49 protein-coding genes and 1 tRNA gene are annotated in these 50,596 nt (G+C 72.0%); 33 read left to right on the forward strand and 17 right to left on the reverse strand.

The window, feature by feature from the left end:
* On the reverse strand, nt 1-354 hold a 354-nt coding region (locus ACTJKO_RS08180), incomplete at its 3' end, for an amidohydrolase family protein (protein ID WP_440687523.1).
* Between the two features lie 53 nt (nt 355-407).
* Entirely contained in the window at nt 408-671 is a 264-nt protein-coding gene (locus ACTJKO_RS08185) for a glutaredoxin family protein (RefSeq protein WP_440687525.1), read from the reverse strand.
* A 74-nt stretch (nt 672-745) separates the two neighbouring features.
* Between ACTJKO_RS08185 and ACTJKO_RS08190 the strand changes: the two genes are divergently transcribed.
* The 7 genes from ACTJKO_RS08190 to ACTJKO_RS08220 all read left to right on the forward strand — a co-directional run bounded on the left by ACTJKO_RS08190 (nt 746) and on the right by ACTJKO_RS08220 (nt 8,097).
* The gene (locus ACTJKO_RS08190; RefSeq protein WP_440687527.1) at nt 746-1,717 is read left to right on the forward strand and encodes a PrsW family intramembrane metalloprotease; all 972 of its coding nucleotides are present in this window, start codon (nt 746-748) and stop codon (nt 1,715-1,717) included.
* Nucleotides 1,718-1,925: 208 nt separating this feature from the next.
* A complete protein-coding gene (locus tag ACTJKO_RS08195; protein ID WP_440687529.1) occupies nt 1,926-3,674 on the forward strand; it encodes an adenosylhomocysteinase in 1,749 nt (582 codons plus the stop codon).
* Nucleotides 3,671-5,029 (forward strand): amidohydrolase family protein, encoded by a 1,359-nt coding sequence (locus ACTJKO_RS08200; RefSeq protein WP_440687531.1) that lies wholly within the window; start codon nt 3,671-3,673, stop codon nt 5,027-5,029. Before ACTJKO_RS08195 ends, ACTJKO_RS08200 begins: the two co-directional genes overlap by 4 nt.
* Nucleotides 5,026-5,523, forward strand: a complete 498-nt coding sequence (locus ACTJKO_RS08205) for a cupin domain-containing protein (RefSeq protein ID WP_440687533.1) — start codon at nt 5,026-5,028, stop codon at nt 5,521-5,523. The genes ACTJKO_RS08200 and ACTJKO_RS08205 overlap by 4 nt, the downstream gene beginning before the upstream one ends.
* A gap of 93 nt (nt 5,524-5,616) precedes the next feature.
* Nucleotides 5,617-6,435, forward strand: a complete 819-nt coding sequence (locus ACTJKO_RS08210) for an ABC transporter substrate-binding protein (protein ID WP_440687535.1) — start codon at nt 5,617-5,619, stop codon at nt 6,433-6,435.
* Between the two features lie 4 nt (nt 6,436-6,439).
* Nucleotides 6,440-7,318, forward strand: a complete 879-nt coding sequence (locus ACTJKO_RS08215; protein WP_440687536.1) for an amino acid ABC transporter permease — start codon at nt 6,440-6,442, stop codon at nt 7,316-7,318.
* Complete coding sequence (locus tag ACTJKO_RS08220; RefSeq protein ID WP_440687538.1) at nt 7,315-8,097, forward strand: amino acid ABC transporter ATP-binding protein; 783 nt, start codon at nt 7,315-7,317, stop codon at nt 8,095-8,097. Before ACTJKO_RS08215 ends, ACTJKO_RS08220 begins: the two co-directional genes overlap by 4 nt.
* Nucleotides 8,098-8,142: 45 nt before the next feature.
* On the opposite strand, the gene ACTJKO_RS08225 is transcribed toward ACTJKO_RS08220, so the two are convergent.
* The gene (locus ACTJKO_RS08225; RefSeq protein WP_440687540.1) at nt 8,143-9,594 is read right to left on the reverse strand and encodes a DHA2 family efflux MFS transporter permease subunit; all 1,452 of its coding nucleotides are present in this window, start codon (nt 9,592-9,594) and stop codon (nt 8,143-8,145) included.
* Nucleotides 9,595-9,670: 76 nt separating this feature from the next.
* On the opposite strand from ACTJKO_RS08225, the gene ACTJKO_RS08230 reads away from it, so the two are divergent.
* Nucleotides 9,671-10,327: a TetR/AcrR family transcriptional regulator gene (locus ACTJKO_RS08230; RefSeq protein WP_440687542.1), complete on the forward strand. Its 657-nt coding sequence runs from the start codon at nt 9,671-9,673 to the stop codon at nt 10,325-10,327.
* Here the strand turns inward: ACTJKO_RS08230 and ACTJKO_RS08235 are convergent.
* Nucleotides 10,324-11,289, reverse strand: a complete 966-nt coding sequence (locus tag ACTJKO_RS08235; RefSeq protein ID WP_440687544.1) for an NAD(P)H-quinone oxidoreductase — start codon at nt 11,287-11,289, stop codon at nt 10,324-10,326. The two genes, ACTJKO_RS08230 and ACTJKO_RS08235, sit on opposite strands and share 4 nt — an antisense overlap.
* A 97-nt stretch (nt 11,290-11,386) precedes the next feature.
* Here ACTJKO_RS08235 and ACTJKO_RS08240 point away from each other — a divergent pair, with 97 nt between their 5' ends.
* Nucleotides 11,387-11,845 (forward strand): hypothetical protein, encoded by a 459-nt coding sequence (locus tag ACTJKO_RS08240; protein WP_440687546.1) that lies wholly within the window; start codon nt 11,387-11,389, stop codon nt 11,843-11,845.
* Nucleotides 11,846-11,869: 24 nt separating this feature from the next.
* Here ACTJKO_RS08240 and ACTJKO_RS08245 read toward each other — a convergent pair whose 3' ends face one another.
* The 4 genes from ACTJKO_RS08245 to ACTJKO_RS08260 form a co-directional block, all read right to left on the reverse strand.
* Complete coding sequence (locus ACTJKO_RS08245) at nt 11,870-12,748, reverse strand: aldo/keto reductase (RefSeq protein WP_440687548.1); 879 nt, start codon at nt 12,746-12,748, stop codon at nt 11,870-11,872.
* 22 nt (nt 12,749-12,770) lie between these two features.
* The gene (locus ACTJKO_RS08250; protein ID WP_440687550.1) at nt 12,771-14,018 is read right to left on the reverse strand and encodes an FAD-dependent oxidoreductase; all 1,248 of its coding nucleotides are present in this window, start codon (nt 14,016-14,018) and stop codon (nt 12,771-12,773) included.
* A gap of 99 nt (nt 14,019-14,117) precedes the next feature.
* Nucleotides 14,118-14,585, reverse strand: coding sequence for a DUF6264 family protein (locus tag ACTJKO_RS08255; protein ID WP_440687552.1), 468 nt, complete (start codon nt 14,583-14,585; stop codon nt 14,118-14,120).
* A 10-nt stretch (nt 14,586-14,595) separates the two neighbouring features.
* Nucleotides 14,596-15,468 carry an HpcH/HpaI aldolase/citrate lyase family protein gene (locus ACTJKO_RS08260; RefSeq protein WP_440687554.1) on the reverse strand — a complete coding sequence of 291 codons (873 nt, stop codon included), beginning with the start codon at nt 15,466-15,468 and terminating at the stop codon, nt 14,596-14,598.
* 130 nt (nt 15,469-15,598) lie between these two features.
* On the opposite strand from ACTJKO_RS08260, the gene ACTJKO_RS08265 reads away from it, so the two are divergent.
* The 3 genes from ACTJKO_RS08265 to ACTJKO_RS08275 all read left to right on the forward strand — a co-directional run bounded on the left by ACTJKO_RS08265 (nt 15,599) and on the right by ACTJKO_RS08275 (nt 20,376).
* Nucleotides 15,599-19,417, forward strand: a complete 3,819-nt coding sequence (locus ACTJKO_RS08265) for an AAA family ATPase (protein WP_440687556.1) — start codon at nt 15,599-15,601, stop codon at nt 19,415-19,417.
* 103 nt (nt 19,418-19,520) lie between these two features.
* Nucleotides 19,521-19,766, forward strand: a complete 246-nt coding sequence (locus tag ACTJKO_RS08270) for a hypothetical protein (protein ID WP_440687558.1) — start codon at nt 19,521-19,523, stop codon at nt 19,764-19,766.
* Nucleotides 19,767-19,785: 19 nt separating this feature from the next.
* Nucleotides 19,786-20,376, forward strand: coding sequence for a CDP-alcohol phosphatidyltransferase family protein (locus ACTJKO_RS08275; protein ID WP_440687560.1), 591 nt, complete (start codon nt 19,786-19,788; stop codon nt 20,374-20,376).
* A 68-nt stretch (nt 20,377-20,444) separates the two neighbouring features.
* Here the strand turns inward: ACTJKO_RS08275 and mscL are convergent, their stop codons facing one another.
* From mscL to ACTJKO_RS08290, 3 genes are all read right to left on the reverse strand, one after another.
* Nucleotides 20,445-20,945 (reverse strand): large conductance mechanosensitive channel protein MscL, encoded by a 501-nt coding sequence (gene mscL / locus ACTJKO_RS08280; protein ID WP_440687562.1) that lies wholly within the window; start codon nt 20,943-20,945, stop codon nt 20,445-20,447.
* A 73-nt stretch (nt 20,946-21,018) separates the two neighbouring features.
* Entirely contained in the window at nt 21,019-21,300 is a 282-nt protein-coding gene (locus ACTJKO_RS08285) for an FmdB family zinc ribbon protein (protein WP_440687564.1), read from the reverse strand.
* 1 nt (nt 21,301) lies between these two features.
* The gene (locus tag ACTJKO_RS08290; protein WP_440687566.1) at nt 21,302-21,886 is read right to left on the reverse strand and encodes a 5-formyltetrahydrofolate cyclo-ligase; all 585 of its coding nucleotides are present in this window, start codon (nt 21,884-21,886) and stop codon (nt 21,302-21,304) included.
* 116 nt (nt 21,887-22,002) lie between these two features.
* On the opposite strand from ACTJKO_RS08290, the gene galU reads away from it, so the two are divergent.
* From galU to ACTJKO_RS08310, 4 genes are all read left to right on the forward strand, one after another.
* A complete protein-coding gene (gene galU / locus ACTJKO_RS08295; RefSeq protein ID WP_440687568.1) occupies nt 22,003-22,893 on the forward strand; it encodes a UTP--glucose-1-phosphate uridylyltransferase GalU in 891 nt (296 codons plus the stop codon).
* An 89-nt stretch (nt 22,894-22,982) separates the two neighbouring features.
* Nucleotides 22,983-23,642: a GNAT family N-acetyltransferase gene (locus ACTJKO_RS08300; protein ID WP_440687570.1), complete on the forward strand. Its 660-nt coding sequence runs from the start codon at nt 22,983-22,985 to the stop codon at nt 23,640-23,642.
* Between the two features lie 134 nt (nt 23,643-23,776).
* Entirely contained in the window at nt 23,777-24,904 is a 1,128-nt protein-coding gene (locus ACTJKO_RS08305; RefSeq protein WP_440687572.1) for a hypothetical protein, read from the forward strand.
* A 51-nt stretch (nt 24,905-24,955) separates the two neighbouring features.
* Nucleotides 24,956-25,031, forward strand: a tRNA-Ala gene (locus ACTJKO_RS08310).
* A gap of 74 nt (nt 25,032-25,105) precedes the next feature.
* On the opposite strand, the gene ACTJKO_RS08315 is transcribed toward ACTJKO_RS08310, so the two are convergent.
* Complete coding sequence (locus tag ACTJKO_RS08315) at nt 25,106-25,489, reverse strand: hypothetical protein (RefSeq protein WP_440687574.1); 384 nt, start codon at nt 25,487-25,489, stop codon at nt 25,106-25,108.
* A gap of 71 nt (nt 25,490-25,560) precedes the next feature.
* Here ACTJKO_RS08315 and ACTJKO_RS08320 point away from each other — a divergent pair, with 71 nt between their 5' ends.
* The gene (locus ACTJKO_RS08320) at nt 25,561-26,616 is read left to right on the forward strand and encodes an amidase domain-containing protein (RefSeq protein ID WP_440687576.1); all 1,056 of its coding nucleotides are present in this window, start codon (nt 25,561-25,563) and stop codon (nt 26,614-26,616) included.
* A 21-nt stretch (nt 26,617-26,637) separates the two neighbouring features.
* On the opposite strand, the gene ACTJKO_RS08325 is transcribed toward ACTJKO_RS08320, so the two are convergent.
* From ACTJKO_RS08325 to ACTJKO_RS08340, 4 genes are all read right to left on the reverse strand, one after another.
* Nucleotides 26,638-27,837, reverse strand: a complete 1,200-nt coding sequence (locus ACTJKO_RS08325) for a hypothetical protein (protein ID WP_440687578.1) — start codon at nt 27,835-27,837, stop codon at nt 26,638-26,640.
* 53 nt (nt 27,838-27,890) lie between these two features.
* A complete protein-coding gene (locus ACTJKO_RS08330; protein ID WP_440687580.1) occupies nt 27,891-29,753 on the reverse strand; it encodes a glycoside hydrolase family 2 TIM barrel-domain containing protein in 1,863 nt (620 codons plus the stop codon).
* A gap of 75 nt (nt 29,754-29,828) precedes the next feature.
* The gene (locus ACTJKO_RS08335) at nt 29,829-30,284 is read right to left on the reverse strand and encodes a MaoC/PaaZ C-terminal domain-containing protein (RefSeq protein WP_440687582.1); all 456 of its coding nucleotides are present in this window, start codon (nt 30,282-30,284) and stop codon (nt 29,829-29,831) included.
* 20 nt (nt 30,285-30,304) lie between these two features.
* Nucleotides 30,305-31,783, reverse strand: a complete 1,479-nt coding sequence (locus ACTJKO_RS08340; RefSeq protein ID WP_440687584.1) for a CHAD domain-containing protein — start codon at nt 31,781-31,783, stop codon at nt 30,305-30,307.
* A 157-nt stretch (nt 31,784-31,940) separates the two neighbouring features.
* On the opposite strand from ACTJKO_RS08340, the gene ACTJKO_RS08345 reads away from it, so the two are divergent.
* Nucleotides 31,941-33,212: a phosphotransferase gene (locus tag ACTJKO_RS08345; RefSeq protein ID WP_440687586.1), complete on the forward strand. Its 1,272-nt coding sequence runs from the start codon at nt 31,941-31,943 to the stop codon at nt 33,210-33,212.
* A 100-nt stretch (nt 33,213-33,312) separates the two neighbouring features.
* Here the strand turns inward: ACTJKO_RS08345 and ACTJKO_RS08350 are convergent, their stop codons facing one another.
* Entirely contained in the window at nt 33,313-33,666 is a 354-nt protein-coding gene (locus ACTJKO_RS08350; protein WP_440687588.1) for a DUF1844 domain-containing protein, read from the reverse strand.
* Nucleotides 33,667-33,936: 270 nt separating this feature from the next.
* Here ACTJKO_RS08350 and infC point away from each other — a divergent pair, with 270 nt between their 5' ends.
* The 15 genes from infC to tyrS all read left to right on the forward strand — a co-directional run bounded on the left by infC (nt 33,937) and on the right by tyrS (nt 50,175).
* On the forward strand, nt 33,937-34,599 hold the full coding sequence (infC, locus tag ACTJKO_RS08355) for a translation initiation factor IF-3 (RefSeq protein WP_440687590.1): 663 nt from the start codon (nt 33,937-33,939) through the stop codon (nt 34,597-34,599).
* A gap of 58 nt (nt 34,600-34,657) precedes the next feature.
* The gene (rpmI, locus tag ACTJKO_RS08360) at nt 34,658-34,852 is read left to right on the forward strand and encodes a 50S ribosomal protein L35 (protein ID WP_440687592.1); all 195 of its coding nucleotides are present in this window, start codon (nt 34,658-34,660) and stop codon (nt 34,850-34,852) included.
* 27 nt (nt 34,853-34,879) lie between these two features.
* Nucleotides 34,880-35,263 carry a 50S ribosomal protein L20 gene (gene rplT, locus ACTJKO_RS08365; protein ID WP_022908516.1) on the forward strand — a complete coding sequence of 128 codons (384 nt, stop codon included), beginning with the start codon at nt 34,880-34,882 and terminating at the stop codon, nt 35,261-35,263.
* Nucleotides 35,264-35,338: 75 nt separating this feature from the next.
* Nucleotides 35,339-36,202 carry a TrmH family RNA methyltransferase gene (locus ACTJKO_RS08370; protein ID WP_440687594.1) on the forward strand — a complete coding sequence of 288 codons (864 nt, stop codon included), beginning with the start codon at nt 35,339-35,341 and terminating at the stop codon, nt 36,200-36,202.
* Nucleotides 36,203-36,273: 71 nt separating this feature from the next.
* Entirely contained in the window at nt 36,274-37,314 is a 1,041-nt protein-coding gene (pheS, locus tag ACTJKO_RS08375; protein WP_440687596.1) for a phenylalanine--tRNA ligase subunit alpha, read from the forward strand.
* Nucleotides 37,314-39,806 (forward strand): phenylalanine--tRNA ligase subunit beta, encoded by a 2,493-nt coding sequence (gene pheT / locus ACTJKO_RS08380; RefSeq protein ID WP_440687598.1) that lies wholly within the window; start codon nt 37,314-37,316, stop codon nt 39,804-39,806. Before pheS ends, pheT begins: the two co-directional genes overlap by 1 nt.
* Before the next feature lie 77 nt (nt 39,807-39,883).
* Nucleotides 39,884-40,981 (forward strand): N-acetyl-gamma-glutamyl-phosphate reductase, encoded by a 1,098-nt coding sequence (locus ACTJKO_RS08385; protein WP_440687600.1) that lies wholly within the window; start codon nt 39,884-39,886, stop codon nt 40,979-40,981.
* Nucleotides 40,978-42,177, forward strand: coding sequence for a bifunctional glutamate N-acetyltransferase/amino-acid acetyltransferase ArgJ (gene argJ, locus ACTJKO_RS08390; protein WP_440687602.1), 1,200 nt, complete (start codon nt 40,978-40,980; stop codon nt 42,175-42,177). Before ACTJKO_RS08385 ends, argJ begins: the two co-directional genes overlap by 4 nt.
* Nucleotides 42,177-43,199: an acetylglutamate kinase gene (gene argB / locus ACTJKO_RS08395; RefSeq protein ID WP_440687604.1), complete on the forward strand. Its 1,023-nt coding sequence runs from the start codon at nt 42,177-42,179 to the stop codon at nt 43,197-43,199. Before argJ ends, argB begins: the two co-directional genes overlap by 1 nt.
* Nucleotides 43,196-44,419 carry an acetylornithine transaminase gene (locus ACTJKO_RS08400; protein WP_440687606.1) on the forward strand — a complete coding sequence of 408 codons (1,224 nt, stop codon included), beginning with the start codon at nt 43,196-43,198 and terminating at the stop codon, nt 44,417-44,419. The genes argB and ACTJKO_RS08400 overlap by 4 nt, the downstream gene beginning before the upstream one ends.
* A complete protein-coding gene (argF, locus tag ACTJKO_RS08405) occupies nt 44,416-45,381 on the forward strand; it encodes an ornithine carbamoyltransferase (RefSeq protein WP_440687608.1) in 966 nt (321 codons plus the stop codon). Before ACTJKO_RS08400 ends, argF begins: the two co-directional genes overlap by 4 nt.
* A 15-nt stretch (nt 45,382-45,396) precedes the next feature.
* Nucleotides 45,397-46,593, forward strand: a complete 1,197-nt coding sequence (locus tag ACTJKO_RS08410) for an argininosuccinate synthase (protein WP_440687610.1) — start codon at nt 45,397-45,399, stop codon at nt 46,591-46,593.
* 80 nt (nt 46,594-46,673) lie between these two features.
* A complete protein-coding gene (argH, locus tag ACTJKO_RS08415) occupies nt 46,674-48,122 on the forward strand; it encodes an argininosuccinate lyase (RefSeq protein WP_440687612.1) in 1,449 nt (482 codons plus the stop codon).
* Entirely contained in the window at nt 48,119-48,811 is a 693-nt protein-coding gene (locus ACTJKO_RS08420) for a DNA-3-methyladenine glycosylase (RefSeq protein ID WP_440687614.1), read from the forward strand. Before argH ends, ACTJKO_RS08420 begins: the two co-directional genes overlap by 4 nt.
* Before the next feature lie 50 nt (nt 48,812-48,861).
* Nucleotides 48,862-50,175, forward strand: coding sequence for a tyrosine--tRNA ligase (gene tyrS / locus ACTJKO_RS08425; protein WP_440687616.1), 1,314 nt, complete (start codon nt 48,862-48,864; stop codon nt 50,173-50,175).
* The last annotated feature ends 421 nt before the right edge of the window (nt 50,176-50,596 follow it).

Here is a 50,596-nt window from a genome sequence, read left to right on the forward strand (position 1 = left end):
GCCGCTCGCGCTGCCGCTCGCGCTGCCGCTCGCGCTGCTGCCGCTCGCGCTGCTGCCGCTCGCGCCGTCGGGGTGGAGGCGAAGTGCCGCCACGCGGTCGGCCACGTCCGGTGCGGTCAGGTCGACCCAGCCGACGACGCCGACGACCGGAGCAGGCTGGCGGAGCAGCCAGGCCGTCTCGTCGGCGTCGTGCACGGCCTGCACCACGATCGTCCGTGTGACGTCCGTGGTGCTCGTGACGCCGCGGAGGTCGTCGACGTCGAACCGCCGACGGATCGGCGCGACGGACTCGTCCATCCAGGGGTAGGGCCGGTCCGCGGGGTCCCAGAGGTGGTGGTGAGCATCGACGATCACGAGCTCATCATGCCGGATTCATCCGATGTCCGCCCGGCGGACGGACCGGACGCTCAGACGACGCCCGCAGCCTCGAGCTCCGCCCGCAGTTCGGCGTCGGAGGGCTCGACGAAGTGCTTGCCGTTCGGCAGCACGACGACGGGGATGTTCTTGCGTCCGCTGATCTCCTCGGCCCGTCCGGCGGCGGAGAGGTCCGCCTCGACGTCGACGTACTCGTAGTCCACGCCGAGCGTGTCGAGCAGCGCCTTGGAGCGTCGGCAGTCGCGGCACCAGTCCGCGCCGAACATGGTGACCTTGTCGGGGGTTGCATCGCTCATGCTGGGAGAGTACGTCCGGACCGGCCGCGGCATTCCCGTGACCGCCAGCCGCCGCCGGGGAGCACGATGGCCCCATGAGCCTGCCCGTCGACGCCAGCGCCGTCCACCCGCACCACCGCCACGGTTGGTGGTGGAAGACCCTGCTCGTCGGGTTCCTCCTCTGGGTCGTGACGATCGTCGTCACCGTGTCGACCGAGAACACGAACCTCGTGCCGACGATCATCCTGCTCGGGAGCTTCCTCGTCCCGTTCACGGTCGTGCTCTTCGTCATCGAGCGCGTGACCGGGTCGGTGAGCACGATGCAGCTCGTCGTGGCGTTCTTCGTCGGCGGCATCCTCGGCGTGCTCGGCGCCTCCCTGCTCGAAGCCGACCTCCGTGCCGGCCCGGCCGTGTACGTCGTGGTCGGCTTCGTCGAGGAGTTCGTCAAGGGCGTGCTGTTCGTGGTCGTCGGGTGGCGGGTCCGACCGAAGACGGCGCGGCAGGGCGCCCTCCTCGGGGCGACGATCGGTGCCGGGTTCGCGGCCTTCGAGTCCGCCGGGTACGCCTTCAACGCCGCGATCACCCAGCAGGGGATCGACCTGGCCTCGCTGCTGCAGACCGAGGTCGCCCGTGCCGTGCTCTCCCCGGTCGGTCACGTGCTGTGGACCGCGATCCTCGGGGCGGTCCTGTTCGGTGCGGCGCGGGGGAGCGACCGGTTCCGCTGGTCCTGGGCGGCGATCGGCGCCTACGTCGGGGTGTCGGTCCTGCACGGGCTGTGGGACTCGAGCTCGACGATCTCGACGCTGCTGGCCTTCATCGTGACGGGCACGCCGTTCTCGGCGGCGCGCAACGGGTACGTCCCGGACGGGATCGCGGGGGTGGCGACGACGCTCTACGTCGTGGGCCTCGGGATCGTGTCGGTGATCGGCGTGGGCGTGCTGGTGGGGGTCCTGCGGCACCACCGGCGCATCGACCGGGTCGGGCCGGCGGCTGCGGTGCCGGGGTGGCGGACCGCGGGGGCCGACGACGGGTGGGACGGCACCCCGCCCCCGCACACCCTGCGCTGACCACCGCCGCGCGCCGCGGCCGTGCACCGCTGCCCGCCCGCAGTGCCGCCGCCCGTCGCGCCGTCGCGCCGTCGCGCCGCCGCCAGTCGCGCCGCCGCCAGTCGCGCCGCAGCGCCGCCGCCAGTCGCGCCGCCGCGCCCCCGCGCGTCGCCGCCGCCCGGCCACCCGGCCACCCGGCGCGGCCCCGGCGTCACCCTACGATTGAGCCATGCCGCCAGGACCCGACCCCGAGACGCGCGCCTGGGCCTCGGCAGCCGTCCGTCGCTTCGCGAGCGCCACGAACCTGCTCGTCGCCGCCCGGCGCTTCCGCATCATCGGCGGGGACGCCCGCGACGCCGCCGCGCTGCACGGGCTGCTGACCGGACTCGGAGCACGTCCGGCCGCGGACCACGAGCCCGTCGACCAGCTCTGGTGCCTCGGCACACCCGACGAGTCGACGGCGGTCATCGAGCGCGCGGCCGACCGCCCGCGTGGTGCCACGCTCGTCGTGATCGACGCCGGCCGGCACCTGCCCGCCGTCGACGAGGACGCCTGGGGTCCGGTCGACGTGGTCCGTCCCGGCGTGCTGAACGCACCGATGCTCTCGGACGACGTCGTCTTCGTCTCGACGGGGCGCGACCCCGAGGACGACACCGCCGCCGATGCCCGACTCCGCTGGGCACGCCGGTCCATGCCCGTCTCCCGCGCGGTCGCGGCCGAACTCCGGGACGGCGGACTCCTCCGCGGGACCCGCATCGGCGTCGCGATGTTCCTCGAGCCCAAGACCGCGGTGCTGAGCCTGCTCCTCCGCGATGCCGGTGCCGAGGTCGTCGTGTACGCCCACGCCGACGAGACCGACGACGCCGTGGCCGATGCCCTCCGGAACGCGGGGCTGACCGTCCACGCGAGCAGCACCGCCACGCTCGCCGAGCAGAAGGCGCTCGCGCTCGCGATGCTCGACACGCGCCCGCACATCCTGCTCGACGACGGGTCGCACCTCATCCGCCTCGCGCACCAGGAGCGCCCCGACCTGCTGCCGACGATGCTCGGAGCGGCCGAGGAGACCACGAGCGGCCTGCGCCCGCTGCGCGTCATGGCGTCGCGGGGCGGACTCGGCATCCCGGTCGTCGCGGTGAACGACGCCCGCACGAAGACGTTCTTCGACAACCGGTACGGCACGGGGCAGTCGACGGTGTTCGCGGTCCTGGACCTCCTCGACCGGCTCCCCGCCGGCGCGCACCGGGCGGTCCCGGGAGGCGCGGCGGTCGTCGCGGGGTTCGGGCACGTCGGCGAGGGGGTCGCCCTGGTGCTCGCCGCACTCGGGTTCCGGGTGACGGTCGCCGAGACGGACCCGGTGCGTGCACTGCAGGCACTGTTCGCCGGACACGCGGTCGCGCCGCTCGCCGACGCCGTGACGGACGCCGACCTCGTCGTGAGCGCGACGGGTGTCACCGACACGATCGACGTCCGGACGCTCCGCGCCTGTCCGGACGGCACCGTCGTGGCCGTCGCGGGCGGCGTCGACCAGGAGGTCGCGCTCGACGCAGCCCTCGCTGCCGGCGCCGCGGCGCAGGCCGTCGGCCCGAAGGCCGAGCGGATCACCTTCCCCGGGGCCGACGGCGGTCCCGTCCTGCTCGACCGGGGTGGCTGCATCAACATCACCGCGGCCGAGGGCAACCCGATCGAGATCATGGACCTCTCGTTCGCCGCCCAGCTCGGCGCCGTCCGCATGCTCCTCGAGCACGGCGACGAACTCGACCGGGCCGTCGTGCCGATCGACCCCGCGGTGGACGAGGCGACCGCCCGCGTGGCGCTCGCCGCGTTCGGGAGCCGACCCGCGCCGCTCCCCTCCGGCACGGCCGGTCCCGCGCTGGCGCGTCAGCGCGGAACCGGTGGCGTGGCCGCGGGCCGCCCCGCCGAGCACCCCGCGGACCGCGAGCCGGACGTCCGGACCCACCGCTTCGGAGCGCCGGCATGACCGCAGCGCACCCTGTGACCGTGCACTCGGCACGCATCGTCGTCCCGATGACCGCGCCCCCGATCGCCGACGGTGCGGTGGCGGTGCAGGACGGCCGGATCCTGCACGTGGGCGACCGCTCGTGGGTCGTCGACCAGCTGAGCGGTTCCGGCACGGCATTCACCGAGCGACGGTGGCGCGGCGCGCTGCTGCCGGGGCTCGTCAACGCCCACTCCCACCTCCAGTACACCGGCATGGCCAGTGTCGGGCAGCGGCAGTACGAGGGTTTCGAGGACTGGGCTCGCGCCTTCAACACCGACTACGCGAAACCGCACGACTGGCAGGCCGAGGCCGCGGCGGGAGCGGCGGCATCCGTCCTCGCCGGGGTGACGAGCGTCGCCGACATCGTCACGGACATCGAGGCCGCCACCGCGCTGGAGGACGCCGGGCTCGGGGGCATCACCTACTGGGAGGTGATGGACTGGGAGAACGAGGCGTGGCAGACCCACGGGCGGGACCAGGTCCTCGCCGAACTCGAGCGGATCCCGACCGTCCCCGGTGCCGGGCTCTCGCCGCACGCGCCGTACTCGCTCGAGGTCGCACCCCTGCTCGAGCTCCCCGACATCGTGCGGCAGCGCGGCCTCCGCCTGCACCTGCATCTCGGCGAAGCGGCGTTCGAGGGTGAGCGCGCCGCACTCGGACCGGTCCCCGGACTCGAGGGCGTCGACGGTGTCGGTCACGGCAGCGACTGGCACCTCGCGAACGTCCCCTCGTTCCGTGCGATGCGGGCGCTCGGCTTCGGCGCGAGCGCGACCGCCTTCGTCGACCGGCTCGGCGTGCTCGGCCCCGACTGCCACATCGCCCACGGCGTCTACATGACGGCTGCCGACCGCGCCCTGCTGCGCGCACGGGGCACCGCCGTCGCCCTCTGCCCGCGCTCGAACGCCGTCATCGGTCTGGACCCGCCACCGGTCGCCGACTACCTGCGCGAGGGCAGTCCCGTCGCGATCGGCACGGACTCGCTGTCGTCGTCGCCGTCCCTCGACCTCATGGCCGACGTCACCGCGTTGCACCGGATCGCCCGCGCGCAGGGGTACGGGCACCGCGACCTGCACGAACGGCTCCTCGCCGCGGCCACCCTCGGCGGCGCGAACGCGATGGGCCTCGCGGTGGGACCGGACCGGATCGGGCACCTCGCGGTCGGCGCGCGCGCGGACCTCGCGGTGTTCGACGTCGACGCCCGCACCGTGCCCGACGCCCTGGCCGAACTCGTCGAGGACGGCGCCGGACGAGCCGTGGCGACCGTCGTCCGCGGCGTCGTCCGCGCCGCCGACGGCACCCTCGCCCCGCACCCCACCACCCAGGAGGACGCATGACCGAGCAAGCACCCCGACCCGGCGCCGTCGCCCGACGCACCGTCGACGGCGAGGTCATCGAGTGGCTCGACGTGCCGAAGCGCGCCGTCGCCCTCGGTATGGAGCCGCACCCCGAGGGCGGCTGGTACGTCCGCACCTGGACCTCCCCGGCGACGGTCTCGACGCCTGCGGGGGACCGTCCCGCCGCGACCCTGATCCACTTCCTGCTGCCCCCGGGCGAGGCATCGGCCTGGCACCGGGTGACGAGCGACGAGATCTGGATGTGGCACGGGCCGGACACGGTCGAGCTGCAGCTCGGCGGCGACGGCGACCGGCCGGAACCCGGGGCGACGATCACCCTCGGCCCGGACGCCGGACGCGACCGCGTGAACGACGCGCAGGCGTTCGTGCGGGGCGGCGTCTGGCAGCGCACCCTGCCCGGTGACGGCGAGGTCCTGCTGAGCTGCCTCGTGTCCCCGGGCTTCTCGTTCGACGATTTCACGCTCGCCGACTGACCCGTCGGTAACGGCGCTTCACGCGCGCCCGCTGGTATCCCACTGGCAAGTACACTGCTTGCTGCCCCCGCCCCTCGCACGAAGGCCCGACCCGTGACCCGTTCCCTCCGCCTCACCATCGCCGTCGCGACCGCCGCGGTCGCAGCCCTCGCGCTCTCCGCCTGCAGCGCCGGCAGCAGCAGTGCCGACGGCACCGTCACCGACGGCAAGCTCACCATCGCGACCGGACAGCCGGCGTACTCGCCCTGGGTGGAGGACAACAAGCCGCAGTCCGGCAAGGGCTTCGAGGCCGCGGTGGCGTACGCCGTCGCGAAGGAGATGGGCTACGCGAAGTCCGACGTGGTCTGGAAGCGGAGCACCTTCGACAGCGCCATCGCTCCCGGCCCGAAGGACTGGGACCTCAACATCCAGCAGTTCTCGATCGACGCCAAGCGCAAGAAGGCCGTCGACATGTCGAGTGCGTACTACACGACCACCCAGGCCGTCGTGACCACGAAGCAGTCGAAGGCCGCCGACGCCACGACCGTGTCCGCGCTCAAGGCGGACGCGATCGGTGTCGCGACCGGCTCGACGAGCATCCAGAGCGTCAAGGACGTCCTCGGGATCACCCCGCAGGTGTTCAACTCGAACGACGACGCCGTGCTCGCGCTGAAGTCGGGGCAGATCGACGCGATCGTCACCGACCTGCCGACGGCGTTCTACATGGCCTCCGCGCAGCTGGACGACGGCACCGTCTCGGCGCAGTTCCCCGCCGACGGCAAGGGCGACCAGTTCGGCTTCGTGCTGCCGAAGGGGTCGAAGCTCACGAGCAAGGTCGACTCGGCCCTCGCGACGCTCCGGAAGGACGGCACGCTGGCGGACCTGCAGACGAAGTGGCTCTCCTCGGAGACCGGCACCCCGGTCCTGAAGTAGCCGCATGACCGTCCCCGCAGGCGCCGGCACCCCGGTCGCCGCACCCGCGCCGAGCCAGGTCGAACTCGAGCGCCGGCTCTACCGCCGGCAGCGCGGCCGTCGTTCGATCGTCGTGTCCGTGGTGTCGACGGTCGTCGTCGTCGCGATCGTGTACTTCGGCGTCGTGAACACCCCCGGCTGGGCGGCGGTCCAGCAGTCGTTCTTCGACCCGCAGACCGCGATCGACACCTTCCCGGAGATCCTGCTCGGCCTCTGGTTGAACGTGCGGATCCTGTTCTTCAGCGCGATCGGTGTCGCGGTGTTCGGCACCCTGCTCGCCGTGGTGCGGGGACTGCGCAACCCGGTGTTCTTCCCGCTCCGGATGCTCGCCACCGGCTACACGGATCTGTTCCGGGGGCTTCCGCTCATCATCGTGCTCTACCTCGTCGGGTACGGGATCCCCGGACTCGGAGTGTTCCCCCGCCTCCCCGCGGAGGTCTGGGGCACCATCGCGATCGTCCTCACCTACTCGTCGTACATCGCCGAAGTGCTCCGTGCCGGGATGGAAGCGGTGCACCCATCGCAGCGTCTGGCCGCGCGGTCCCTCGGGCTGTCCCACGCGAAGACGCTCCGCCTCGTCGTCCTGCCGCAGGCGATCCGGAAGGTCACCCCGGCGCTCATGAACGACTTCGTGTCGATGCAGAAGGACGTCGGGCTGGTCTCGATCCTCGGTGCCGTCGACGCGGTCCGGTCGGCGCAGATCGCGCAGGCGGAGACGTACAACTTCACGCCGTACTTCGTCGCCGGCCTGCTGTTCGTCGTGATCAGCCTGCCGCTCATCCGGGTCACCGACGCGATCGCGCGTCGTCAGCAGCAGCGCGAGCAGATCGGAGGCACGGTGTGAGCGACCCCCGTCCCGACCAGGAGGCGCGGCCCACGCCCGACACCGCCGCCCCGGTCCTCGAACTGCGCGGGTTGCGCAAGGCGTTCGGCGAGCACGAGGTCCTGCGCGGCATCGACCTGACCGTGCACCGCCACGAGGTCATCTGCGTCATCGGTGCATCGGGTTCCGGTAAGTCGACGCTGCTCAAGACGGTGAACCTGCTCGAGGGGATCGACGACGGCGAGATCCTGCTCCAGGGCACGGACATCGCCGACCCCCGCATCGACGTCGACGCCACCCGTGCTCGGATCGGGGTGGTCTTCCAGCAGTTCAACCTGTTCCCGCACATGAGCGTGCTCGACAACGTGACCCTGGCCTCGCGGCGGGTGCACGGCATCGGCAAGGCGGCGGCCGAGGCGACCGCGCGTCGGCTGCTGGAGCGGATCGGCCTGGCCGACTTCGCGGGCGCCTACCCCGACCGCCTCTCCGGCGGGCAGCAGCAGCGGGTGGCGATCGTCCGCGCGATCGCCTCCGACCCCGAACTGCTCCTGCTCGACGAGGTCACGAGCGCCCTCGATCCGCAGCTCGTCGGCGAGGTGCTCGACCTCGTCACCGAGCTCAAGCGGCAGGGCTCCACGATCCTCATGACCACGCACGAGATGCACTTCGCCAGGAACGTCGCCGACCGGATCGTGTTCCTGCACCGCGGCGAGGTCGTCGAGCAGGGTGCCCCGGCGGACGTGCTGGACGCCCCGGAGCACCCCGCGCTCGTCGAGTTCCTCGCGCGGGTGCACGCCTGACGTCGGTCCGCCGAACGGCCGCGCAGGCGGGGCCCGCACGACCCCTCAGGCGGCGGGGGCCGACGCTGCGGGGGTGAGCCGCGCCTCCAGTCCGTCCCGGCCCTCGTCGGCGACCGGCTCGGCGAGGTGCGTCGACCGCCCCGCCGGGAGGAACGCGGCGACCACCGCGCTGACCGCCACCACCGCCGCACCCACCATGACCGCCGGTTGGGCCGCGCCGACGTAGCCGGTCGGGGTGAGTTCGCCGCCGTTGCCGGTGAACACGGCCGTGAGGACGGCGATGCCGAGTGCGACCCCGATCTCGCGGAGCGTCGAGTTCGCGCCGGACGCCTTCGCGTGGTCGTGCTGCGGCATCCGGGCGAGCACCGCCGTCGAGATCGGGCCGAACACGGCGCCCATCCCGACGCCGGCGAGCAGGAAGCCGGGCAGCAGCGTCGTGAACGTGACGTCGGCCGCCATCGTCCCCGCGATCCAGAACAGCCCCGCGGAGAGGAACACCATGCCGCCGGTGATGAGTGCCCGCGTGCCCACCCGGGGTGCGACGATCCCGGCGAGGGGCGCGACCACCATCGGTGCGAGGGTCCACGGCATCGTCCAGACGCCGGCCTCGAGCGGCGTCCGCCCCTGCACGACCTGCAGGAACTGGATGAGGATGAACACCGCGCCGAACGCACCGAACGAGAACGTCATCGCGACGAGGTTCGCGAGCGCGAAGCTGCGGTCGCGGAAGAACCGCAGGGGCAGCAGGGGTGCGCTCGTGCGGGCCTGCCAGAGCACGAACGCCACGAGGAGCACGCCGCCGCCGATGAGCCCGGTGAGCACCTCGCCGCTCGTCCAGCCGGCGTCGTTGCCCCGGACGACCCCGAACACGACGCCGAGCACGCCGAGCCCGGCGAGCAGGACACCCAGGACGTCCGCGCGGACCTTCGCGCCGCGGGTGTTCGGCAGGGCGACGAGCGCGAGCGGGATGGCGACGACGCCGACGGGGACGTTGAGCCAGAAGATCGCCTCCCAGCTCCAGTTCTCGACCACGGCGCCGCCGATGAGCGGGCCGAGTGCGACACCGAGACCGGAGATGCCGCCCCAGACGCCGATGCCGACCGTGCGGAGCCGGTCCGGCACGCTGCCGACGAGGAGGGTCAGCGACAGCGGCATGATCGCGGCGGCGCCGGCGCCCTCGACGGCACGCCAGACGATGAGCGCCGTCGGGTCGGTGCTCAGGGCGGCGAAGGCGGAGGAGGCGGTGAACACGGCGATGCCGGCGACGAAGAGGTGCCGGCGGCCCAGACGGTCCCCGAGCCCGACGGCGAGCAGCATGAGCGCGGCGAACGCGAGGGTGTACGCGTTCGTGATCCACTGCAGCTCCTCGACCGAGGCACCGAGGTCGGCGTGCACGGCCGGTAGCGCGCTCGTGACGACGAGGTTGTCGAGCGTGGCCATGAACATCGGGAGGGACGCGGCTGCGATGGCGAGCCAGACGGGGATGCGTCGTTCCATGGTGGGATCCGTTCTTTGGTAATCGGATGATTACTTACCTGGTGGACTGTAGTAATCCGCTGATAACCTGTCAACCATGAGTTCGGGAAACGCAGCACCGGCACCGGCCCGGATGCCCGCCGCGCAGCGTCGCGCGATGATCCTCGAAGCCGCCCGCGGACTGTTCGGCAGCCAGGGCTACAACGGCACCACCACGGACCAGATCGCGGCGGCCGCGGGCATCAGCCAGCCGTACGTCGTCCGGATGTTCGGCTCGAAGGAGGCCCTGTTCCTCGAGGTCTTCCACGACACCCTGCAGACCCTCATCGACGCCTGGCGGGAGACCCTCGCCACGCTCGGCCCCGACCAGACCCCCGCGCACGCGATCGGCGAGCAGTTCGTCGACCTCGCCGCCGAGCGCGGCCTGCACACGCTCCTGCTGCAGGGCTTCGTGTCCGGCGCGGAGCCGGCGATCGGCGCCGCGGCGCGCGACGGCTTCCTCGAGATCTACCGGTTCCTGCGCGACGAAGCGGGCATCGCCGACGACGAGGTGCAGGGGTTCCTCGGCAGCGGGATGATCTTCGCGATCATGCTCGCGATCGACATGCCCGCACGGTTCGACCAGGACCCGGACGCCGCCGCCCTGCTCCGGGCGACGTTCGGCGCCAAGTGCGGACAGGTGCTCGACCTCGTCCGGGGCCAGCGCGACGCCGCGGTCCGCGGTCAGCGCGATGCGGCGTCCGTCGGCTCCTAGGGGGTCAGCAGCACCTTGCCGACGACCTCGCCGTCGCGGACGCGTCGGTGTGCTTCGGCGACGTCGGCGAGCGGCAGTACCGAGTCGACGACCGGGCGCACCCGACCGTCCGCGACGAACGGCCAGACGTTGTACCGGACGGCCTGGACGATCGCGGCCTTCTCGTCGTGGGGACGGGCCCGGAGGGTCGTTGCGCTGATCGTCGCTCGCTTCCGCATCATGGCGCCCAGGTCGAGCTCGCCGGTGCGACCGCTCCCGGAGGCGATCACGGCGATGTGGCCGTTCGGGGCGAGGACCTCGAGGTTCCGGCCGAGGTAGGCCGGTCCCACGACGTCCAGCACGACGTCGACCCCGCGGCCGCCGGTGAAGTCCAGTGCCCGCGCGACGAAGTCCTCCGAGCGGTGGTCGACGACGAGGTCCGCGCCCAGCTCCTCCGACGCGCGGACCTTCCGCGGGCCGCCGGAGGTCGCGATGACCGTCGCGCCGAGGGCCTTCGCCCAGAGCACCGCGTGCGAACCCATCCCACCCGTCCCGCCGTGCACCAGGAGCGTCTGCCCGGGACGCAGTCCGGCGATCATCCCGACGTTCGAGTACACCGTGCACGCGGCCTCGGGCAGCCCCGCGGCCTCGACGAGGTCGACCCCCTCGGGCACCGGCAGGACCTGCGTGGCGGGCACGGCGACGAGCGACGCGTAGCCGCCGCCGGCGAGCAGTGCGCACACCCGGTCCCCGACGGCGAACCCCTCCGCGCCGACCCCGAGCGCGCGCATCGTGCCCGAGATCTCGAGCCCGAGGACGTCGGGCGCACCGGGCGGCGGCGGGTAGTTCCCCGCGACCTGCTGCAGGTCGGCGTTGTTGACCCCGGCGGCGGCCACCTCGACGAGGACCTCCCCGGCGCCGGGCACCGGATCCGGCAGGTCGGTCACTCGGAGCTCGCTGAGGTCGGGACTGATGGCACGCATGGCCTCGACGGTACGCGCTGCCGGCACCCCGGTAGTGTCGGAACCGCACGCGACTCTCGTCCGGGGGGAGCGGAACGACCCGGGGGGAACCACCACCATGCCCAGCAAGACCATCGCACTCGTCACCGCGGCGCTCGCCGTCACCCTGCTCGCCGGCTGTTCCGCCGGTGGTCCGGGCTCCGGCGACGGTGCCACCACCGCGGCGAAGGACAGCTCCTCGCAGTCGAAGTCCGAGGCGTGCAAGGCGTTCGAGTCCAAGGTGAAGTCGGCGGCCGAGGGCCTGCAGTCCCAGGTGTCGAAGCTGCAGTCCGACCCGTCCGCCGCGGTCGCCAAGCTCAAGGAGTTCGACGGCTCGCTCTCCGACGGCGTCGACGCCGTCTCGAACCCGACGGTCAAGCCCAAGGCCGAGGCGTTCCACGCTGCGTACACCGACATGCTCACGCAGATCGAGGCCATCGCGAAGGACCCGAAGTCGGCCGACCTCTCGAAGTTCCAGGAGACGACGTCGAAGGTGCAGGACGCCGGCAACGACTTCGACAAGACCTGCTCGTCCTGACGCCCGCACCGCGCAGGCGGACGCCTAGGCGGCGGCCGCCTGCGACGCGTCGAGCCGGGCCACGTCCTCCGGTCGGAGCTTCACGGTGGCAGCCGTGACGGAGTCCAGGATCGACTGCGGCCGTGAGGCACCCGGGATCGGCACGACGACGTCGCTCTTCTGCAGCTCCCACGCCAGTGCGATCACCTGCGGGCTGACCCCGCGGTCCCGTGCGATCGTGGCGAAGTCCTCGTAGGCGGTGCCGAGGTCGGCGGCGTTCGCGATGCCACCGAGCGGGCTCCACGGCAGGAACGCGATGCCGAGCTCGTCGCAGAGCTCCAGTTCGGGCTCGCTCGACCGGAACGCCGGGGAGAACTGGTTCTGCACCGAGGCGAGCCGTCCGTCGAGGACGGTGTTCGCGGTACGGATCTGGTCCGGGTCGGCGTTCGAGATGCCCGCCATCCGGATGACGCCCTCGTCGAGGAGCTCCGCGAGTGCGCCGACCGAGTCTGCGTACGGCACCGCCGGGTCCGGGCGGTGGAACTGGTACAGCCCGATCGCGTCGACACCGAGGCGCTTCGCCGAGGCCTTCGCCGCTTCCTTGAGGTACTCGGGGTGGCCGTTCTGCGCCCACGGGCCGGGCTCCGGCCGGAGGTGTCCGCCCTTGGTCGCGATGAGGACCGCCGAGGTGTCCCCGTGGTACTCCCGCACCGCCTTCGCGATGAGCTCCTCGTTGTGCCCGACCTCGTCGTGTGCTGCCAGGTGGTACGCGTCCGCGGTGTCGATGAGCGTGACGCCGGCCTCGAGCGCCGCGTGGATCGTCGCGATGGACCGCCGTTCGTCCGGTCGGCCCTCGATGGACATGGGCATGCCGCCCAGACCGATCGCGCTGACCGACACGTCTCCGATGACTCGTTGCTTCATGTCCCCAGCATGCGCCGGACCCTCAGCGCCTCGCCCAGGCGGGGGCGTGCTCGGGGAGCGGCCCGAACGCGATGCCCCTGGCGTAGAGGCCCCGGACCGGCGGCACGTACCGGGCGAGGAGGACCGGTAGCTTCGGCGGCGCCGACCGCAGCTCGCCCGCGAACGCCCGCTCGAACACCACCCGGTGCAGCACCGCCTGCGCCGTCTGGACGAGCACGGCCGGGGGCGTCCGTCGGCGTTGCACCGCCGCGAGCGCCCCGGACAGGTCGGCACCCCGCAGCCCACGCCGGACCGCCGGCGCGAGGATCGCCGCCGTCGCGACCGCGTCCTGCACGGCCAGGTTGATGCCGACACCGCCGGCCGGGGACATCGCGTGCGCCGCGTCCCCGATGCAGAGCAGGCCCGGACGCCACCAGCGGGTCAGCCGGTCCATCCGGACGTCGAGCACGTGCACGTCGTCCATCGACCCGATGGCGTCCACCCGGCCGGCGAAGTCCGGTCGGATCCGCGCGATGCGGGCGCGGAAGGCCTCGACGCCCTCGGCGCGGAGCGCGTCGTCCGATCCCTTCGGCGCGAAGTACGCGACCTGGTGGTAGTCCGGGCGCGGGAAGCTCAGGACGACGTCGGTGCCGGAGAACGCCGGGACGAGCGCCGTCGTGGCGTCGCCGGGTTCGCGGGGGAGCCGGAACCACCAGGTGTCGAACGGCACCGGGAAGGACCGCGGTCGGAGCCCGGCGGCGGCGCGGAGCACCGAGTCGCGGCCGTCGGCGGCGACCACCACGTCGGCGCGGAGCTCCTCCGGTTCGCCGTCGCCCCGGTACGGCCGGAGGTGCACCCCGGTGACGACGCCGTTCTCCTCGATCGTCCCGGTCGCCGCGAGGCCCATCGAGATGGTGGACGTCGGTTCCTCCCGTGCAGCGGTCACGAGCATGTCGAGCAGGTCCCACTGCGGCACCATCGCGACGTGGTCGTAGGGCGGGCGGAGGCGTGAGAAGTCGCCGAGGAGGACGCGGCCACCGTCGGCGCCGGGGAGCGAGAAGTCGTCGAGTCGCGACTGCGGCAGGGCGCGGAACCGGTCGCCGAGGCCGAGTTCGTCGAGCAGCCGGATGGTCGAGGCGTGGACGGTGTCGCCGCGGAAGTCCCGGTTGAAGTCGTCGTGCTTCTCCACGACCCGGACCGCGATGCCGGCGCGGGCGAGCAGCAGGCCGAGGACGACCCCGGCGGGGCCGCCGCCGACCACCGCGACCGTCGTGCGCGAGACCGTCACCATGGTCCGGACCCTACGCGGGTCGGACGGGAGGCGCGGTGCGGCGCCGGCACGCGCCTCCTGTCCGACGCGGGTGCGGTCGACGGCGCGGGCGCCCGGTCGTCAGGCGGTCGCGGAGACCGACGACCCGGAGGGGCTGTCCGCCGCTCCGGCGAAGACCACGCCGCCCCACGTGATGACGACGATCGCCAGCACGAAGCCGATGGCGGCGATCCACCACGACGAGCGCCGTCGGATCCAGGCCCCGATCGCCAGGACGACGGTCGCGACACCGATCACGAAGGAACCGCCCACCGCGATCGCGGTCCCGCCGATGTAGCCCCCCGGCGAGCAGCCGGCCGCGGCGTCGCAGGTGGCGGTGGCGGAGATGACGGCGATGATGCCGACGACCGCGGTGACGATCGTCATGACCGCACCGAACGCGAGGAGGAGCACCGTCGAGATCCGGTCGGCGAGCTTCCCCGGCGGGAACAGCGTGGTGCCGCCCCGCTCCCACGCGGCGCGTTGTGCGTCCGAGGGGCCGGAGGGGGAGGACTGCGGCGGGCCGCCGGGGACGTTCGACCAGGTCATGGGTGCAGTCCTACCGCGCCTCGACCCCGAACGCCTGGGCGAGCCGCTGGATCTTCTGCGCGCGCCCGAGTCGCGGCAGGTCGGAGCCGTCGCGGATGACCCGGCCGCGGGCCTCGAAGTCGTCGAGGAAGTCCTGCGCCCACGCCACGTCCGTCGGGGTGGGCGAGATCACCTCGTTGATGACCGGCAGCTGCTCGGTGTCGAGGCAGAGCTTGCCGGTGAGGCCGAGTGACACGGCGACCTGCGACTGCTCGCGGAGGATCGGGTGCGACGACCCGACGGTCGGGCCGTCGATGGGGCCGGGCAGGTCGCCGACGCGCGACGCCACGACGAGCTTCGAGCGCGGGTACGCCATCGCCAGGGTGTCGGCGGAGGTGCCGGTGTCGCGACGGTAGTCACCCGAGCCGAACGCCAGTCGGAACGCGCCCTGGGCCTTCGCTATCGAGGTGGACTCCTCGATGCCCACGGCGGACTCGACGAGTGCGATGACCGGCGTGTGTCCGCCGAGTCGGTGCCACGTGTCGGTCACCTGCGCCGGCGACTCGGTCTTCGCGAGCATGACGCCCTGCAGCCCGGGGAGGCCGCGGAGCTCCTCGACGTCGTCCGCCCAGAACTCCGTGGTCACGTCGTTGATCCGCACCCAGGCCTCGCCTCCACCGGCCAGCCAGGACGCCACGGTGGTGCGCGCACCCGGCTTGGCGGCGGGGTCGACGGCGTCCTCGATGTCGAGGATGATCTGGTCGGCCCGGGACCGCTGTGCCCGCTCGAACCGGTCGGCGGCGGTGCCCGCGACGAGGAGCCACGACCGTGAGATCTCGGCGGGGACCGATCGACGCCGGTTCGGCGCTGGGGTGGGCGGAGCGGTGCGGTCGTCGATGGCCATGTCCCGTTGGTACCACATCGGGTGCCCACGGATCGCATCGCCCCGGTCCGGAAACCCCGAAACCTCGGTTCATTGCCAGAGTGCCAGCCCGCTTCCGCCTACAGTGTCGGATGTGTGGCGAGCGGACAGGGTGACCGACGGCGAGGACGACGTGAACGACGACGTCCCCGTCGAGGGCGCCGGCGCGCCCGCGGACGATCAGCGGGGGAACCAGGAAGAGACCGTCGTGACGGACGAACCCGACCGCACGCTGCGCCCCGAACTGCAGCTCACGAGTCCGCAGGCGATCAGCCTGGGTGACCCGCGCCTCCAGGCCGGCAACGCCGCGGAGCCCGTGTGGGACGTCTGGCGCAAGCAGCTGACCGGCGTCGGCGGCACGAGCCCGCTCACCCACTTCGCCGACCACCCGCGTGCACGCATCGAGCTGTCCACCACGCACCCCGGCGGCCTCGCGCAGTTCATCACCGGCAAGACCACCCTGCTCTCCAGCCTCATCCGCGACGAGGTGGCGCTCCGCGCCGCCCGGATCGCGGCGGGGCACGTCGAGGCGAAGGGCACCGAGCTCGCGACCGTGCGCGGCATCGACGCGGTGAAGCTCGGCATCGGGATGGCGGACTGGAAGCACGGCGACGAGCAGTTCCGCGGGCCGGTGCTGCTCCGTCCGCTCGCGATCCGCCGGCACGGGCGTGACTTCGAGGTCCGGCTGCTCGGCGAACCGGTGCTCAACCCGGGGCTCGCCGACGCCCTCCACGAGCAGTTCGGGGTCATCCTCGACGCCCAGTCGTTCGTCGCGCTCGCGCAGCAGGACGGCTCGTTCACCCCCAACCCGGTGATCGACCGCCTCCGTGGCCTGACCGCCCACATCCCCGGCTTCTCCGTGCACGCGCGGCTCGTGGTGTCGACGTTCGCCGAGGTCGCGACCGGCATGGCCCTCGACACCGAGGACCTGTCGCACCCGGTGCTCGACGCCCTCGCCGGCAACCCGAGCGCGAAGTGGCAGGTCGAGCAGTCCTACCACCCGGTCGAGCAGACCCCGTCGGACGAGCGCAGCCCCGAGACGGACACGCTCCTGCTCGACGCCGACGACGAGCAGGAGAACGTGATCGCGCAGATCACGGCCGGCAACTCGATCGTGGTGAAGACCCTGCCGGGCACCGGCGGGACGCAGACCATCGTGAACGCGCTGGGCGGTCTCGTCGCCGCGAACAAGCGGGTCCTCGTCGTCAGCCCGCGCCGGGCGACCCTGCGCGGCATCGCCGCCCGCTTCGCCGAGGTGCAGCTGCCCGGCGTCGCGGTGACGCCGTCGACGCTCCGCCGTGACGTCGTGCGGGCGATCGCCCGGAACGAGAAGGCCACGCGTCCGAACCTGCGCGAGGTGGACGACGCCCTGGTCCGGCTCCGCAAGGTGCTCAAGGACTACCGCGGCTCGCTGACGCGCGTCGACCCGGACTTCCGCGTCTCGGTGCTCGACTGCCTCGTCGAGCTGTCCCGGCTGTCGCTCCTGCCGGTGCCGCCGTCGACGACCGCACGTCTGTCGAAGACCTCGGTGACGAGCATGGTCGAGGGGCGCTCCCGGGTCGCCGAGACGATGGTCAGCGCGGCGAACCTCGGCGAGTTCCGCTACGGCCCGGACGACTCGCCCTGGTACGGCGCGAAGTTCTCCTCGAGCGACGGCGCGCAGCGGGCGCACAAGATCGCGAAGGACCTCGACGCCGAGGCGCTGCCCACCCTGCTCCGCCGTGCGCACGACCTCGTCGCGACGACGCACATGCGGCAGTTCACGACGATCAACGAGCTCGGCATCTACCTGCGCCTGCTCACCGAGATCCGGGACACGCTCGACCGCTTCCTGCCCGTCGTGTTCGACCGCTCGGTGTCCGAGCTCGTGGCGGCGACCGCACCCCGCGGCGAGGGCGCCCCGATGTCGTCGACGAACCGGCGCCGGCTGAAGAAGCTCGCCCGGGAGTACGTCCGTCCCGGTGTGCACGTGTCCGACCTGCACGAGGCGCTCACCCGCGTGCAGCAGCAGCGCGTGCTGTGGCAGCGGTACGTCGCCGCCGGTGTGAACCCCGAGGTGCCGACGGGCATCGCGGACGTGCAGGTGCTGTTCTCGAACGTGGTCGAGGACCTCGCACGCCTCGACGAGCCCCTGGGCCGCACGTCGCGTGACGACCAGCTCGCGAACACGCCGATCGACGAGCTCGTCCCCACGATCGCGCGCCTCGCCGAGGACTCCGACGTGCTGCACAACCTGCAGGAGCGCACCGAGCTCATGCAGACCCTCCGTGACCTGCAGCTCGAGCCGCTCATCACCGACCTGGCGAACCGGCACGTGCCGGACACCCACGTCCCCGCCGAACTCGAGCTCGCGTGGTGGCAGTCCGCGCTCGAGACGATGCTCGAGTCCGACCGCGCGCTGCTCGGTGCCGACACCGACATGCTCGACCGGGTCGAGGCGGACTTCCGACTCGTCGACGACGCGCACGCGGCCGGGGTCTCGCAGGGCCTGGCGTGGCAGCTCGCCGAGAACTGGAAGGTCGGGCTCGTCGACTGGCCGGACGAGGCGACCGCGCTCAAGACGCAGCTGAAGGAGGGCGCGATCACCTCGCGCCTCCTGCAGGACTCCGCACCGCACCTGTCCCGTTCGATCGCGCCCGTGTGGCTCGCGAGCCCGTACGAGGTCTCGCAGATCGCCGACACGATGCCGTTCGACACGGTCATCCTCGTCGACGCCGGGGCAGTCACGATCGCCGAGACCGTCGGCGCGGTGCGTCGTGCCCGCCAGACCGTCGTGTTCGGTGACCCGGTGACCCAGACGCCGTCGCCGTTCCGGATCGCCGTCGACCCGGCACACCGTGCGCTGCAGGTCGACGAGGAGACCCTCGACGCGTTCCACGCCGACTCCGCGCTGGCCAGGCTGTCGACGCTGCTGCCGACCCTGTCGCTCACCCGCTCGTACCGAGCCGGCGGCGAGGACCTCGCGGAACTCGTCAACCGTCGCTTCTACGGCGGCCGGATCGAGTCGCTGCCCTGGGCCGGCTCGTTCCTCGGGCACGGATCGATCGCACTCGACTACGTCAGCGACGGCAAGGCCGTGCCGGACCCGGAGTCCGGGGCCGTCGAGAGCGTGGACGCCGAGGTGGACCGTGTGGTCCGGCTCGTCATCGACCACGCCCGCACCCGTCCGACCGAGTCGCTGATGGTCATCACCGCCTCCGCGAAGCACGCGGTGCGGGTCGAGCAGGCCGTGCTCACCGCGGCACAGGGACACAAGGACCTCACCGAGTTCGTCATCGGGGACCGCGCCGAGCCGTTCATCGTCGCGACCCTCGAGCAGTCCGTCGCCCAGAGCCGCGACCGCGTCGTGTTCTCGATCGGGTACGGCCGGACCCCGCACGGACGCGTGCTGCGCGACTTCGGTCCGCTCGGCAAGCCGGGCGGGGAGCGTCTCCTCGCCGTCGCGATGACCCGAGCCCGTCGCTCCATGGTCATCGTCACCTGCTTCCAGCCGTCCGACATCGAGGCCGAGCGCATGGGCCACGGCACGGTCGCGCTCGCGGAGATCCTCGCCGAGGTCCGCGCCCGGACCACCGCCGAGTACGTACCGGACGACTCCGACCCGCTGCTCGTGGACCTCGCCCGTCGCCTCGAGATGCGCGGCATCCCGGTCGCGCTCGGACACCGCGGCAAGCTCGGCCTCGTCGCCGCGCACGGCGGGGTCTGCGTCACGATCGAGACGGATGCGTCGCTCGTGAAGGGGTCGCTGCGCGAGTCGCTGCGGCTCCGGCCCGAGGTGCTACGCCGGCTCGGGTGGCACTACGTGCGGGTGCACGCGTTCCAGCTGTTCTCGGACCCGGACCGGGTGGCGAACACCGTGGCCGCCGTGCTCGGCGTCGACCGCGGGGCCACGCAGGAGATCTCGATCCCCCCGATCCCCGCCCGCCGATGAGCGCGCAGGATCTCGACCCCTGCGGGTCCGGGGTCCCCGCGCGCCCGTGAGCCGCCGGGCCCACCGACCCGCGGGGCCGGTGACACCGGGGACGGACCAGCTGGTGGGCACGTGGACGCGGGCGGACGACGAGGCGCAGGTCTCGCCTCCAGTCCGTCCCGCGGAACCGGAGGAGACGTCGCCGGCGACCGCAGCGACGGTCCGGCCAGGAGGCGCGGTGCGCGCACGCAGGCGGGTCACCACCCAGCCGGTGCCGGGCAGCGACCCCGCTCCCGCACCGGAACCGGCACGGCACCGCGAGGGCGAGAACGACGACCAGCTCCGGCGGGACGTCCCCCCGCACTGGTGAGCCGGTAGCCTTGCCTGCGATGACTGACACCGCGCGGCAGCGCCCCGACTGGCAGACCTGGCCGAACCTGATCACGCTGATCCGGTTCCTGCTGATCCCGGTGTTCGTCTGGCTCGTCGTCGCCGGGCATCCCGGGTGGGCGCTCGTGTCGCTCGTCGTGCTCGGGGTGAGCGACTGGGCGGACGGGTTCATCGCCCGGAAGTTCGATCAGGGCTCGAAGCTCGGCAAGGCGCTCGACCCCGTGGCGGACCGGCTCGCGATCATCGCGATCGTGCTGTCGCTCGTGCTCACCGGACTGCTGCCGCTGTGGGTCGTGATCGTCGTCGTCGCGGTCGACCTCGTGCTGGTCGTGCTGTCGAGCGTGCTCTTCCACGGCAACCCGGACCTCGACGTGACGTGGACGGGCAAGATCCGGTCCGCGCTGCTGTTCGTCGGGCTGCCGGTGCTGCTGTTCTCCGCCGTGCACACGGTGGACGCGCACGCGCCGTGGGTCCGCGTCGTCGCGCTCGTGTTCGTGTACCTCGGCACCGTCGGACACGTGGCGGCCGGCGTGCAGTACGCGTTCGCGATGTTCCGCAAGCGCCGCGCCGTCGCCACCCCTGCGCGCTGACCCTGGCGGCCGGGTCGGTCGGCGCCGCCGCCGCCCCGGCCCGCCTGGTCTCGCGAGCGCGGCCCGCCCTAGAGCTTCGTCGAGCCGCCGATCCCCGGTCCCTCCGGCGCGGTCGACGGTGCGACGTGCGCGCCACCACCGGGGTTCCCGGGCACGCCGTTCTGCGAGCGGAGCAGGTCGCGGATCTCGAGCAGCACCTCGACGTCGGTGGGCGGGACGTCCTGCGGCGTCTGTTCCTCGTCGTTCTTCACCCGTTCGAAGGCGAGCTTCTTGAGGTGGTTCACGGGGAGGACGAGCGCGAAGTACACGACCGCCGCGACGATGACGAAGTTGATCACCGCGCCGATGATCGCGCCGAACAGCAGCTTCGCGTGGTCGCCGTCCACCGTCGGGATCTCGACGATCAACGCCTTGTCGAGGCTCGAGGCGTTGAAGACCGCGCCGATCAACGGGTTGATGAGGCTGTTCACGATCGCCGTGACGATGGCGGTGAACGCAGCACCGATCACGACTGCCACGGCCAGGTCGATGACGTTGCCGCGGAGCAGGAACTCCTTGAAGCCCTTCACGGGACTCCTTCCGGGGTCGAGGTCGGCCGCCGGTCGGCGGCGCCTCAAACCTACCGAGGAGTCCGGGCGCCGGTCAGGACGCGGCGGGCGTGCTCGGCTTCGGGGTGCTCGGCGTGGACCCGGACCCGGCGGACTCCGACTTCGCCGGGGTGCTCGAGGAGCCCTCGGCCTTCGGGGTCGCCCGGGAGTCGGTGCGGTAGAACCCGCCGCCGTTGAACGTGACCCCGACCGGGGAGAAGACCTTGCGCAGGACCCCGCCGCACACGGGGCACTCGGTGAGCGCGGCGTCGGAGAACGACTGCTTGATGTCGAAGGCGTTGCCGCACTCCGTGCAGCGGTACGAGTAGGTGGGCACCCTAGCTCCGGAAGGTGATGATGCGGGACGGCGTGATGATGCCGTCGACGGGTTCGTCGTGGGGTTCGCGCGGGACCTCGTCGAGGTACTCCGCGTCGAAGATCACAGCATAGACGGGCGGGCGGTTCGCCATCGAACCGAGGGTCTTGTCGTAGTACCCCCGGCCCCACCCCATGCGCATGCCGTCATGGCCGACCGCGGCCGCCGGGGCGAGGATCGCGTCGACGTCGTTGATGGCGAGCGGGGAGAGCACCTCGCCGACGACCTCCGGCAGGCCGGCGAGCCCCTCCGTCTCGGTGGACCCGTCGCCGACCGCCCAGTCGAGCAGCCCGTCCTCACGGGTGATGGGGAGCAGCACGCGGATGCCGTGTCCGTACGCCCAGTCCAGGAACGGCCGGACGTTCGGCTCGTCGGCGGCGGAGAGGTAGAGCGCGACGGATCGGACCTGCCGCTCCTCGGCGAAGCGCTGGAGCGTGGCGGTGAGCGCCTGGGTGTCGGCGTCGCGTTCGGTCGTGGTCCGGGTGCGCCGCCGCTGCCGGAGCTCGGCTCGCAGGGCGCGCTTCTCGTTCCCGAGATCGGCGATCATGGCCAGGAGTCTACCGAGCGGGTCTCCGTGCGGATTGCCGCTCCGGCGCGCGGGAACCCGTGTCCCCATCAAGTGCGACATGCCCCGTACAGGGGTCATCCGATACGTTTCCCCACATGGGCTTCCAGATTTCCAAGGCGGTGATCCCGGCCGCTGGGCTGGGCACGCGCTTCCTCCCCGCGACCAAGGCGATGCCGAAGGAGATGCTCCCCGTCGTCGACAAGCCGGCCATCCAGTACGTCGTGGAAGAGGCCGTCGGTGCCGGACTGACCGACGTGCTGATGATCACCGGCCGCAACAAGAACGCGCTCGAGAACCACTTCGACCACGTGTCCGAGCTCGAGGAGACCCTCAAGAAGAAGGGCGACCACGAGAAGCTGCAGAAGGTGAACCAGTCCACGGACCTCGCCGACATGCACTACGTCCGGCAGGGTGACCCGCTGGGCCTCGGCCACGCCGTGCTCCGCGCCAAGATGCACGTCGGCCGCGAGCCGTTCGCCGTGCTCCTCGGCGACGACATCATCGACGCCCGCGACCCGCTGCTCCAGCGCATGATCGAGGTCCAGGGCGAGAAGAACGCCACCGTGGTCGCGCTGCTCGAGGTCCCCGAGTCGCAGACCCACCTGTACGGCATCGCCACGGTCGAGGAGACCGACGCCGACGACGTCGTGAAGATCACCGGCCTCGTCGAGAAGCCGGCGCCGGGCGAGGCCCCGTCGAACCTCGCCATCATCGGGCGCTACGTCATCCGCCCCGAGGTCTTCGACGTCCTCGAGAAGCAGGAGCCGGGCAAGGGCGGCGAGATCCAGCTCACCGACGCGCTCATGAAGATGGCGAACGCCGAGGAATGGACGGGCGGCGTGTACGGCGTCGTCTTCCGTGGACGTCGGTACGACACCGGTGACAAACTCGACTACATCAAGGCGATCGTCCAGCTCGCCTCGGACCGCGAAGACCTCGGCCCCGACCTCAAGTCGTGGCTGAAGGAGTTCAACGCGGGCGAATGAGTCGACCCATCCCGCACGGGTCCGGAACAGCCGGGCCCGTGCGGGACACCAGCCCCGAGGACCAGTCGGGGCACCGGAGGAACGAAGCGATGACGACGATCCCGACCCTCTCGCACGGGCGGGTCACCATCCGGCCCCTCCGGCTGCGCGACACCCGTGACCTCGACTTCGCGCTCGCCACCAACCGTTCGTGGCTCCGCACGTGGGAGGCCACGAACCCGTCCGGACACGTCTCCACCGACGTCCGCGGGAGCATCCGCGCGCTCCAGGCCAACGCCCGCGCGGGCCTCGGACTGCCGTTCGCGATGGAGCTCGACGGCCGGTTCGTCGGCCAGCTGAACGTCTCCGGCATCACGTACGGCTCCCTCGCCAGCGCCTCCATCGGGTACTGGGTCGTCGAGGACGCGGCCGGCCACAACGTGACCCCGATCTCCGTCGCGATGGCCGTCGACCACTGCTTCCGCACGGTCGGCATCCACCGCATCGAGATCTGCATCCGCCCCGAGAACGCCCCGTCGCTCCGCGTCGTCGAGAAGCTCGGCTTCCGCTACGAGGGACTCCGGCGCCGGTACATCCACATCAACGGTGACTGGCGCGACCACTTCTGCTTCGCGCTCGTCGCCGAGGAGGTCCGCGAGGGCGTCCTCGAGCGCTGGGTACGCGGCCAGGTGCCACCCGGCGTCGGCACGGTCCCGCTCGCTGCACGCGACGAGGCGGCGATGCCGCTGCACACGACGCCTCGCCTCTGATCCGTCCGTCCGGGACACGCGTGGCTGCGGCACGGTCGGGAGGCGCGGCTCGCCTCCGGTGAATTCGTCGCGACACGCGCAACACGCGTCCGGCAATCACCTGCCAGGGGAACGGCCGCCCCTACCGTGTCCCCATGGCAGGTATCGGCTCCTGGGGCGGCGGCATCGTCCTGCTCATCGCGGCCGTGCTCTGGCTCGTCTACCTCATGCCGTCCTGGGCGGCCCGACGCCAGTACCTCGCCACCGAACGCAACGCGATCCGCCTGCAGCAGACGCTCCGGATCCTCGCGCAGACCGCTGAGCTGCCGGACGAGGTCCGGGTCGAGATGAACGCGAAGTCCCTCGCCGAGGCGCAGCGGGTCGCGAAGTCCGAGGAGGCCCGGCGCACCGCGATCGTCCGCGCGCACGAGGCCGCCCGCCAGCGGGAGATCACCCGACGACTCGCCGAGCAGGCGCCCGTGCTCGAACGTGCCTCGTCGGTCCCGGCGCTCACGGCGATGCGCATGCGACGCTCCCGGCTCGGTGCCACCCTGCTCGGCACGGCCGGACTCGTGGTGGCGGTCGTCGTCTTCGTGGCCGCGCCCGGGGCCTGGCTCGTCGGGATCGCCGGGCTGGTCGCCGCGGGTGGGTCCGCAGCCGTCCTCGCCCAGCTGCACCAGGTCGCGAAGGCGAGGCGCGCCCGCACCGCGGCGGTCGTGCCGGAGACGCGCCGCGCCTCCCGGGTGCCGCACGAGTGGACGGACCCGGCGCCGCCGCTGTCGACCGAACGGTCCACCCAGCCGGCGCGCGACCGGAGTTGGACCCCGAACGCCGTGCCGAAGCCGCTCTACGTCGAGCGACCGTCCGCTCCCGCTGCCGCACCGGAGTCGGCCGCCGAGCTCGCTGCACGGCTGAAGGAGCGTGTGGCGGAGGCCAAGGCGGAGGCCGAGGCCGAAGCCGCCGCGATCCGCGCGGGCGAGACCGACCCGTCGCTCGCACGCGTCTCGCGGATGCGACCGGACGTCGAGGAGGCCGCCGCGTCCCTGTCGGCGCACGACCAGGGGCGTCTCGCCGAGCGGCTCGGCCTCCGGGCGCCGGCGTCGCCCGCAGCAGCACCGTCGCAGTCGACCGCGGCCGCCGCGCCGACGGCATCGGACGAACCGGCCGCTCCGTCCGCGCCTCCCGCTCCGCCGAGCAAGTGGGCGGGGATGGGTGTGCTCGACGACGAGGCGTACCAGCAGGCTGACATCGACGCGATCCTGCGTCGGCGCCGCGCCGTCTGATCCGCCGATTTCAGGTCGGGCCGACCGGGGTGCTAGTGTGGTCGAGTCCTCGGGGCTATGGCGCAGTTGGTAGCGCGTCTCGTTCGCAATGAGAAGGTCAGGGGTTCGAATCCCCTTAGCTCCACCACGATGACGAAGGCCACCCGATCGGGTGGCCTTCGTCGTTGCCGGGCTCTCGTTCCCGTGCGCTGTCGCCCTCGCTCAGCCGGGGACGCTCTCCGTGAGCACACCCGCCTGCGTCAGGTCGGCGTGGATCGCGTTCGCCGCCTGCTCGAAGGCGCGGTTCCCGCGTGCGATGCCGATCGCACCGCCCTTGAGCGCCGACTTGCCGGACCCGCGGAGCAGGCGGGCGACGGTGCGACCGTCCGGCGTCACCATGATCTGCACGTCGAGGCGGGTGTGGAAGGTGCGGTCGTTCGCCAGGCCGCCGATGAGCAGCGTGAGGCCCATGCTGCCGCGCGTCGCACGGAGGGCGCCCTGTTCGCCGTCCTCGACGGTGTAGCCCTCCCGGGCGAGGGCACCGCGGACGCGGGCGCGGACGGATTCGGGGTCGGCTGCGACGAAGAAGTCGTGGCTCTCGGGCATCGGGTCTGATCCTCTCGACGGTGGTTCCTGCCAGTGATCATGCCGTGCCGTCACCTACTCTGGGAAGCACCATGACTGCTTCGTTGACCCGCCGGTCCCTGCTCTCCCTCGCCGGTGTCACCGGGATCGGCCTGGCGGTCGCCGCGTGCTCCGCGGGCGACGACGGACCTCGGAAGGCCACGGGGTCGTCCGGCAGCCCCACGGCGTCCGGCAGCCCCACGGCGTCCGGCGGAGGGTCCGCGAAGGCGGTCGCAGCGTCCACCAGCCCCGCCCAGGTCCCGCTCGCCGGTGGCGTCACGGTCACCGTCGCCGGTACCGGTCTGGCGGCCGTGAAGGGTGTGACGGTCGGCGGGATCGCGGCGCGTGACGTGCGCGCGACCGCGTCGAAGGTGACCTTCACCGCACCGCACCAGGCGATGTACACGGCGGGGTCCGCGGACGTCGCCCTCTTCACCGAGGCGATCGAGCCGTCGCCGTCGGCGAACCAGTCCTCGGACGGCAACGGCAGCGCCGCGAACGATGGCCAGAGCGGTGCGACGCAGGACACCGCTCCCGCCACCCCGTCCCCGACGAGCGCGCCGACGCCGAGCGCCGGGGCAGCGGTGGCGACGACGACCCTGGCGTACGCGGCACTCACCGACGTGGACCGGCAGCTCCAGTACGCGATGGCGCACTGGAAGGACTACAACCTCAGCGAGTACGGGACGATGAACCCGATCGGCGGGGACTGCGCGAACTTCGTCAGCCAGACGCTCATCGCCCGGGGGTGGAAGCAGCGGTCGGACTGGTACAACCGCGACGCCGGCGCGCAGCACAGTGCGACGTGGACGTACTGCCCGTCGATGGACCCGTGGCTGACCGCGAACGCGGCGGAGTTCGGCCTGACCCGGCGCTCCCTCGACGAGCGGGACAAGGTGCGGGTCGGCGACATCGTGTTCTACGACTGGAACGACAACGCCTCGCCGGACCACACCACCATCGTGTCCGAGGTCTTCACCGAACCGGACGGGACGATCCGCATCAAGTCGGCGAGCCACAACCAGGACGGGCCGTACCGCGACCTCGACGAGATGATCACGGTGCAGCACCCGGGCGGCACGGCCTGGTTCCACACGTTCGACGCGTAGCGCACCACGGTCGGGACGGCGTCAGGGGTAGCCGAGGAACCAGAGCAGCACGATCGCGACCGGCTGCAGGCACACCCCGACGACCAGCCACGACGACGCCCGCCGCCGGGTGCGCACGAACACGTCCGATCCGAGCAACGGCGCCATCGGCATGAGCAGCCGCGGCAGGCTCTGCTGCGGCAGGAACACCGCGACGAGGTAGAGCCCGTACGACGCGGTGAACGACAGGACGTCCACGCCGAGCGCCCGCACCGCCGGTCGGGTCCAGAACCACACCGCGCCGACCAGGACCGCCACGACGAGGACGATGCCGAGCGGCCCGAGCCACGTCCCGGCCATCCGGAACCAGGGGGTGAGCGGCGCGAAGTTCTGCCGTCCGACGAACCCCACCCACCAGGACAGTTCGGTGTCGAGGTAGGCGTTCGGGCGCCCGGTCACCGCGGACGCGATCACGGGCCACGCGAGCCCGGCCGCCGCGACGACGAGCCCGGACACCACGATCCCGACCGCGTCCCGGACCGGCAGCGCGCGCCGCTCGGTCCGCCACCGGACGACGAGGTGCACCGCGAGCGCCACCGCCAGCGCCAGGACCCCCGGCTTCGTGAACGCCGCGACCACCCCGAGCGGTGCCACCAGCCAGTAGCGCCGCCGCACCAGGGCCAACAGTGCGCCGAACAGGAGCAGGAGGAACGTGCTCTCCGCGTAGGCGACCTGCAGCAGGAAGGCGGTCGGCCCGAACGCGAACAGCGCCGTGGCCCACCGCGCCCGGTGGGAGTACCCGACGGCGAGCACGAGCCGGTACAGCAGGACGCACGCGCCGGCACCGGCGACCGTCGCGACGAGGACGCCGGCGATCCAGAACGAACCGCCGGTCAGGGGCATCACGGCCCGCGCCAGCGCCGGGAACACGGGCAGGAACGCCCACGGGTTCGGCGCCACGTGGCCGCCGGCGTCGAGCGGCAGGGTCGTCGGGTAGCCGTGCTCGGCGATCGTCCGGTAGAAGGACGCGTCCCACGAGCCGGAGAACGTGAAGAACGAGGGATCCCGCCGGTGCGACGCGAACGCCCACCCGTTCGCCGTCGCGACGACGAAGACCGTCGCGAGCAGGCCAGTGCTGACCACGCGGGAAGCCAGCCACAGCAGCAGGGGAGTGGTCCACCCGCTGCGGCGCGCCTCCAGGGCCGGCCTGGAGGCGCGCGTCGGCTCCGTCACGCTGGTCACCGCCCGATCCTCGCACGTGGGCGCGGAGCGACCGGCGCGGGATCGCCCCGCGGTCAGCGCCCGGTGACGGCCCGCCGGATCTGCTCGATCGGCACCTTCGGCGTGCGGTCGGCGTTCAGCAGGCCGTTCGTCTCCTGCATCGTGTCCGTCAGCTGCGTGTAGCAGGACCCGGCGAGGAACGAACTCGCGCGGATCGCGTCGTACAGCGCGGTGATGCGGGCGATCCAGTCGTCCCCGTCCGCTGCCGTCGTGTAGCCCCACCCGTCGTCGCGCTGCACGCCGGGCTGGTAGTTCACGCCGCCGAACTCGGTGAGCATCACGGGCTGCCCGTGGTCGACGGCGCCACCGACGAGGATGCGGCGGTCGGCCGGCCCGATGCCCTCGACGAGGGCGGTCCGTGCTGCCTCGTCCGCGTAGGTCGCGGCGAGGCGGGGCCCGTCGCCCTCGTAGTCGTGGACGGTGATGATGTCGGAGCCGACGTGCTCCCACCCGTCGTTCGAGATCACCGGGCGGGTCGGGTCGAGGGCCCGCGTGACGTCCGCGAGTGCTCGGGCGTACGCCTGCTGCGCCGGGTCGGTCGCGATGTGCTGCACGCCCCAGCTCTCGTTCGCCGGGACCCACGTGACGATCGACGGGTGCGATGCGTCGCGCTCGACCGCGTCCATCCACTCACGCACGAGCCGCTGCACCGCGCGGGGGGAGAACGCGTAGGCGCCGGGCGCCTCGCCCCACACCAGGATCCCGAGGCGGTCCGCCCAGTACAGGAAGCGGGGGTCCTCGATCTTCTGGTGGTTCCGGGCGGCGTTGAAGCCGAGCTCCTTGATGAGCTCGACCTCGCGGCGGAGGGCCTCGCGCGACGGGGCGGCGATGTGGGACTCCGGCCAGTAGCCCTGGTTGAGGACGCTCCGGACGTCGTAGCGCCGACCGTTCAGCAGGAACGCACCACCGTCCGTGCCCACCGTGCGGACGCCGAAGTAGGAGGCGACGACGTCGATCGGGTCGGACGCGTCCGCGGGCAGCAGGGTGACGGTCGCGTCGACGAGCCGGGGCGTCTCGGGGGTCCAGTGCAGTTCGTCCTCGGCCTGCCCGTTCGTCTGCCGGGCGACGGGCACGACGACGTCGAACTCGTCGGCGTGCCGGGGCAGCACGGACTCGACCGTGGCGAGGTGCTCGTCGCGCTCGTCCCACCGTGCGACGACGCGGAGGCGCTCGCCGCCCGTGGGAGCGCCGGCGGTGCGGACGGTCAGCCGGACGGTCTGGTGGTCGACGTTCGTCCAGCGGAGGGACGCGATCGACACCGTGGGCACGGCCTCGAGCCAGACCGTCTGCCAGATCCCGGTGGTCCGGCGGTACCAGATCGCGTGCGGGTCCTCGTGCCAGTCCTGCTTGCCGCGGGGCTGCGTGACGTCGTGCGGGTCGTCCTCGGCCCGGACGACGAGGGTGTGCTCGGCGTCCGGGGCGCCAGCGAGCGCCTCGGTGACGTCGAACGAGAACGGGGTGTGTCCGCCCTCGTGCTCCCCGATGAACCGTCCGTCGATCCAGAAGCGGGCGCGGTAGTCGACCGCGCCGAAGTGCAGGACGAGTCGGGGTGCCGCTTCGCCGTGGCCGGCCGCGTCGAGGTCGCTGCGCGTGATCGTCCGGGCGTACCAGACGACGGGGTGGAAGCCGGGCTCGTCGATCCCCGACGCGACCGACTCCGGCGGGAACGGGACGACGATGTCCCGCGCGTCCGGGAAGCCCGCTCGCCACGCCGGGTCGTCGCCGTCGTTCCGGAAGGACCAGGTGCCGTCGAGGTCGGCCCAGCGCGCACGGACCAGCTGGGGGCGGGGGTACGTGCCGTCCTGCCGGGAGGCGAGCGGCAGGGGCGACGAGGATGCGGTGTCAGGTGCGGCGACGGTGCCGTCGAGCGTGCTCATGCCTCCATGCTGGCGTCGTTGTACATCGTTGTAAAGAGGTGACGGGGTTTGCCAGAGCTCGACGAGCGCGTGGGATCAGCCGATGGCGGCGTCGCGCGTCAGGACCATGACGTCCATCCGTCCCTGCTGCACGACCTCGCCCCGCTGGTTCCGCAGCGACACCGTCCGTTCGACGATGCCGGTCCGTCCGGAACTCGTCAGCCGCGTGGACAGGATCTCGACCTCGCACGTCACCGTGTCCCCGATGAACACCGGAGCCGTGAACCGCCACTGGTCGATGCCGAGCAGCGCCACGGCCGACCCCTCGAAGACGCCGGTGCGGGCGATGAGCCCGAGGCAGAGCGACGTGCCCAGCAGTCCGTGCACGATCCGCTGCCCGTAGCGGGTCTTCGCGGCGAACTCGACGTCGGTGTGCACCTGGTTGTTGTCGTTCGTCCACGAGGCGAACGACACCACGTCGGCCTCCGTGATCGTGCGACCCGGGGTCGTGAAGGTCTGTCCGGCGGCGAGGTCCTCGAGGTAGTGCGGCACCCCGTCATCCTCGCAGAGCGTCAGAGCTTCGCGAGCACCTTCCTCGCCCGCACCCAGCCCCGCTCGACGACGGCGTGCTCGGTCGTCGCCAGCGCGCCGTACCCGAACGTGTCCTCGCCCCGCTCCGCCGCGCGCACCGCCAGCTGCCGGTAGGCGACCACGGCGTGGTCGGCGTCGAGCACCTCGCCCAGCGACTCCTGCACCCGCTGCAGCCGACCGAGGTACCGCTTCCCGAGGTCCGGAGCACTGCCCGCCGCCTGCAGGGCGTACCGGAGCCGGCGCGCGGCCTTCCGGACCTCGTGCAGGTCCTCCAGCCCCTCCACGCCGCCGGTGAGCCGTTTCGCGACGCGCGCCCGCTCCTTCCTGATCCGTCGCACGGCGAAGGCTGCGGCGTCGTCGTCGGCGTGGGGACCCCGCGGTGTGCGCTCGACGAGGTCGTCGAGGTGGTCCAGCGCTCGGAACCAGGTCGCCGAGCGCAGCGTTCGTCGGAGTTCCCGTGCCGCCGCCGATCGGGTGGCGTCCGCGTGCGAGCCGATCCGGTCGAGGGTGAGGGCGTCGACGTACCCCTCGGGAGCGCGGGCGGCCGACCGCAGCAGCCGGTCGCGCAGGACCTCGGCGTCACGCGCCACCCCGGCCACCCGGGCGACCTCGGCGAGCTCGGCGCGGAGGGTCTCGGTCGCACCACGGTCGAGTGCACCGCGGTAGGCCGCCAGCACGCTCCGCAGCCGGCGCAGCACCTTCCGGAGGTCGTGCACCGCCTCGCGTTCGTCGGCCCGGACGCGCGGGTCGACGGCGACGAGGTCGGCCCGCAACGACCGGAGCACCGCGCGGAGGGCGGCGGCGGCCGACCCGCGTCGAGGTCGTCCGGACGTCCCGCTCCGACGTGCCGGCGGCATCCGGGGCGCTCGTGCCGCGTCGGCGGCATCGGCCGCGGGTTCGGCCGCGTCCGCGAGTGCCCGTTCGGCCGCGCGGGCGACCGGTCCCGATCGTCCGTCGTCGCTCAGCGCCCACCACCGCGCGGACCGGAGCAGCGCGGTGTCCGGATCGCCCTCGTCCACGCGGACGTCGGCCACCTCGGCCCGGAGTCGTCCGTCGCGACCGCGGAGTTCGACGAGCACCGTGGTGGTGTCCCGCACCCGGACGGTCCGGAGTGCGCGGCCGCGGAGGAACACCTCGACCGCGTCGCGCGGCACGTCGTCCGTTCCTGCCGGTGCCGCCCCGTCCGCCGGGGGTGCCCCTCGGTCGAGGTCCCCCGTCAACGGCACGGGCCCGGCGCCCCGGTCGATCCACCACCCGGTGTCGGAGCGGAGCAGCTCGACGCCCTCGGCCGCGAGGACTCGGTCGTCCGTGTCCCAGAGCGTCTCCCGCAGCACGACGGCGTCGCGGCGACGGACGTCGTCCGCGAAGGGTTCGAGCGCGGGCAGTCGACGGTCGTCGCCGATGCGCCACGTGCAGCGGGGTCCGGTGTGGCCGAGCGGCTCCTGGTGCGTGGTCTGCATGCCGTCGAGTCTCGTCCGCGCCGGTCCGCACGTCATCGCCCCCGTCGCGTTCCGTGGACGACCGCGTCCGCCCTCAGTGCTGTGGAGGGATGATCGTCGTCGCCTCCGGAGCCACAGCCTCGTACCGCCCCAGGCCGCGGCGCGTACCGTTCGCCGCATGAGCGACCACGTGCCCGACGCCCCCACCGGCGAGCTGACCGACGGAACGCTCGAGGGCTGGATCGCCCACCAGCGCTGGTACACGGCGAAGGGTGCCGAGCCCCGTCTGCACACCGTCGCGCAGGACGACGGCACGCGGCTCGTGCTCGACGAGGCCCCCACCGGCCCGGTCCTGTACCAGGCGCCCGTGACGCTCGGCGCCGACGGAGCGGTCCGCGACGCCACCACCGACCAGGAGTGGGTGCGCGAGCTCGCCGCCCGCATCGACGCCGACGCCCAGAGCCTCCGACCGATCGGGACCGTGACCGCCTCCCGGGTGCTCAGCGGCGAACAGTCGAACACCTCGATCATCTGCGACACCGACTCCGGTGAGCAGGTCATCGTGAAGGTGTTCCGGGTCCTGCACCACGGCGACAACCCGGACGTCACCACGCAGCTCGCCCTGTCGGCAGCCGGCAGCGCACGCGTCCCCCGCGTCTACGGGGCGCTCCGCGGCACCTGGCCCGACGCAGGCAGGCCCGACGGCACCGCGACCGGCCACCTCGCCTTCGCGCAGGAGTTCCTCCCCGGTCTCGAGGACGCCTGGCGCGTCGCACTCCGTGACGCGCGTGCGGGGACCTCGTCCTCGTCCGCGGCCGACCGACTCGGCGCCGCGCTCGCCGAGGTGCACCGGACGCTCGCCACGGCACTCCCCACCGAACCCGCCGACGAGGAACGCCGGACGGCCGCGATCGACGCCATGCACCGTCGCCTGGCCGCTGCCGCCCGCGAAGCCCCCGCGGTCGCGGACCACCTCGACGCCGTACGGTCCGTGTACGCCCGCGCCGAGCAGGCGGCGTGGCCCGACCTCCAGCGCATCCACGGCGACCTGCATCTCGGTCAGGTGCTCGCGGCGCCCGAGCCGCGTGGATGGGTGTTCCTCGACTTCGAGGGTGAACCGCTCCGGCCGCTCGCCGAACGATCGCTCCCGGACGTCACACTCCGCGACGTCGCCGGCATGCTGCGGTCCTTCGACTACGTCGCGGGTGCACTCGCCCAGGACGCCGACCCCGTGGACGCGGGCGAGTGGGCACACAGCGCCCGTTCGGCGTTCCTCGACGGGTACCAGCGGGGGACGGGCACCGACCTCCGTGTGCACCGCGAGCTGCTCGACGCGTTCGAGCTGGACAAGGCCGTGTACGAGGTCGTCTACGAGACCCGGAACCGGCCCGGCTGGGTCGGCATCCCACTCGCCGCGGTCGAGCGGCTGGTCGCGCGCAGCGCGTCGTGATCCGTCGGTCGGAGCAGCGGCTCGCGAACGCGACCGCCTGACGGACGGGAGGCGCGGTGCCGTCCGCCCCGCGCCTCCCGTCCGTCACCGGTCACGTGACTCAGTTGACGGGGCCGGTGTACTTCTCGCCCGGTCCCGCGCCCGGTGCGTCCTGGATCGTCGACGCCTCGCGGAACGCGAGCTGGACCGACCGGAGCCCGTCGCGGAGGGGGCGGGCGTGGTGGTCGCCGATCTCGGTCGCCGCCGCGGTGACGAGGCCGGCGAGCGCGGTGATGAGCTTGCGTGCCTCGTCGAGGTCGGTCTGTTCCTGCGGGTCGTCGGCCAGCCCGACCTTCACCGCCGCGGCACTGAGCAGGTGCACCGCGACGGTGTTGATGAGCTCGACGGCCGGCACCTCCGCGATGTCACGGGCCTCGTCGGCGCCGGTGGGCTCGTTCGGCGGGGTGTCGGTCACGGTGCTCCTCTGCTAGACTCTGTCGCGGCAGATGCTGTCCGTGCGCCCTCGGGTGCTCGAACTGCGTCTTGAAAGAGGAGTCTCTCCCACCCGCGGCCGTGCACCACCAGGCTACCGGGTCCCAACCGCTCCGCCGTGCTGGTCACCAGCGCGGCAGGCCGTCCCACGGGGCGGCGTCGGGCGGCTGTCGAGCGGATCGTGGATCCGTGCGTCAGATCTCCTCTCTCGTGCCGTCGCCCAGGGCAGATGCCCCGGACGGCCACCACCTGATTGAAGGAGCTCCGCATTCCCGATCCCCGTACCAACGACCGAATCCGCGTCCCCGAGGTCCGACTCGTCGGCCCCCAGGGCGAGCAGGTCGGCGTTGTCCCCATCGCCGTCGCACTGCGCCTCGCGCAGGAAGCCGAGCTGGATCTGGTCGAGGTCGCGCCGAACTCGAAGCCGCCCGTGGCCAAGATCATGGACTACGGAAAGTTCAAGTACGAGGCCGCTCAGAAGGCCAAGGAAGCGCGTCGCAACCAGGTCAACACGGACCTCAAGGAAGTCCGTTTCCGCCTGAAGATCGACACGCACGACTACGAGACGAAGCGCAAGCGCGCCGAGGGCTTCCTCCTCGGTGGCGACAAGGTGAAGGCGATGATCCTCTTCCGCGGCCGCGAGCAGTCGCGTCCGGAACAGGGTGTCCGACTCCTCCAGAAGTTCGCCGAGGAGATCGCCGAGTTCGGCGTCGTCGAGTCGCGTCCGACCCAGGACGGCCGCAACATGACGATGATCATCGCCCCGCTCAAGAACAAGTCCGACGTCAAGGGTGAGCAGAACGCCAAGCGCGCTGCTCAGAAGGCCGAGCGTCGCGCGTCGGAGCACGCTGCCAAGGGCAAGGACGGTGCGGAAGCGCCGGCCACGTCCGAGCAGTCGCAGACCCCGGCCGAATAGGTCCACCGACCACTCCGCAACGACGCGGCTCCCATCCATCCCACGGAAAGGCACCACCATGCCCAAGCAGAAGACCCACTCCGGGTCGAAGAAGCGCTTCAAGGTCACCGGCAGCGGCAAGATCATGAAGCAGCAGGCCGGTATGCGTCACAACCTCGAGGTCAAGCCCGCCAAGCGCAAGGCCCGCCTCAACGAGGACCAGGTCCTCGCGAAGGCCGACGCGAAGAACGTCAAGAAGCTTCTCGGCCACTGAGCCGGCGGAACGTAAAGGAATAGATCAATGGCACGAGTCAAGAGAGCGGTCAACGCCGCCAAGAAGCGCCGCGTCATCCTCGAGCGCGCCGAGGGCTACCGCGGTCAGCGTTCGCGTCTGTACCGCAAGGCCAAGGAGCAGGTCACCCACTCCCTCGTCTACGCGTACCGCGACCGTCACGCGAAGAAGGGCGAGTTCCGTCGCCTCTGGATCCAGCGCATCAACGCCGCGTCGCGTGCGAACGGCCTCACCTACAACCGCCTCATCCAGGGTCTGGGTCTGGCCGGCGTCGAGGTCGACCGTCGCATCCTCGCGGACCTCGCGGTGAACAACCCCGAGACGTTCGCGGCGCTCGTCGAGACCGCCAAGAAGGCGCTCCCGGCCGACACCTCGGCTCCGAAGGCCGCGTAGTCGCCAGCACTGCTCACGAAGCCCCCGTCGTCTGCGGCGGGGGCTTCGTCGTTCCCGGATTCGTAGACTCGTGTCGTGAGCGATCTCCTCGAGAACACCAAGGCCGGCCGTGTCCGGGCCGTCGCAGCGCTGTCGAAGAAGGACGTGCGTGCCGACACCGGGCTGTTCCTGCTCGAGGGCCCGCAGGCGGTGCGTGAGGCGATCGAGTACCGCCCCGACCTGCTGCGCGAGCTGTACGTCACGCCCACGGCGGCAGCGCGCTACGCGCTCGACGACGCACCGGTCGACACCTGGTTCGTCACCGAACAGGTGCTCGAGACGATGGCGGACACGGTGACCCCGCAGGGTGTCGTGGCGGTGTGCCAGCAGTTCCCGACCTCGGTCAAGGACGTGTTCCCCGACCCCGCAACCGACGTCTCGCTCGACGCGGTCCAGGAGGCGCGGGGCGGCCTCCCGGGGATCGTCGCGATCCTCGAGCAGGTGCGTGACCCGGGCAACGCCGGCACGATCATCCGCGCCGCCGACGCGGCGGGTGCGGACGCCGTCGTCCTCACCGGCCGGAGCGTCGATCCGTACAACCCGAAGGTCGTCCGGTCGACCACCGGGTCCCTCTTCCACGTCCCGGTCTCGGTCGGCGTGACGCTGTCCGACGCCGTCGACCGCGCACGTGCCCTCGGCTACACGGTCCTGGCGGCCGACGTGTCCGGCGACGACCTGCCCGACGTCCGGGTCGACGGCATGCTCGACGGGCCGACGGCGTGGGTGTTCGGCAACGAGGCCCGCGGGCTCACCTCCGAGGACCTCGCCCTGGTCGACCGCGCCGTGAAGGTCCCCATCTACGGCAAGGCGGAGTCGATGAACCTCGCCACCGCCGCTTCCGTGTGCCTGTACGAGTCAGCGTTCGCGCAACGGGTGGCTACCTCCTCCACAGGCCGCTGAGCACGTCGGTCCGTTCACCGTCCGAGCGGTGCGGGACGCCGGTATCCCGGCGGCCGGTAGGCTTGGGCCTCGTGTCAGAACCTCTCGAGATCAGCGAATCGGCCGTCGCCGACGCGGTGGACCGGGCCCTCGCCGCGGTCCGCGCCACGACGACCGTCGCCGAGCTGAAGCAGGCCCGGGCCGAGCACACGGGCGAGCAGTCGGCGTTGGCGCGGATGAACGCGTCGATGCGCAGCGTGCCCCCGGAGCAGAAGGCCGCCGCCGGCAAGCTCGTCGGACAGGCCCGCGGGCAGGTGAACAGGGCGATCGCCGAGCAGGAGTCGGTGCTCGCCGAGGCAGAGGAACGCGCACGGCTCGAAGCCGAACGCGTCGACGTCACGGCGCTGCCCTCGCACCGGTCGCCGGGCTCCCGCCACCCGCTGTCTCTGCTGAACGAAGCCGTCGCCGACATCTTCGTCGGCATGGGTTGGGAAGTCGCGGAAGGCCCCGAGCTCGAGCACGAGTGGTTCAACTTCGACGCCCTGAACTTCGATCCCGACCACCCCGCGCGGGCGATGGCCGACACGATCTTCGTCGAGCCCGTCGACCGTCACCTGGTGATGCGGACGCACACGTCCCCGGTGCAGGTGCGTTCCCTGCTCTCGCGCGAGCTGCCCCTGTACGTCATCGCGCCGGGTCGCGTGTACCGCGCCGACGAGCTCGACGCCACGCACCTGCCGGTCTTCACCCAGGTCGAGGGCATCGCGATCGACAAGGGCCTGACGATGGCCCACCTCCGCGGCACGCTCGAGCACTTCGCCAGGCAGATGTTCGGCGCCGAGGCTCAGATCCGTCTCCGGCCGAACTACTTCCCCTTCACGGAGCCCAGCGCCGAGATGGACGTCTGGCAGCCCAACGCGAAGGGCGGTGCTCGGTGGGTCGAGTGGGGCGGCTGCGGCATGGTCAACCCCAACGTCCTGCGCTCGGCGGGCATCGACCCAGCGGAGTACCAGGGCTTCGCCTTCGGCATGGGCATCGAGCGGACCCTGCAGTTCCGCAACGGCCTGAACGACATGCGTGACTTCCTCGAGGGCGACATCCGCTTCTCGCAGCAGTTCGGAACGGTGGTCTGATGCGCGTCCCACTCCGTTGGCTCGGCGAGTCGGTCGACCTCCCCGACGACGTCACCCTCGAGCACGTCCACGCGGCGCTCGTGTCGGTCGGCTTCGAGGAAGAGGACGTCCACACGTACGACCTCACCGGTCCGATCGTCGTCGGCCGCGTGCTCGAGCGCGAGCCGGAGCCGCAGAAGAACGGCAAGACCATCAACTGGTGCCAGGTGGACGTCGGCGAGGCCGAGCCCCGCGGCATCGTCTGCGGTGCGCACAACTTCGACGTCGGTGACCTCGTCGTCGTGACGCTCCCCGGCGCCGTGCTGCCCGGTCCGTTCCCGATCGCCGCGCGCAAGACGTACGGGCACGTGTCGGACGGCATGATCGCCTCCGCCCGCGAGCTCGGCCTGGGTGACGAGCACGACGGCATCCTCCGCTTCGCCGACCTCGGCATGGAGCCCGAGGTCGGCGCGGACGCCATCGCCCTCCTCGGCCTCGACGACGCGGCGGTCGAGATCAACGTCACGCCCGACCGCGGCTACGTGCTGAGCATGCGGGGCGTCGCTCGGGAGTACTCGCACGCCACCGGCGCGAGCTTCCACGACCCCGCCGAGCGCGTCGCGCCGCGCTCGGCCGAGGGCTTCCCGGTGAAGATCGACGACCGAGCGCCCGTCCGCGGCCGGGTCGGCGCGCACACGTTCGTCACCCGCGTCGTCCGCGGCATCGACCCGACGGTGAAGACACCGGCATGGATGGTGTCCCGGCTCGCGCTCGCCGGTGTCAGGTCGATCTCGCTGCCGGTCGACATCACGAACTACGTCATGCTCGAGCTCGGGCAGCCCCTCCACGGGTACGACCTGGCCGAGGTGCAGGGCGGGCTCGGTGTCCGTCGCGCCACGCCGGGTGAGACGCTGACGACTCTCGACGGCGTCGAGCGCACCCTCGACCCGGAAGACCTCGTCATCACCGACGACGCGGGCGCGGTCGGTCTCGCCGGCGTGATGGGCGGCGCCCGGACGGAGATCTCCGGCACCACGACGGACGTCCTGATCGAGGCGGCCGGCTTCGACCCGGTCTCGATCGCTCGGACCGCCCGTCGGCACAAGCTGCCGAGCGAGGCATCCCGTCGCTTCGAGCGCGGCGTCGACCCGATGGTGGCCGAAGCCGCGGCGAACCGCGCGGTCGAGCTGCTCGTCGACCTCGCCGGCGGGACGCCCGACACCCTCGGTTCGACGCTCGTCGACGCGGCCCCGCGCCCGACGCTCTCGATGCGGATCTCCCGTCCGTCCGAGCTGATGGGCGTCGAGTACACCGATGCCGAGGTCATCGACACCCTCCGCGCCATCGGGTGCTCCGTCGACGTCGACGGTTCGGTGCTGGCCGTGACCCCGCCGACCTGGCGCTCCGACCTCACCGACGACACCACCCTCGTCGAGGAAGTGGCGCGGGTCGTGGGCTACGACCGCATCCCCAGCGTGCTGCCCGTCGCCCCGCCCGGCCGTGGTCTCACGACGCACCAGCAGGCTCGGCGCCGCGTCTCGGCCGCCCTGGCCGCAGCGGGTCTCGTCGAGGCCGTCACCGCTCCGTTCGTGTCGCAGGCCACGCAGGACGCCTACCCCGGCATCGACGGCGACGGGGGTCCGAGCGTCGTGCTCGCGAACGCGCTCGACAGCGAGCAGAGCCTCCTCCGCCGCAGTGGACTCCCGGCCCTCGTCGACGCCGCCCGGCGGAACGTCTCCCGCGGTCTCGTCGACGTCGCGCTGTACGAGACGTCCCGGGTGTTCCTGCCGGTCGCGGGTGCCACGCTCGGCACCGACACGGTTCCGGCCGGCGCCGTGCTGCCCGATCGCGAGACGCTGGCCGCGCTCGACGGCTCGCTCCCCGCACAGCCCTTCCACGTCTCGGCCCTGCTCACCGGCAACCGCGTCGTGAAGCAGCCGGGCGTGCAGGCCGAGCCCTACGGGATCGCGGACGCACTCGACGCTGCCCGCACCGTCGCGTGGGCGGTCGGGGTCGAGCTGACCGTGGCCCAGACGACGCACCCGTCCCTGCACCCCGGCCGTGCGGCGTCGCTCCTCGTCGGCGACACCGTCGTGGGCGTGGCGGGCGAGCTCCTGCCCGAGCTCACCGAGGCCGCTGTGCTGCCGCGCGTGGTCGCCGTCCTCGAACTCGACCTCGACGCCCTCGTCGCAGCCGCACCCGAGCTCGTCTCGGTGGCGCCGATCGTGTCGTACCCGGCGGCGACGCAGGACCTCTCGCTGGTGGTCGCTGCCGACGTCCCCGCGGGTGGGGTGCTCGACGCGGTGCGATCTGGTGCCGGAGAGCTCTTGGAGTATGCTCGGCTCGTGGACGACTACCGGGGCACTGGCGTGGACGAGGGACAGAAGTCCCTGACGTTCGCGCTGCGCTTCCGCGCCACGGACCGCACGCTGACCGCTGCCGAGGCCACCGAGGCCCGCGACGGCGCAGTCCGACGTGCCGGCGAGCGATTCGGGGCGACCCTGCGCGACTGATCCCATCGGGACCAGCACCGCCCGGGGCCGCCGCCTCCGACTCTCTCGACGACCAGTCCGACCAAAGGTGGAATCCCATGTCCGTATCCGTCGCCGTGGCGGGAGCCTCCGGCTACGCGGGCGGTGAGCTCCTGCGCGTGCTCTCCGCCCATCCCGAGTTCGACGTCAGGACGGTGACGGCGTTCTCGAACGCCGGACAGCCGCTCATCGCGACGCAGCCGCACCTCCGCTCGCTGTCGCACCTGACCCTCGTCGAGACGACGGCGGAGAACCTGCGCGGGCACGACGTGGTGTTCCTCGCGCTGCCGCACGGGCAGTCCGGCGTGATCACGGCGGAGCTCGGTGACGACGCCCTCGTGGTGGACTGCGGCGCGGACCACCGCCTGACGGACCCGGCGGCGTGGGAGACCTTCTACGGTGGCGACTACCACGGCGCCTGGACCTACGGCCTGCCCGAGCTGCTGCACGCGGCCCCGGCGCCGGGTTCGGCGGACGAGTGGCGCGACGTCGACGACATCGCCGCGCAGGGACGGCAGCGGTCGGCGCTCGTCGGGACGAAGCGCATCGCGGTGCCCGGGTGCAACGTGACAGCGGTCACGCTCGGCATCCAGCCGGGCATCCAGGCGGGGCTGGTCGAGTCGGACGACATCGTCGCCGTGCTGAGCGTCGGCCCGAGCGGGGCCGGCAAGAAGCTCGCGACGACGTACCTCGCGTCCGAGATCATGGGCTCCGCGAGCGCGTACGGCGTCGGCGGGAAGCACCGACACATCCCGGAGATCCAGCAGAACCTCGTCGTCGCCGGTGCGTCCGACGTCACCATCTCGTTCACGCCCGTCCTCGTCCCGATGTCGCGCGGCATCCTCGCGACGACGACGGCGAAGCTCGCGCCGGGCGTCAGCGCCCGCGACGTCCGACTCGCGTGGGAGCAGGCGTACGCCGACGAGCCGTTCGTGCACCTCCTCCCCGAGGGCGAGTTCCCGCGTGTCGCGGACACGATCGGCGCCAACACGGCGCTGATCGGCATCGCCGTCGACGAAGCCGCCGGCCGCGTGGTCGCGGTCAGCGCCCTCGACAACCTGGCGAAGGGCACCGCGGGTGCCGCCGTCCAGTCGACGAACATCGCCCTCGGCTTCCCCGAGACCCTGGGCCTCAGCGTGGACGGAGTCGCCCCGTGACCGACGTGACCGACAACACCCAGACCGCACCGGGCCTCCAGGGCGTCACCGCGGCAGCAGGCTTCCGCGCAGCCGGCGTGACCGCCGGACTCAAGGCGAGCGGCAAGCCGGACGTCGCGCTCGTCGTCAACGACGGGCCGCAGGCGGCGGTGGCCGCCGTGTTCACCAGCAACCGCGCGCAGGCGCACCCCGTGATCTGGTCCCGCCAGGTCGTCGGCGACGGCGTCGCGCGAGCGGTCGTCCTCAACTCGGGCGGCGCGAACTGCTTCACCGGGCCCTTCGGCTTCCAGACCACGCACCTCACGGCCGAGGCGGTGGGCGACGCGCTCGGCATCGGTGCCGGCGACGTCGTCGTCTGCTCGACGGGGCTCATCGGAGTGGGGGACCAGACCTTCCGCGACACCGTCCTGCGGGGTGTCGACCTCGCGAGCGCCGCACTCTCGACGGACGGCGGCCCCGACGCCGCGACCGCGATCATGACGACCGACACGAAGCCGAAGCAGTCCGTCGTCTCCGAGGACGGCTGGACGGTCGGCGGCATGGCGAAGGGCGCCGGCATGCTGGCGCCCGGACTCGCGACGATGCTCGTGGTCATCACGACGGACGCGGTCCTCGGTTCCGACGAGCTCGACCAGGCGCTCCGCGCAGCGACGCGCGTGACCTTCGACCGTGTCGACTCCGACGGTTGCATGTCCACCAACGACACCGTCGTCCTGCTGTCCTCCGGGGCCAGCGGTGTCACACCCGAGGTCGGCGACTTCCAGGAAGCCCTGACGGCCGTCTGCGCGGACCTCGCCCGGCAGCTGCAGCAGGACGCCGAAGGAGCGAGCCACGACATCGCCATCGAGGTCGTCAACGCCGCGAGCGAGGACGACGCCGTGACGGTCGGCCGGAGCGTCGCGCGCAACAACCTGTTCAAGGCCGCCGTGTTCGGCAACGACCCGAACTGGGGCCGGGTGCTCGCCGCGATCGGCACCACGGACGCCGAGTTCGATCCGTACGCGGTGGACGTCTCGATGAACGGCGTCCGTGTCTGCCACGCCGGTGCGCCGGACCAGCCGAGCGACACGGTCGACCTGACCCCGCGCGACACGCACGTGCTCATCGACCTCGGAGCGGGACCGTACGCAGCGACGATCCTCACGAACGACCTCACGCACGACTACGTCCACGAGAACAGCGCGTACTCCAGCTGATGAGCGACCTGACGAAGCAAGAGGAACACGAGCTCGCGGCGGTCAAGGCCGCGACGCTCATCGAGTCCCTGCCGTGGTTGAAGCGGTTCTCGGGGAAGATCGTCGTCGTCAAGTTCGGCGGGAACGCCATGGTGAACGACGACCTCAAGCGGGCCTTCGCGGAGGACATGGTGTACCTGCGCTACGCGGGCCTGCACCCCGTCGTCGTGCACGGTGGCGGTCCGCAGATCTCGGCGGCGCTCAAGGAACAGGGCATCGAGTCGGAGTTCCGCGGCGGCTACCGGGTGACGACGACCGAGGCGATCTCGGTCGTGCGCGACGTCCTCGCCGGCGAGGTCAACCGCGAGATCGTCGATCTGATGAACGAGCACGGAGACGGCCTGGCGGTCGGGGTGTTCGGTGACGGGGGGTCGCTCTTCACGGGCGAGAAGAAGGGCGTCGTCGTCGACGGCGAGCACTTCGACCTCGGACACGTCGGGGACATCACGCACGTCGATCCGAGCGGCGTCCTCGCCGCGATCGAAGCCGGTCGCATCCCGGTGGTCTCGAGCATCGCGATCGACGACGCGCACCCGGACCAAGCGCTCAACGTGAACGCCGACGCCGCCGCCGGAGCCCTCGCGATCGCGCTCAAGGCGTCCAAGCTCATGATGCTCACGGACGTGCCGGGCCTGTACCGCAACTGGCCCGACCGCGACTCGATCGTCGACCTCATCTCGGTCGAGGAGCTCCGGGCGCTGCTGCCGTCCCTCGAGTCGGGCATGATCCCGAAGATGACCGCGTGCCTCGACGCCGTGGTCGGCGGGGTCGGTGGCGCGACCATCATCGACGGGCGCATCCCGCACTCGATCCTGCTCGAGGTCTTCACGCTCCGCGGTGCCGGCACCGAGGTGATCCCGGACCCGAGCCGCCGCACCGAGAACCAGATGACCCACGCCGAGATCGGCCGACGCGTCGCCGCGCCGACGGACACCGCGGGGAAGCACGACGCCGACACGACCGAGAAGGGACACGCGCAGTGAGCACCGAGACGCAGACCGAGACCTGGAACGACCGGTTCGGGGCGTCGCTCATGCGATCCCTGACCCCGCCGAAGATCATGCTCGAACGCGGCCAGGGCTGCCGCGTCTGGGACGTCGAGGGCAAGGAGTACCTCGACTTCCTCGCCGGGATCGCCGTGAACTCCCTCGGCCACGCGCACCCTGCGCTGGTCGAGGCGATCACCGACCAGGCTTCCAAGCTCGTGCACGTGTCGAACTACTTCGCGACACCGCCGCAGCTCGAACTCGCCGAACGGCTGAAGCGCATCACCGGTGCGGGCGAGGCCGGGCGCGTGTACTTCGGCAACTCGGGCGCCGAGGCGAACGAAGCCGCCTTCAAGCTCGCGCGGCTCAACAAGGGCGTCGATGGTCGCAAGACCCGCATCCTCGCGCTCAAGCAGGGCTTCCACGGCCGCACCATGGGCGCGCTCGCGCTCACGGGGAAGCCCGCGCTCCAGGCGGACTTCCTGCCGATGGTGCCCGGCGTGGAACACATCGACTCCACCGTCGCCGCGCTCGAGGAGTCGATCGACGACACCGTCGCCGCCCTGGTCCTCGAGCCGATCAAGGGCGAGGCGGGCGTGGTCGACCTGCCGGAGGGCTTCCTCCTCGCCGCCCGCCGCCTGACCGAGGAGCACGGCGCCTTGCTCATCCTCGACGAGATCCAGACCGGTGTCGGACGCACCGGGAACTGGTTCACGTTCCAGGGCCACGGCTTCGAGCCCGACGCGGTCACGATCGCGAAGGGCATCGCCGGCGGGTTCCCGATCGGCGCCCTGGTCACGTTCGGCTGGGCGTCCGAGTTGTTCTCGGCGGGCCAGCACGGTTCGACCTTCGGAGGCAACCCGCTCGGCACCCGCGTCGCGAACGCCGTGCTCGAGGAGATCGAACGCGCCGACCTCGTCGCGGGTGCCGTGACGAAGGGCGAGCGCATCCGGGCGGGCATCGCGAGCATCGCGTCGCCCCTGGTGGACGAGGTCCGGGGCAGCGGTCTGCTCATCGGCGTCGGCCTGACCGCGCCGGTCGCCGCCGCCGTCAACGCCGCCGCGCTCGAACGCGGACTCATCATCAACGCCCCGAACGAGTCGAGCCTGCGCATCGCGCCGCCGCTCATCGTGTCCGACGCCGAGATCGACGAGTTCGTGTCGATCCTCGGCCAGAGCCTCGCGGCGGTCGCTGCCGCCCAGGAGACCTCCGCATGACCCGCCACTTCCTCCGCGACGACGACCTCAGCCAGGCGGAACAGTCCGCGATCCTCGACCTCGCCGAGCAGATGAAGGCCGACCGCTGGGGCGCGAAGCCCCTCGCCGGCCCGCAGAGCGTCGCGGTGATCTTCGACAAGTCCTCGACCCGGACGCGGGTGTCCTTCCACGTCGGCATCTCCGACCTCGGCGGCAGCCCGCTCATCATCTCCACCGCGAACAGCCAGCTCGGCGGCAAGGAGACCCCGTCCGACACCGCCCGGGTGCTCGAGCGCATGGTCTCGGCGATCGTCTGGCGCACCTACGGTCAGGCGGGGCTCGAGGAGATGGCGGCGAAGACGAGCGTCCCCGTCGTCAACGCGCTCTCCGACGACTTCCACCCGTGCCAGCTGCTCGCCGACCTGCTGACCATCCGTGAGCACCGCGGGACCCTGGCCGGTCAGACCGTCGCCTTCATCGGTGACGGCGCGAGCAACATGGCGCAGTCGTACCTGCTCGCGGGCACGACGGCGGGCATGCACGTGCGGGTTGCCGCTCCGTCGGAGTTCTCGCCCGCTCCCGAGGTCGTCGCCGACGCCGAGCGTCGCGCCGCCGAGACCGGCGGCTCCGCACTCGTCGTGACGGATCCGGTCGCGGCCGTCGCCGGCGCGGACGTCGTCGTCACGGACACCTGGGTGTCGATGGGCAAGGAGGACGAGAAGCAGGCGCGCCTCGACACCTTCCACGGGTACCGGGTGGACGACGCCCTGATGGCGCACGCGGCCGACGACGCGGTCTTCATGCACTGCCTGCCGGCCGACCGCGGCTTCGAGGTCACGGCCGAGGTGATCGACGGGCCGCGCAGCATCATCTGGGACGAGGCGGAGAACCGCCTGCACGCCCAGAAGGCGCTGCTCGCCTGGCTCCTCGCCGCCAACGCGACGGGAGCGCCGGCGTCGACCAGCGTGTCCGCGACGGCCTGACCGAGGGAGACCCACGTGGCTGACCGCGTCGTCCTGGCGTACTCCGGCGGACTCGACACCTCCGTCGGCATCGGCTGGCTGCGTGACGCGACCGGCAAGGAGGTCGTCGCGCTCGCGGTCGACGTCGGCCAGGACGGCGAGGACATGGACGCCGTGCGGCAGCGAGCCCTCGACTGCGGTGCCGTCGAGTCGATCGTCGTCGACGCCAAGGACGAGTTCGCCGACGACTACCTCGTCCCGGCGCTCAAGGCCAACGCCCTCTACCAGAAGCGCTACCCGCTGGTCTCCGCGCTGAGTCGACCGCTCATCGCCAAGCACCTCGCCCTCACCGCGAAGCAGCTCGGCGCGGACAGCGTGGCGCACGGCTCCACGGGCAAGGGCAACGACCAGGTGCGGTTCGAGGCCGCCGTCGCCGCCATCGCTCCCGACCTGACGACCGTCGCGCCGGTGCGGGACCTCGCCCTCACCCGCGACCGGGCGATCGCCGACGCGCAGGAGCGCCGCCTCCCGATCGAACAGTCGGAGCGGTCGCCGTACTCGATCGACCAGAACGTCTGGGGTCGTGCCGTCGAGACCGGTGTGCTCGAGGACCCGTGGAACGCCCCGCCCGAGGACCTCTACGCCTACACGCAGGACCCGACCATCGCACGCGACCCGGACGAGGTGACCGTCACCTTCGAGCAGGGCGTCCCGGTCGCGATCGACGGGCAACGGTTCAGCGTGTTGCGCGTCGTCCAGGAGCTCAACGCCCTGGCCGGCAAGCACGGGGTCGGCCGGATCGACGTGGTCGAGGACCGCGTCGTCGGGATCAAGTCCCGGGAGGTCTACGAGGCACCCGCGGCCATCGCACTCATCGCGGCGCACGAGGAACTCGAGAGCCTCACCCTGGAACGCGACGTCATCCGGTACAAGCGGACGGTCGAGGCCGACTGGGCGGACCTGGTGTACGACGGGCTGTGGTTCGGCGGCCTGAAGCGCAGCCTGGACGCCTTCATCGACCACACCCAGCAGCACGTGTCCGGTGACCTCCGGTTGCGACTGCACGGCGGTCGCGCGGTCGTCACCGGCCGGCGCTCGAGCCAGAGCCTCTACGACTTCGAGTTGGCGACGTACGACACCGGCGACGCGTTCGACCAGGTGCCGGCGAAGGGCTTCATCGACATCTGGTCGCTGCCGAGCAGGATCTCCGCCCGCCGCGACCTCGCCAACTGACCGCGTACCCGCCCGCACCGAGCAGCGATGCCCCACCCGAGCAGCCGCCACCCCGAGCACACGAACGACGAGGGACAGAAGTGACCGACGTGAACCAGCCCACCAAGACCGACGCCACCAACGCCGGCGCCCTCTGGGGCGGCCGCTTCGCCGACGGCCCGAGCGCCGAACTCGCCGCGCTGTCCCGCTCGACCCAGTTCGACTGGCAGCTCGCCCCGTACGACATCGCCGGCTCGCGCGCCCACGCCCGGGCGCTCCACACCGCCGGGTACCTGACCGAGGACGAGCTCGCCCGGATGCTCGCCGGCCTCGACCGCCTCGAAGCGGCGCACGCGACCGGCGAACTGCAGCCGGCGGACGGCGACGAGGACGTGCACGGCGCGCTCGAACGGCTGCTCATCGCCGACGTCGGGCCGGAACTCGGCGGGAAGCTCCGCGCCGGCCGCAGCCGCAACGACCAGATCGCGACCCTCGGGCGCATGCACATGCTCGACCACGGTCGCCGCATCGGGCACCTCGTCATCGACCTGGTCGACGCGATCTCGCAGCAGGCGAACGAGCACCCGGGCGCGATCATGCCGGGTCGGACGCACTTGCAGCACGCGCAGCCGGTGCTCCTCGCGCACCACCTGCTGGCCCACGTGTGGCCCCTCGTCCGGGACCTCGAACGTCTCCGTGACTGGGCCGACCGCGCCAGCGTGAGCCCCTACGGCGCGGGCGCCCTGGCCGGCAGCTCGCTCGGCCTCGACCCCGCGGCGATCGCGCAGGAGCTCGGCTTCGCGCGCCCGGCGGACAACTCGATCGACGCGACGGCCGCGCGCGACGTGGTGGCGGAGTTCGCCTTCGTGCTCGCCCAGATCGGGATCGACGTGTCCCGCCTGGCGGAGGAGATCATCCTGTGGAACACGAAGGAGTTCGGCTTCGTCCGGCTCCACGACGCGTTCTCGACCGGGTCGAGCATCATGCCGCAGAAGAAGAACCCGGACATCGCGGAGCTCGCTCGCGGCAAGTCCGGTCGGCTGATCGGCAACCTGACCGGGTTGCTCGCGACGCTCAAGGGCCTCCCGCTGGCGTACAACCGCGACCTGCAGGAGGACAAGGAGCCCGTCTTCGACTCCGTCGCGCAGCTCGAGGTCCTGCTCCCGGCCTTCACCGGGATGATCGCGACGCTGTCGTTCGACACCGATCGCATGGCCGAGCTGGCGCCGCAGGGGTTCTCGCTCGCGACGGACGTCGCCGAGTGGCTGGTGCGGCAGGGGGTGCCGTTCCGCGACGCCCACGAGATCTCCGGGGCGTTGGTGCGGTACTGCGAGGAGCGTGGCATCGAGCTCGACGCCCCGACGGACGCGGAGTACCTGACGGTCTCCGAGCACCTCACGAGCGAGGTGCGCAGTGTGCTGTCGATCGAGGGCAGTGTCGCGTCCCGCGCGGGCGTCGGTGGTACCGCGCCGGACCGCGTCGCCGAACAGCTGGCGGCGCTGACGCGGCGCGTCCACGACCTGGCGGAGGGCATGCCGTTCACGCGATGACCGAACCGACGCTCGCACTCCTCTCCGAGCCGGCGCCGATCTCCGCACCGGCACTGCTCGGAGCGACGATCACGGGGAAGGGCGTGAGCCTCCGCATCACCGAGGTCGAGGCCTACTTCGGCCCCACGGACCCCGGCTCGCACGGGCACCGTGGGCCGACACCGCGCAACCGTCACCTGTTCGGGCCGCCCGGGACGCTCTACGCCTACCGCTCGTACGGCATCCACACGTGCGTCAACGTGGTCAGTGCTCCCGCCGGGATCTCCTCCGGGTCCCTGCTCCGCGGCGCCGAGGTGGTCGACGGCACCGAGACCGCGCGGGCTCGCCGCGGCCCGGTGCCGGACGTCGCGCTCGCCCGTGGTCCCGGCAACCTCGGCGGGGCGCTCGGCGCCGTCCTCGGTGAGGACGACGGCACGACGCTCCTCGACGGGTCCGGACCGTACGTGCTCACGCTGGCTCCCGGCCTGGAGGCGCGGCTCGCCTCCGCCGGGCCGGCCCGTGTCATCGAGGAGCTCCTGTCGGAGACGGTGCCCGGGCCGTCCGGGACCGGCGCGGTCCCGCGGATCTCCCGCGGCCCGCGGACCGGCGTCGGCGGGATCGCCGGCGGAGCGACGTTCCCCTGGCGTTTCTGGTTGACGGGCGACCCGACGGTGTCGGCGTACCGACGGCACAAGGGTGCCCTGGACTGACCGGTCGGGCCGCGCCTCCTGGCCCCGCCCCACGCCGGTACGATGGTCCGGTGTCCAGTGGATCAGCTCACGATGTCCTGACGCGCCAGCAGAACGACCCGACCTTCGCCTCGGTCTGGGACGAACTGCGCTGGCGTGATCTGGTGCACGTCTCGACCGACGAGACGGCACTCAAGGAGGCCCTCGACGGCGAGCCGATCACGTACTACTGCGGGTTCGACCCCACCGCGCCGTCCCTGCACTGCGGCAACCTCCTGCAGCTGTTGACGATGCGCCGGATCCAGCTCGCCGGGCACAAGCCGCTCGCGTTGGTGGGCGGTTCGACCGGTCTCATCGGCGACCCGCGTCCGACCGCCGAGCGCACGCTGAACACGCGCGAGACGGTGGGGGAGTGGGTGACCCGTCTGCAGGGACAGGTGTCGCGGTTCCTCAGCCCCGACGGTGACAACGGCGTCCGGCTGGTGAACAACCTCGACTGGACCGCCCCGCTCTCGGCGATCGACTTCCTGCGTGACATCGGCAAGTACTTCCGCGTGAACGCGATGCTCAAGAAGGACGCCGTCGCCGCGCGGCTGAACTCGGATGCCGGCATCAGCTACACCGAGTTCAGCTACCAGATCCTCCAGGGTCTCGACTACCGAGAGCTCTTCCTGCAGTACGGGTGCACGCTCCAGACCGGTGGATCGGACCAATGGGGGAACCTGACCTCCGGGACGGAACTCATCCGGCGCACCGAAGGCGCTTCGGTGCACGCGCTGGGAACGCCCCTGATCACGAACTCGGACGGCACGAAGTTCGGCAAGAGCGAGGGCAACGCGATCTGGCTCGACCCGGAGATGACGTCGCCGTACGCGTTCTACCAGTTCTGGCTCAACACGGCGGACGCGGACGTCATCGCCCGGCTGCGGCAGTTCACGTTCCTCCCGCGCGCCGAGATCGAGCGGCTCGAACAGGCCGTGGCGGACGAACCCTTCAAGCGTGAAGCGCAACGAACCCTCGCGTTCGAGGTGACGGCGGTCGTGCACGGGGTCGACGCGACGCAGGCGGCGATCGATGCCTCGGCGGCGCTCTTCGGCAACGGCGACCTCGGCGCGCTGGACGAGCAGACCCTGCGGTCGGCCATCGCCGAGCTCCCCGGCTCGGTGGCGTTGCCCGGCGATGCCGATGTCGCTCGAGCGCTCGTCGACACCGAACTCGTGAAGTCCCTCGGGGAAGCGCGTCGCGCGATCGACCAGGGCGGCGTGTACGTGAACAACGCCCGCGCCGAGGACCCTGCCGCACCGCTGTCGGACCTCGCGCTCCCGGGTGGCGTCGTCGTGCTCCGCCGCGGCAAGAAGACTCTGGCCGGCGTGACGCTCTCCTGATCGTCCCCGTCCGTCGATGCCCGGTTCCCCTGGTGGGAGCCGGGCATCGCTGCGTCCTGCGCTCGGTGTTGCAGAAGGCGACACGCCCGAGATGTAGCCCGCCTTGGCGCACCCGCTGATCCCTGCGTATAGTTCTTACTCGTCACCCCAAAGGTGCGGCGGAGCGGCTGGAGCGAGAGCCCAGAGCCTGCCGGCCTCAAGCGGGACCATCCTCCACTGAAGTTCGAACCGGCCTTGCGCTGGATCGCTTCGACGCCTAGGATGACTACTCCACCGGTTCTCTCCCTCGGGATGAGCCACTGGGCCTCCGGGTCCGACGCAGGCCGCACGGCCCGACCGGTGACACCAAGAACGAAAGCCTCTCTGGCGGAACCTCTTTGCGGGGTCGAGCGGGGAGTGCGTCTGGTCCTTGAGAACTCAA

This window comes from Curtobacterium sp. 22159, from assembly GCF_052045775.1.
Classification (GTDB): Bacteria; Actinomycetota; Actinomycetes; order Actinomycetales; family Microbacteriaceae; genus Curtobacterium.

Bases quoted from the DNA above. Each gene is read 5' to 3' on its own strand.
- ACTJKO_RS08185 (WP_440687525.1), bottom strand. From the start codon at position 671: ATGAGCGATGCAACCCCCGACAAGGTCACCATGTTCGGCGCGGACTGG.
- ACTJKO_RS08190 (WP_440687527.1), top strand. From the start codon at position 746: ATGAGCCTGCCCGTCGACGCCAGCGCCGTCCACCCGCACCACCGCCAC.
- ACTJKO_RS08195 (WP_440687529.1), top strand. From the start codon at position 1,926: ATGCCGCCAGGACCCGACCCCGAGACGCGCGCCTGGGCCTCGGCAGCC.
- ACTJKO_RS08200 (WP_440687531.1), top strand. From the start codon at position 3,671: ATGACCGCAGCGCACCCTGTGACCGTGCACTCGGCACGCATCGTCGTC.
- ACTJKO_RS08205 (WP_440687533.1), top strand. From the start codon at position 5,026: ATGACCGAGCAAGCACCCCGACCCGGCGCCGTCGCCCGACGCACCGTC.
- ACTJKO_RS08215 (WP_440687536.1), top strand. From the start codon at position 6,440: ATGACCGTCCCCGCAGGCGCCGGCACCCCGGTCGCCGCACCCGCGCCG.
- ACTJKO_RS08225 (WP_440687540.1), bottom strand. From the start codon at position 9,594: ATGGAACGACGCATCCCCGTCTGGCTCGCCATCGCAGCCGCGTCCCTC.
- ACTJKO_RS08230 (WP_440687542.1), top strand. From the start codon at position 9,671: ATGAGTTCGGGAAACGCAGCACCGGCACCGGCCCGGATGCCCGCCGCG.
- ACTJKO_RS08235 (WP_440687544.1), bottom strand. From the start codon at position 11,289: ATGCGTGCCATCAGTCCCGACCTCAGCGAGCTCCGAGTGACCGACCTG.
- ACTJKO_RS08240 (WP_440687546.1), top strand. From the start codon at position 11,387: ATGCCCAGCAAGACCATCGCACTCGTCACCGCGGCGCTCGCCGTCACC.
- ACTJKO_RS08245 (WP_440687548.1), bottom strand. From the start codon at position 12,748: ATGAAGCAACGAGTCATCGGAGACGTGTCGGTCAGCGCGATCGGTCTG.
- ACTJKO_RS08250 (WP_440687550.1), bottom strand. From the start codon at position 14,018: ATGGTGACGGTCTCGCGCACGACGGTCGCGGTGGTCGGCGGCGGCCCC.
- ACTJKO_RS08255 (WP_440687552.1), bottom strand. From the start codon at position 14,585: ATGACCTGGTCGAACGTCCCCGGCGGCCCGCCGCAGTCCTCCCCCTCC.
- ACTJKO_RS08260 (WP_440687554.1), bottom strand. From the start codon at position 15,468: ATGGCCATCGACGACCGCACCGCTCCGCCCACCCCAGCGCCGAACCGG.
- ACTJKO_RS08275 (WP_440687560.1), top strand. From the start codon at position 19,786: ATGACTGACACCGCGCGGCAGCGCCCCGACTGGCAGACCTGGCCGAAC.
- ACTJKO_RS08290 (WP_440687566.1), bottom strand. From the start codon at position 21,886: ATGATCGCCGATCTCGGGAACGAGAAGCGCGCCCTGCGAGCCGAGCTC.
- galU (WP_440687568.1), top strand. From the start codon at position 22,003: ATGGGCTTCCAGATTTCCAAGGCGGTGATCCCGGCCGCTGGGCTGGGC.
- ACTJKO_RS08300 (WP_440687570.1), top strand. From the start codon at position 22,983: ATGACGACGATCCCGACCCTCTCGCACGGGCGGGTCACCATCCGGCCC.
- ACTJKO_RS08305 (WP_440687572.1), top strand. From the start codon at position 23,777: ATGGCAGGTATCGGCTCCTGGGGCGGCGGCATCGTCCTGCTCATCGCG.
- ACTJKO_RS08315 (WP_440687574.1), bottom strand. From the start codon at position 25,489: ATGCCCGAGAGCCACGACTTCTTCGTCGCAGCCGACCCCGAATCCGTC.
- ACTJKO_RS08320 (WP_440687576.1), top strand. From the start codon at position 25,561: ATGACTGCTTCGTTGACCCGCCGGTCCCTGCTCTCCCTCGCCGGTGTC.
- ACTJKO_RS08330 (WP_440687580.1), bottom strand. From the start codon at position 29,753: ATGAGCACGCTCGACGGCACCGTCGCCGCACCTGACACCGCATCCTCG.
- ACTJKO_RS08340 (WP_440687584.1), bottom strand. From the start codon at position 31,783: ATGCAGACCACGCACCAGGAGCCGCTCGGCCACACCGGACCCCGCTGC.
- ACTJKO_RS08345 (WP_440687586.1), top strand. From the start codon at position 31,941: ATGAGCGACCACGTGCCCGACGCCCCCACCGGCGAGCTGACCGACGGA.
- rpmI (WP_440687592.1), top strand. From the start codon at position 34,658: ATGCCCAAGCAGAAGACCCACTCCGGGTCGAAGAAGCGCTTCAAGGTC.
- rplT (WP_022908516.1), top strand. From the start codon at position 34,880: ATGGCACGAGTCAAGAGAGCGGTCAACGCCGCCAAGAAGCGCCGCGTC.
- pheT (WP_440687598.1), top strand. From the start codon at position 37,314: ATGCGCGTCCCACTCCGTTGGCTCGGCGAGTCGGTCGACCTCCCCGAC.
- ACTJKO_RS08385 (WP_440687600.1), top strand. From the start codon at position 39,884: ATGTCCGTATCCGTCGCCGTGGCGGGAGCCTCCGGCTACGCGGGCGGT.
- argB (WP_440687604.1), top strand. From the start codon at position 42,177: ATGAGCGACCTGACGAAGCAAGAGGAACACGAGCTCGCGGCGGTCAAG.
- argF (WP_440687608.1), top strand. From the start codon at position 44,416: ATGACCCGCCACTTCCTCCGCGACGACGACCTCAGCCAGGCGGAACAG.
- ACTJKO_RS08420 (WP_440687614.1), top strand. From the start codon at position 48,119: ATGACCGAACCGACGCTCGCACTCCTCTCCGAGCCGGCGCCGATCTCC.